This window comes from Micavibrio aeruginosavorus, from assembly GCF_051245535.1.
GTDB lineage: Bacteria > Pseudomonadota > Alphaproteobacteria > Micavibrionales > Micavibrionaceae > Micavibrio > Micavibrio aeruginosavorus_D.
In genome coordinates, this window is sequence record NZ_CP195303.1 from 1,719,182 (window position 1) to 1,775,570 (window position 56,389).

The 56,389-nt window shown below is 55.0% G+C and carries 61 protein-coding genes, 1 tRNA gene and 2 pseudogenes (2 of these 64 cut by a window edge); 11 read left to right on the plus strand and 53 right to left on the minus strand.

Annotated elements, in window-relative coordinates; genetic code table 11:
• From ACSC94_RS08310 to ACSC94_RS08330, 5 genes are all read left to right on the plus strand, one after another.
• Positions 1-1,135, plus strand: partial view of a M16 family metallopeptidase gene (locus tag ACSC94_RS08310; RefSeq protein WP_435640381.1) — the 3' portion only. Its footprint begins 248 nt before the window's first position; only the last 1,135 of its 1,383 coding nucleotides appear in the window; its start codon lies beyond the left edge, outside the window; the stop codon is at positions 1,133-1,135.
• Positions 1,125-2,702: a glucose-6-phosphate isomerase gene (gene pgi, locus ACSC94_RS08315; RefSeq protein WP_435640382.1), complete on the plus strand. Its 1,578-nt coding sequence runs from the start codon at positions 1,125-1,127 to the stop codon at positions 2,700-2,702. Before ACSC94_RS08310 ends, pgi begins: the two co-directional genes overlap by 11 nt.
• Before the next feature lie 123 nt (positions 2,703-2,825).
• Positions 2,826-4,106 carry a pentapeptide repeat-containing protein gene (locus ACSC94_RS08320; RefSeq protein WP_435640383.1) on the plus strand — a complete coding sequence of 427 codons (1,281 nt, stop codon included), beginning with the start codon at positions 2,826-2,828 and terminating at the stop codon, positions 4,104-4,106.
• Between the two features lie 61 nt (positions 4,107-4,167).
• Positions 4,168-5,994, plus strand: a complete 1,827-nt coding sequence (mutL, locus tag ACSC94_RS08325; protein ID WP_435640384.1) for a DNA mismatch repair endonuclease MutL — start codon at positions 4,168-4,170, stop codon at positions 5,992-5,994.
• Positions 5,994-6,509, plus strand: coding sequence for a hypothetical protein (locus ACSC94_RS08330; RefSeq protein WP_435640385.1), 516 nt, complete (start codon positions 5,994-5,996; stop codon positions 6,507-6,509). The genes mutL and ACSC94_RS08330 overlap by 1 nt, the downstream gene beginning before the upstream one ends.
• Here ACSC94_RS08330 and ACSC94_RS08335 read toward each other — a convergent pair.
• The 6 genes from ACSC94_RS08335 to ACSC94_RS08360 all read right to left on the minus strand — a co-directional run bounded on the left by ACSC94_RS08335 (position 6,506) and on the right by ACSC94_RS08360 (position 11,842).
• Positions 6,506-7,219: an ATP12 family chaperone protein gene (locus ACSC94_RS08335; RefSeq protein ID WP_435640386.1), complete on the minus strand. Its 714-nt coding sequence runs from the start codon at positions 7,217-7,219 to the stop codon at positions 6,506-6,508. The genes ACSC94_RS08330 and ACSC94_RS08335 overlap by 4 nt on opposite strands.
• Positions 7,216-8,310, minus strand: a complete 1,095-nt coding sequence (locus tag ACSC94_RS08340; protein WP_435640387.1) for a hypothetical protein — start codon at positions 8,308-8,310, stop codon at positions 7,216-7,218. Before ACSC94_RS08340 ends, ACSC94_RS08335 begins: the two co-directional genes overlap by 4 nt.
• Positions 8,303-8,923, minus strand: coding sequence for a hypothetical protein (locus tag ACSC94_RS08345; protein WP_435640388.1), 621 nt, complete (start codon positions 8,921-8,923; stop codon positions 8,303-8,305). The genes ACSC94_RS08340 and ACSC94_RS08345 overlap by 8 nt, the downstream gene beginning before the upstream one ends.
• Positions 8,924-9,027: 104 nt before the next feature.
• Complete coding sequence (locus ACSC94_RS08350; protein WP_435640389.1) at positions 9,028-10,116, minus strand: RluA family pseudouridine synthase; 1,089 nt, start codon at positions 10,114-10,116, stop codon at positions 9,028-9,030.
• Entirely contained in the window at positions 10,113-10,508 is a 396-nt protein-coding gene (crcB, locus tag ACSC94_RS08355) for a fluoride efflux transporter CrcB (protein WP_435642164.1), read from the minus strand. Before crcB ends, ACSC94_RS08350 begins: the two co-directional genes overlap by 4 nt.
• Positions 10,505-11,842 carry a replication-associated recombination protein A gene (locus ACSC94_RS08360; protein WP_435640390.1) on the minus strand — a complete coding sequence of 446 codons (1,338 nt, stop codon included), beginning with the start codon at positions 11,840-11,842 and terminating at the stop codon, positions 10,505-10,507. Before ACSC94_RS08360 ends, crcB begins: the two co-directional genes overlap by 4 nt.
• Before the next feature lie 113 nt (positions 11,843-11,955).
• On the opposite strand from ACSC94_RS08360, the gene ACSC94_RS08365 reads away from it, so the two are divergent.
• Both ACSC94_RS08365 and ACSC94_RS08370 read left to right on the plus strand, forming a co-directional pair.
• Positions 11,956-12,492, plus strand: a complete 537-nt coding sequence (locus ACSC94_RS08365; RefSeq protein WP_435640391.1) for a hypothetical protein — start codon at positions 11,956-11,958, stop codon at positions 12,490-12,492.
• Positions 12,493-12,504: 12 nt separating this feature from the next.
• Positions 12,505-12,990, plus strand: a complete 486-nt coding sequence (locus ACSC94_RS08370) for a hypothetical protein (protein ID WP_435640392.1) — start codon at positions 12,505-12,507, stop codon at positions 12,988-12,990.
• Position 12,991: 1 nt separating this feature from the next.
• On the opposite strand, the gene ACSC94_RS08375 is transcribed toward ACSC94_RS08370, so the two are convergent.
• The 36 genes and pseudogenes from ACSC94_RS08375 to rpoB form a co-directional block, all read right to left on the minus strand.
• Entirely contained in the window at positions 12,992-14,431 is a 1,440-nt protein-coding gene (locus tag ACSC94_RS08375; protein ID WP_435640393.1) for a Do family serine endopeptidase, read from the minus strand.
• 185 nt (positions 14,432-14,616) lie between these two features.
• Entirely contained in the window at positions 14,617-15,777 is a 1,161-nt protein-coding gene (locus tag ACSC94_RS08380; protein WP_435640394.1) for an acyltransferase family protein, read from the minus strand.
• A gap of 294 nt (positions 15,778-16,071) precedes the next feature.
• Positions 16,072-16,458, minus strand: a pseudogene (gene rplQ, locus ACSC94_RS08385) (50S ribosomal protein L17); the annotation flags it as partial.
• 160 nt (positions 16,459-16,618) lie between these two features.
• Complete coding sequence (locus ACSC94_RS08390) at positions 16,619-17,635, minus strand: DNA-directed RNA polymerase subunit alpha (RefSeq protein ID WP_435640395.1); 1,017 nt, start codon at positions 17,633-17,635, stop codon at positions 16,619-16,621.
• A gap of 100 nt (positions 17,636-17,735) precedes the next feature.
• On the minus strand, positions 17,736-18,134 hold the full coding sequence (gene rpsK / locus ACSC94_RS08395) for a 30S ribosomal protein S11 (RefSeq protein WP_435640396.1): 399 nt from the start codon (positions 18,132-18,134) through the stop codon (positions 17,736-17,738).
• Between the two features lie 19 nt (positions 18,135-18,153).
• Positions 18,154-18,537 carry a 30S ribosomal protein S13 gene (rpsM, locus tag ACSC94_RS08400; protein ID WP_435640397.1) on the minus strand — a complete coding sequence of 128 codons (384 nt, stop codon included), beginning with the start codon at positions 18,535-18,537 and terminating at the stop codon, positions 18,154-18,156.
• A gap of 311 nt (positions 18,538-18,848) precedes the next feature.
• Positions 18,849-19,292 (minus strand): hypothetical protein, encoded by a 444-nt coding sequence (locus ACSC94_RS08405; RefSeq protein WP_435640398.1) that lies wholly within the window; start codon positions 19,290-19,292, stop codon positions 18,849-18,851.
• A gap of 78 nt (positions 19,293-19,370) precedes the next feature.
• On the minus strand, positions 19,371-19,997 hold the full coding sequence (locus tag ACSC94_RS08410; RefSeq protein WP_435642165.1) for an adenylate kinase: 627 nt from the start codon (positions 19,995-19,997) through the stop codon (positions 19,371-19,373).
• Positions 19,997-21,340: a preprotein translocase subunit SecY gene (gene secY, locus ACSC94_RS08415; RefSeq protein ID WP_435640399.1), complete on the minus strand. Its 1,344-nt coding sequence runs from the start codon at positions 21,338-21,340 to the stop codon at positions 19,997-19,999. Before secY ends, ACSC94_RS08410 begins: the two co-directional genes overlap by 1 nt.
• Positions 21,341-21,579: 239 nt before the next feature.
• Complete coding sequence (gene rplO / locus ACSC94_RS08420; protein WP_014103645.1) at positions 21,580-22,104, minus strand: 50S ribosomal protein L15; 525 nt, start codon at positions 22,102-22,104, stop codon at positions 21,580-21,582.
• 36 nt (positions 22,105-22,140) lie between these two features.
• A complete protein-coding gene (rpmD, locus tag ACSC94_RS08425; protein ID WP_435640400.1) occupies positions 22,141-22,377 on the minus strand; it encodes a 50S ribosomal protein L30 in 237 nt (78 codons plus the stop codon).
• A gap of 33 nt (positions 22,378-22,410) precedes the next feature.
• Positions 22,411-23,073 (minus strand): 30S ribosomal protein S5, encoded by a 663-nt coding sequence (rpsE, locus tag ACSC94_RS08430; RefSeq protein WP_435640401.1) that lies wholly within the window; start codon positions 23,071-23,073, stop codon positions 22,411-22,413.
• A 28-nt stretch (positions 23,074-23,101) separates the two neighbouring features.
• The gene (gene rplR, locus ACSC94_RS08435) at positions 23,102-23,479 is read right to left on the minus strand and encodes a 50S ribosomal protein L18 (RefSeq protein WP_435640402.1); all 378 of its coding nucleotides are present in this window, start codon (positions 23,477-23,479) and stop codon (positions 23,102-23,104) included.
• A gap of 25 nt (positions 23,480-23,504) precedes the next feature.
• On the minus strand, positions 23,505-24,053 hold the full coding sequence (rplF, locus tag ACSC94_RS08440; protein WP_435640403.1) for a 50S ribosomal protein L6: 549 nt from the start codon (positions 24,051-24,053) through the stop codon (positions 23,505-23,507).
• A 19-nt stretch (positions 24,054-24,072) separates the two neighbouring features.
• On the minus strand, positions 24,073-24,471 hold the full coding sequence (rpsH, locus tag ACSC94_RS08445; protein WP_015468369.1) for a 30S ribosomal protein S8: 399 nt from the start codon (positions 24,469-24,471) through the stop codon (positions 24,073-24,075).
• A 74-nt stretch (positions 24,472-24,545) separates the two neighbouring features.
• Positions 24,546-24,851, minus strand: coding sequence for a 30S ribosomal protein S14 (rpsN, locus tag ACSC94_RS08450; RefSeq protein ID WP_435640404.1), 306 nt, complete (start codon positions 24,849-24,851; stop codon positions 24,546-24,548).
• Positions 24,852-24,881: 30 nt separating this feature from the next.
• Positions 24,882-25,430 carry a 50S ribosomal protein L5 gene (gene rplE, locus ACSC94_RS08455; RefSeq protein ID WP_435640405.1) on the minus strand — a complete coding sequence of 183 codons (549 nt, stop codon included), beginning with the start codon at positions 25,428-25,430 and terminating at the stop codon, positions 24,882-24,884.
• Positions 25,431-25,448: 18 nt separating this feature from the next.
• Positions 25,449-25,775, minus strand: a complete 327-nt coding sequence (gene rplX, locus ACSC94_RS08460; RefSeq protein ID WP_435640406.1) for a 50S ribosomal protein L24 — start codon at positions 25,773-25,775, stop codon at positions 25,449-25,451.
• A complete protein-coding gene (gene rplN / locus ACSC94_RS08465) occupies positions 25,775-26,143 on the minus strand; it encodes a 50S ribosomal protein L14 (protein WP_435640407.1) in 369 nt (122 codons plus the stop codon). The genes rplX and rplN overlap by 1 nt, the downstream gene beginning before the upstream one ends.
• Positions 26,144-26,342: 199 nt before the next feature.
• A pseudogene (gene rpsQ, locus ACSC94_RS08470) lies at positions 26,343-26,579 on the minus strand (30S ribosomal protein S17); the annotation flags it as partial.
• Positions 26,580-26,607: 28 nt separating this feature from the next.
• The gene (gene rpmC / locus ACSC94_RS08475) at positions 26,608-26,853 is read right to left on the minus strand and encodes a 50S ribosomal protein L29 (protein WP_014103656.1); all 246 of its coding nucleotides are present in this window, start codon (positions 26,851-26,853) and stop codon (positions 26,608-26,610) included.
• A gap of 29 nt (positions 26,854-26,882) precedes the next feature.
• Entirely contained in the window at positions 26,883-27,296 is a 414-nt protein-coding gene (gene rplP / locus ACSC94_RS08480) for a 50S ribosomal protein L16 (RefSeq protein ID WP_435640408.1), read from the minus strand.
• Positions 27,297-27,335: 39 nt separating this feature from the next.
• Entirely contained in the window at positions 27,336-28,022 is a 687-nt protein-coding gene (rpsC, locus tag ACSC94_RS08485) for a 30S ribosomal protein S3 (protein WP_435640409.1), read from the minus strand.
• 49 nt (positions 28,023-28,071) lie between these two features.
• Positions 28,072-28,449, minus strand: a complete 378-nt coding sequence (gene rplV / locus ACSC94_RS08490; protein ID WP_435640410.1) for a 50S ribosomal protein L22 — start codon at positions 28,447-28,449, stop codon at positions 28,072-28,074.
• Between the two features lie 39 nt (positions 28,450-28,488).
• Entirely contained in the window at positions 28,489-28,764 is a 276-nt protein-coding gene (rpsS, locus tag ACSC94_RS08495; RefSeq protein WP_014103660.1) for a 30S ribosomal protein S19, read from the minus strand.
• Between the two features lie 21 nt (positions 28,765-28,785).
• Entirely contained in the window at positions 28,786-29,610 is an 825-nt protein-coding gene (rplB, locus tag ACSC94_RS08500) for a 50S ribosomal protein L2 (RefSeq protein WP_435640411.1), read from the minus strand.
• Between the two features lie 39 nt (positions 29,611-29,649).
• On the minus strand, positions 29,650-29,970 hold the full coding sequence (locus ACSC94_RS08505) for a 50S ribosomal protein L23 (protein ID WP_435640412.1): 321 nt from the start codon (positions 29,968-29,970) through the stop codon (positions 29,650-29,652).
• Between the two features lie 18 nt (positions 29,971-29,988).
• A complete protein-coding gene (rplD, locus tag ACSC94_RS08510) occupies positions 29,989-30,612 on the minus strand; it encodes a 50S ribosomal protein L4 (protein ID WP_435640413.1) in 624 nt (207 codons plus the stop codon).
• A 33-nt stretch (positions 30,613-30,645) separates the two neighbouring features.
• On the minus strand, positions 30,646-31,380 hold the full coding sequence (gene rplC, locus ACSC94_RS08515) for a 50S ribosomal protein L3 (protein ID WP_435640414.1): 735 nt from the start codon (positions 31,378-31,380) through the stop codon (positions 30,646-30,648).
• Positions 31,381-31,416: 36 nt separating this feature from the next.
• On the minus strand, positions 31,417-31,737 hold the full coding sequence (rpsJ, locus tag ACSC94_RS08520) for a 30S ribosomal protein S10 (RefSeq protein WP_014103665.1): 321 nt from the start codon (positions 31,735-31,737) through the stop codon (positions 31,417-31,419).
• A gap of 25 nt (positions 31,738-31,762) precedes the next feature.
• Positions 31,763-32,941 carry an elongation factor Tu gene (tuf, locus tag ACSC94_RS08525; RefSeq protein ID WP_435640415.1) on the minus strand — a complete coding sequence of 393 codons (1,179 nt, stop codon included), beginning with the start codon at positions 32,939-32,941 and terminating at the stop codon, positions 31,763-31,765.
• Positions 32,942-33,006: 65 nt separating this feature from the next.
• Entirely contained in the window at positions 33,007-35,103 is a 2,097-nt protein-coding gene (fusA, locus tag ACSC94_RS08530) for an elongation factor G (protein WP_435640416.1), read from the minus strand.
• A gap of 24 nt (positions 35,104-35,127) precedes the next feature.
• A complete protein-coding gene (rpsG, locus tag ACSC94_RS08535; RefSeq protein WP_435640417.1) occupies positions 35,128-35,610 on the minus strand; it encodes a 30S ribosomal protein S7 in 483 nt (160 codons plus the stop codon).
• Between the two features lie 21 nt (positions 35,611-35,631).
• On the minus strand, positions 35,632-36,003 hold the full coding sequence (gene rpsL / locus ACSC94_RS08540) for a 30S ribosomal protein S12 (RefSeq protein WP_041794054.1): 372 nt from the start codon (positions 36,001-36,003) through the stop codon (positions 35,632-35,634).
• Between the two features lie 827 nt (positions 36,004-36,830).
• Positions 36,831-41,024, minus strand: a complete 4,194-nt coding sequence (gene rpoC / locus ACSC94_RS08545; RefSeq protein WP_435640418.1) for a DNA-directed RNA polymerase subunit beta' — start codon at positions 41,022-41,024, stop codon at positions 36,831-36,833.
• A gap of 83 nt (positions 41,025-41,107) precedes the next feature.
• Positions 41,108-45,451 (minus strand): DNA-directed RNA polymerase subunit beta, encoded by a 4,344-nt coding sequence (gene rpoB / locus ACSC94_RS08550; RefSeq protein WP_435640419.1) that lies wholly within the window; start codon positions 45,449-45,451, stop codon positions 41,108-41,110.
• Between the two features lie 377 nt (positions 45,452-45,828).
• Between rpoB and ACSC94_RS08555 the strand changes: the two genes are divergently transcribed.
• Both ACSC94_RS08555 and ACSC94_RS08560 read left to right on the plus strand, forming a co-directional pair.
• Positions 45,829-46,467, plus strand: coding sequence for a hypothetical protein (locus tag ACSC94_RS08555; RefSeq protein ID WP_435640420.1), 639 nt, complete (start codon positions 45,829-45,831; stop codon positions 46,465-46,467).
• A 137-nt stretch (positions 46,468-46,604) separates the two neighbouring features.
• Positions 46,605-47,339 carry an FkbM family methyltransferase gene (locus ACSC94_RS08560; protein WP_435640421.1) on the plus strand — a complete coding sequence of 245 codons (735 nt, stop codon included), beginning with the start codon at positions 46,605-46,607 and terminating at the stop codon, positions 47,337-47,339.
• Positions 47,340-47,408: 69 nt separating this feature from the next.
• Here ACSC94_RS08560 and rplL read toward each other — a convergent pair whose 3' ends face one another.
• Positions 47,409-47,774: a 50S ribosomal protein L7/L12 gene (gene rplL / locus ACSC94_RS08565; protein WP_435640422.1), complete on the minus strand. Its 366-nt coding sequence runs from the start codon at positions 47,772-47,774 to the stop codon at positions 47,409-47,411.
• A gap of 39 nt (positions 47,775-47,813) precedes the next feature.
• Positions 47,814-48,317 (minus strand): 50S ribosomal protein L10, encoded by a 504-nt coding sequence (gene rplJ / locus ACSC94_RS08570; protein WP_435640423.1) that lies wholly within the window; start codon positions 48,315-48,317, stop codon positions 47,814-47,816.
• Positions 48,318-48,663: 346 nt separating this feature from the next.
• On the opposite strand from rplJ, the gene ACSC94_RS08575 reads away from it, so the two are divergent.
• On the plus strand, positions 48,664-48,897 hold the full coding sequence (locus ACSC94_RS08575; RefSeq protein WP_435640424.1) for a hypothetical protein: 234 nt from the start codon (positions 48,664-48,666) through the stop codon (positions 48,895-48,897).
• Positions 48,898-48,993: 96 nt separating this feature from the next.
• Here the strand turns inward: ACSC94_RS08575 and ACSC94_RS08580 are convergent, their stop codons facing one another.
• The 6 genes from ACSC94_RS08580 to secE all read right to left on the minus strand — a co-directional run bounded on the left by ACSC94_RS08580 (position 48,994) and on the right by secE (position 52,082).
• Positions 48,994-49,353 (minus strand): hypothetical protein, encoded by a 360-nt coding sequence (locus tag ACSC94_RS08580; RefSeq protein ID WP_435640425.1) that lies wholly within the window; start codon positions 49,351-49,353, stop codon positions 48,994-48,996.
• A 96-nt stretch (positions 49,354-49,449) separates the two neighbouring features.
• A complete protein-coding gene (rplA, locus tag ACSC94_RS08585; RefSeq protein WP_435640426.1) occupies positions 49,450-50,169 on the minus strand; it encodes a 50S ribosomal protein L1 in 720 nt (239 codons plus the stop codon).
• Entirely contained in the window at positions 50,169-50,603 is a 435-nt protein-coding gene (rplK, locus tag ACSC94_RS08590; RefSeq protein ID WP_435640427.1) for a 50S ribosomal protein L11, read from the minus strand. The genes rplA and rplK overlap by 1 nt, the downstream gene beginning before the upstream one ends.
• Before the next feature lie 172 nt (positions 50,604-50,775).
• The gene (locus tag ACSC94_RS08595) at positions 50,776-51,156 is read right to left on the minus strand and encodes a hypothetical protein (RefSeq protein WP_435640428.1); all 381 of its coding nucleotides are present in this window, start codon (positions 51,154-51,156) and stop codon (positions 50,776-50,778) included.
• A gap of 128 nt (positions 51,157-51,284) precedes the next feature.
• Positions 51,285-51,818: a transcription termination/antitermination protein NusG gene (nusG, locus tag ACSC94_RS08600; RefSeq protein WP_435640429.1), complete on the minus strand. Its 534-nt coding sequence runs from the start codon at positions 51,816-51,818 to the stop codon at positions 51,285-51,287.
• 66 nt (positions 51,819-51,884) lie between these two features.
• Complete coding sequence (gene secE, locus ACSC94_RS08605) at positions 51,885-52,082, minus strand: preprotein translocase subunit SecE (RefSeq protein ID WP_435640430.1); 198 nt, start codon at positions 52,080-52,082, stop codon at positions 51,885-51,887.
• Between the two features lie 248 nt (positions 52,083-52,330).
• Between secE and dusB the strand changes: the two genes are divergently transcribed.
• On the plus strand, positions 52,331-53,296 hold the full coding sequence (gene dusB / locus ACSC94_RS08610; protein ID WP_435640431.1) for a tRNA dihydrouridine synthase DusB: 966 nt from the start codon (positions 52,331-52,333) through the stop codon (positions 53,294-53,296).
• A 13-nt stretch (positions 53,297-53,309) separates the two neighbouring features.
• On the opposite strand, the gene ACSC94_RS08615 is transcribed toward dusB, so the two are convergent.
• From ACSC94_RS08615 to ACSC94_RS08625, 3 genes are all read right to left on the minus strand, one after another.
• Positions 53,310-53,385: transfer RNA gene (locus tag ACSC94_RS08615), tRNA-Trp, on the minus strand.
• Positions 53,386-53,526: 141 nt separating this feature from the next.
• A complete protein-coding gene (locus ACSC94_RS08620) occupies positions 53,527-55,212 on the minus strand; it encodes a SpoVR family protein (protein ID WP_435640432.1) in 1,686 nt (561 codons plus the stop codon).
• A 51-nt stretch (positions 55,213-55,263) separates the two neighbouring features.
• Positions 55,264-56,389, minus strand: partial view of a YeaH/YhbH family protein gene (locus tag ACSC94_RS08625; RefSeq protein ID WP_435640433.1) — the 3' portion only. The gene runs 332 nt beyond the window's last position; the window shows 1,126 of its 1,458 coding nt (coding positions 333-1,458); its start codon lies beyond the right edge, outside the window; the stop codon is at positions 55,264-55,266.

Consider the following 56,389-nt stretch of genomic DNA (forward strand, 5'->3'; position numbering starts at 1 on the left):
ATCCAACACGCTGGACGAGGGGGCCGCAGATCTGGATTCCCAAGCCTTTCAAAAAACCCTGACCGACAATTCCATTGCCCTGCGTTTCGACGTGGGCCGCGATGATTTCTTTGGCTCGTTGAAAAGCCTGACCCGTCACCGCGATCTGGCCACCGATTTAATGGCCAAGGCCCTGACGTCACCGCGTTTTGATCAAGACCCGATCGACCGGATGAAGGCCGCGAATATCAGCCGGATTAAATCCCAACTGTCCGACCCCGACTGGATCGCCGCACGCATTATGAATGACGTGGCCTTTGCCGGGCACCCCTATGCCATGAACAGCGGCGGCACGGTCAGTGGCTTTGCCGCCATCACCGCCGATGATCTGCGCCATTTCACGCGCATTAGTTTTGCCCGTGACAATTTGCTGGTCGCCGTTGCCGGGGATATTTCGGAAGATGAATTAAAACCCCTGCTGGACAAAATGTTCGGCGCATTGCCGGAAAAATCGCAAATTCCACCGACAGCAGATTTAACCATTCAAGGCGCCAACACCATCACCCTGTTCGACAAGGACGTGCCACAAACATCCATTCAGATGATGCAGGCCGGCATTGGCCGCACAGACCCGGATTATCACGCCGCACAGGTGATGAACTTCATCCTTGGTTCCTCCGGCTTCGGCAGCCGTTTGACCGAAGAAATTCGTGAAAAACGTGGCCTGACCTACGGTATCTATTCCTCCATGTACCAGTTGGACCATGTGAAGGCGCTGAGCGTGTCCACCTCCACCCGCAATGACAAAGCGGGTGAGGTCATGGGCCTGATCCGCACCGAATGGACCAAAATGCGTGACGAACCGGTCAGCGCCGATGAATTGAAAGCGGCGCAGGATTACCTGACCGGATCGATGCCGCTGGCTCTGACCTCAACGCAGGGCATTGCCGGGTTGATCCTCGGCCTGCGGCTGGATGATCTGCCGATTGATTATCTGGATGGCATTACCGAACGGTATAACGCCATCACGGTGGACGATGTATCCAAGGTTTCCAAACGCCTGCTGACCCCCGATGCGATGACCACGGTCATTGTCGGCAAACCCGAAGGCATCACCCCGACCACAACCCGCACGGATTTGCCCAATGTTGAATAATACGCTTCCCGAATGGGTGACGCTGGATACACATGCGCGCACCATGCGCTATGTGCATATGAATGATGTGATGAGCGACGGCCGTGTGAAGGCGATGAGCCTGTCCCTGCCCGGCCTGTACGCCGATTTTTCGCGCCAGCGCATGAATGACGACACGCTTGGTCTGCTCCTGTCCCTCGCCCGTGCCTGTGACGTAGAGGGGTGGCGGGACCGGATGTTCAGCGGTGCGCCCATCAACACAACGGAAAACCGCGCCGTTTTGCACACCGCCCTGCGCCGTCCCGGAAAGGACAGCGTGATGGTCGATGGCGAAAACGTCATGCCGTTCATCCATGATGTCTTGGCCCGGATGAAGGCGATCACCGAATCCATTCATTCCGGCACTTGGACGGGATATACGGGCAAGCGCATCACCACCATCATCAATATCGGCATTGGCGGGTCGGATTTGGGCCCGCAGATGGTGACCGAGGCCCTGCGCCCGTTCCATGTCGATGGCATCACCGTGAAATTCGTGTCGAATGTTGACGGCACCCATTTGCACAATGCCCTGCAAGGATGCGACCCGGCCACAACCTTGTTCTTGATCGCATCAAAAACATTCACGACACAGGAAACCATGAAAAACGCGCAGACGGCGCGGGCATGGCTCCTCGCCAAACTGAAAAAAGATGATGCGATTGCCAAGCATTTCATCGCTTTGTCCACCAATGAAAAGGCCGTGACCGCCTTTGGCATTCACCCGGACAATATGCTGCCCTTCCGCGACTGGGTTGGCGGGCGGTTCAGCCTGTGGTCATCCATCGGACTGTCCATCGCACTCGCCGTCGGCTTCGACCATTTCCGCAACCTGCTGGATGGTGCGAATGCCATGGACAAGCATTTCCAGACCGCGCCGTTGCACCAAAACCTGCCCGTCCTTATGGGCCTGATCGGCGTGTGGAACCGCAATTTTATGAATTGCGCGGCGCTGGCCGTTCTGCCCTATGACCAGAATTTGCTCCACCTGCCTGCCTTCCTGCAACAGGTTGATATGGAATCAAACGGCAAGCGCGTCAGCCGCGATGGCGAAACGCTGCCCTATGCCACCGCGCCCATCGTGTTCGGCGAACCGGGCACGAATGGCCAGCATGCGTTTTATCAAATGCTGCATCAGGGCACCGACATCGTGCCGTGCGATTTTATCGGCAGCCGCGAAAGCTTCGCGCCCCATGCCGACCATCACCACATCCTGCTCGCCAACATGATTGCACAGGCGCAGGCGCTGATGACCGGGCGCAGTGAGCGCGATTCGCATAACAACCCGCACCAAACCTTCCCCGGCAACCGCCCGTCTGTCACCTTGCTGTTCGACCGGATGGATGCGTTCCATCTGGGGCAACTGATCGCCCTGTATGAACACAAGGTTTTCGTTCAGGGCGTCATCTGGGGCATCAATTCCTTTGACCAGTATGGAGTTGAGTTGGGCAAGATTCTTGCCAATTCCGTGCTGGATTCGGGAAAAAACCCGGAATCCCAAGGCAAAATCGACCCCGCCGGGGCGGCTTTGCTGTCCCTGATCGCCTAGAACACCTTAAATTTCGGGCGCTAAGGCCCAGATATTTAAGATTTTTTAGGCTCCCTCCGGTACGATGGACGGAACCAATAAGAACAAAACGCAAGAATTGCGTGTGTGAGGATACCCCGCCCGATGAGTACTGGCCTGCAAAAACTGACGCAGTCCGAGCTGGATGAAATCATCCGCAAACATATGCGCTTTATCAGCGGCATACGCGGTGGTGCGCGCGCGGTTGTTAAATTCAAGGATCTGTCGGGTCTGCATTTCCGCAAGGGCGATTTGTCGCAAGCCGATTTCACCGGCTCCATCCTGATCAATTCCAACATGTCGAGTGGCACATTCAAGGGTGTGTCATTCTTTGCCTGCGACATGCGCGGGGCCAATTTGGAAAATGCCTGTTTCGCGCGGGCGGATTTCCGGGGGGCCACCGTTGTTGGTGCCAATTTAACCGGGGCCGATTTTGAAAAGGCCGACATGCGCGAAGGCGTCATTCTGGAACGCAACCCGACCAACAAAACTTTGTCGGGCAGCATCAACAATGCAAAAGCAAAAACGATTTTCAGCGGATCGCGTTTGTCTGAAACCAACCTGTCCGGGGCCAGCGCGAACTTCGCCGACTTCTCCGACGCCGATTTGTCCGGCGTCATTGTGAAAGACGGTGATTTCAGCAACGCCAATTTCGAGGGCGCGAACCTGTCGGGCGCTGATTTTTCGGGGTCAAACCTGAAAAACGCCAACATGAAATCATCCATTATTTCCGGCACAAAACTGGACGAAGCCGAAACGGCGGGCCTCAATATGGCCGATGCCCTGACCGAAGATAAAATGGGCAGCAAGCTGGAAGCGCTTGGTAAAACGCTGGAACAATTGCTGGAAGAACACACAGCATGGATTGCAACGGCGGGAAAATCGGGCACGCGGCTCGATTTATCCGGCTATGATCTGCGCCATGTTTTGAATTTGAAAAAATTCTCGCTCACCGCGGTGAAGGCCGTGGGCGCAAACTTCCTGAATCAGGATTTGCAAGGGGCCAGCCTGCAAAGCGCCGTGATGGACCGCGCCGATTTCCGCGACACCAAATTGGCCAATGCCGATTTTCGCGGCACGTCGTTGAAGAACGGATTATTTGCGCGCGCCAATCTGGTCGGGGCGAATTTATCGCCGCTGATCTTCCCCAACCCGGATGGGTCCAAACGGTTACAACGTGTCAATTTGTCCGGGGCCAATCTGCGCTACGCGATTCTCAGCAATGCCGTGCTGGCCGATTGCCTGCTGGTCGGGGCGGATTTGTCCTATGCCGTCATGCATGATTGCGATTTGCGCCGGGCCGATTTAACCGGCGCGATTCTGGATAATGCCGATTTCCACGGCGCCCTGCTGAATGACGTCATCAGCGACCGCAAACTGGGGTAAAACCCCGGAATTTTCCGATTTTTGGGCTGACTCCCCCCGCCCCAGCCGCTAATCTGCCCCTATGCGCATTCGTCATTTGCCAGAAACACTGGTCAACCAGATCGCCGCCGGTGAAGTCATCGAGCGGCCCGCCGCCGCTGTCAAAGAACTGGTCGAAAACGCCATCGATGCCGGGGCGACCTCGGTCGCCATCGATTTGCGCGATGGCGGCAAAAGCCTGATCCGCATCAGCGATAACGGCATCGGCATGACCCATGACGAATTGATCGCCTGCCTTGACCGTCACGCCACATCCAAATTACCCGGCGAAGATTTGCTGAACATTTTCACGCTGGGTTTTCGGGGTGAGGCTTTGCCCTCCATCGGCGCGGTCAGCCGCCTGAGCATCGCCAGCCGCGCGCGCGAAACCCCGAATGCAGCATGGGAAATCAAGGTTGAAGGCGGTCGTAAAGACGCCCCGATCCCCAGTGCCCACCCGGAAGGCACGCGCGTCGAAGTGCGCGATTTATTTTACGCCACGCCCGCCCGTCTGAAATTCCTGAAAGGCGACAAGGCCGAATACGCCGCGGTGAAAGACACCGTGATGCGTCTGGCCATGGCGTTTCCGGCTGTTGGGTTCCGCCTGACCCACAATGACGCGCTGAGCCTGTCTTTGCCCGCCGCGACACAAGGTGATTTGTGGGATCAGCGGCGCGAACGCCTCTCCGCATTGCTTGGCGCTGACTTCGCCGCCAACACGGTGGCGATTGAGGCCGAACGTGATGGCGTAAAACTGGAAGGCTACGCGGGTCTGCCGACATGGTCGCGCGGGACATCGCAAAACCAATATCTGTTCGTCAATGGTCGCCCGGTGCGCGACAAATTGTTACAGGGCGCCATGCGTGGCGCCTATGCCGATTTGCTACCCGGTGATCGCCATGCCGTCGCCGTGCTGTTCCTCGACCTGCCGCCGACCGAAGTGGACATCAACGTCCACCCGGCGAAGGCCGAGGTACGGTTCCGTGATTCCGCCGGGGTGCGCGGCCTGCTGGTCGGGTCGATCCGCCATACGATGATGCAGAAAGCGGGTCAGGGTTCAGCCACGACATTGTCCGACCGCACGCTGGCCGCCTTACAAACCACAACCAGCAACGCACCGCATACGCCGTCCTATGGCACAGGCAATCTGGCTTATTCCTACACACCCGCGCCGTCCTATGGGCTGGCGGAGCGCACGTATGAAAATTATCGCCCCTTGGGCAGTTTGCAACCCGCAGCGCGGAGCGAAACCGCCCCGACCATTGCCGCGCTTCAGGATCAGGATTATCCGCTGGGTGCCGCGCGCGCGCAGATCCATGAAAATTACATCATCGCCCAGACCGCCAACGGCATGGTGATGATCGACCAGCACGCCGCGCATGAACGCCTGACCTATGAACGGTTTAAGGCGCAGGTGATGGAGGCGGGAAAAATTGAATCCCAAGGATTACTGGTCCCCGAAATCATCACGCTGGACGATACCGATATCGCGCGGCTGATGGACGCGGCGGAACAACTGGATCAACTGGGCCTGCGCATCGAACCCTTCGGCCCGGATGCCGTGGCGGTGCAGGCCGTGCCCGCCTTGCTGTCGGGTCGCGCGGAAATTTCCCGTCTGGTCCGTGATATTTGTGACGAGCTGGCCGAACAGGGCAGCACGCAAGGTTTGGAAGACCGCATCAACGCTTTGCTGTCCACCATGGCCTGTCACGGGTCGGTGCGATCGGGCCGGGTTTTGAATGTCGATGAAATGAATGCCCTGCTGCGCCAGATGGAAGCCACGCCAAAATCCGGCCAGTGCAATCATGGCCGCCCGACCTATATTACTTTAGGATTAAAAGACATCGACCGGCTGTTTGGGAGAACGTGATGAGCGAGATCGACATTCCGGATCAAAACCCGAAGCATGATAAACCAGCCCCCAACAAGGATCAGAAAACGGTCACCGCCGTTTACGGCACGCTGTGCGCGTCGCTGATCCTGCAACTCACCCCCAATGCGGGTGTGGCGTTGTTTTCCGGTCTGTTGCTGTTGTTTACATGGGGCATGATTGGTTTTCTGCGCCGCGGTGCGGACCGTGAAAGCCTTCTAGCCAATCATATGAGTTTTTTGAACATCACCCTGTGGATGTTTTCCGCCCTGATCTTCGTCGCAACGGCCATTGGTGGGTATTACGTTTACACCCATTATACGTTCGCCCAGTTTGGTGATTTGGCCAGTGTGATGGCCGAAGGTGATATGAACGATCCGATGATCCGTGAGCTGAAAAACCTAACGCTGGCCGTTGGGGCACCGGGTTATCTGTATATCGTCTACCGCCTGACCAAGGGCCTGCGCCGCGCTTTGGGCGGATACCGCATCGCCCACCCGAAAAATCCGTTTTAAGGCTTCAGTCGATCCAGAAAATCACGCGACGCGTTTAAATCCGCGCGCATCGTCGCGCGCTGTTTTTCCTGATGCGGGGCGGGGCCGTACAAAGCTTCGTTATAAATTTCAGCGCGGTATAAATCTTCGACATTCGCGGCGATGAACACATCATCCGGCGTCACCACACCCTCCATAAAGGCCAGCCCCAGAACAACCGATCCCGACACCACCGTCACCAACTGGAACACGGTGAATTGGTACAGGTTCATTCCCTCCATCGCGCGGCGGACATATTTATGGGCGGCGTCTGGTTGGCGAATGGCGGACAGGCCCGGTGTAACAACCAACGCCGCGCCCGACACACGCGCAAACCAATCCCGCGCCGGGGCCCATGCCGCGTTTTGTTGCGCGGCCAATTCCGGTGGCTCTTCGGTTTGATAGCACAGCAAGTCCGTATCCAGATACCCGGCCACCATATCGGTCATGGTTTTACGCTCACCCGCCACACGGTCAATCGCGGTGACCAGAACTTGCGTCAACGGCATCGTATCGGGGACGATATTGTCCACCTGCGCCGACCATTCCTGCACCAACCCATCGGCCAAGGCGGGTGTCGGGGCCACAACCATCTGGCCCGATGGTGTCTTCACCGGCTTGCCATCCAGACGGATGGAAAACCCACCCGCAGGCTCGGCCTGTGATGTCACAACTTTGTAAAACCGCTTCATGGAGCTGTATCCGTCGGGGAGTCTTGGAGAATATTCAAAAACGCACTGGTCCGCAGGGATGAACCATCACCCATCTGCATCACCTGAATATGATCCAGCGCATCATTCCAGAAGGGGGCTGCGTTCTTCGCCGCCTTGGTATCCGGGATCGGTGTGGCCAGTGCGGCCAGCGCGCTATACAAATCCGCCAGCGCCTTGGCATCACTTGATCCCGCGACGGGCACGCCATCCACACGGATCGTGCCATGAATTTTTTCCGCATTTTCCGCCGTCGCGCCAACGATCACATCCGGCACAAATTTAAAATCACCCAGTGTCAGTTCCGGTTCACCCGCAATGCGCAGTCCGCCATTATGACGTCCGATTTTCACGGCCCCCACCACCGGATGATCCGCCAGACCGAATTGCGTAATATTCAACACCGCGCCGCCCAGCAAGCCCGTATCAAACCCGGTTTGCAGCGACACCGCGCCCACAGACGCATTCAAAATGGCATTATCCTTCACCCGCCAGATGGGGTTGGAATCGCCGCCGTCATTGACCATGTCCAGACGGATCGAAACCGCATCATCGCCATAGGTGCCCGACACCACCAAGGCCGATGCCGCCGCATCAATGCCGACATGATCAAGCGCAATAGCGCGATAGCCCGTTGCCTCACGATCAATCTTGATCCCCGTCATATCCAACACGCGAAACCGCGTGCGCGACAGGATCAGATCGCCAAAGCTGACCTTCAACTTCGCCGCATCGACCGTGGCCACCACGGGCCCCGGCATGGGTTTTTCGGTCACAGCCTCAACACGCCCCGGCGCACGCACACGCCCCGCATCAATCACCATGCCGGGAATGGTTTGGTGGAATCGCACATCGGCAATATCAATTTCCAAAAACGGAAAGAAGGAGGCGTTGTTCAGCGTGCCAATTCGCACATCGTAACCCGTGGCCTGGGACAAATTGCCCTCCAACCCGGTGCGCAGCATCGCCTTGTCGCCGCCCAGCATGTAGAGCGCGCCAAGACTGACCCCAATGGCCACAGCAAACACCATAAGCAAACGCAGAAGGAATTTACCCTTTGATCGTTTACTCATCGGTGCTTGTGTCCTGTTGGATAATGATTTGGTCGGCGGATGGCGCCGGAACGCTCTGCACCTGTGGCATCACGCTTTCAAACTGCATCGCGCCGGTTTTCATGGCGATGTCGCACGGGCGGATAAACTGGCACACCTCGCGGCCCAACGCCCGGTCCTCAACCAGCCCCCAGAACGCGGTGCGTTCGGTCAGGTAATCGGTGGATTGCGGGTCCAGCGTGCTGACATCCACATCGGGCGGCAGCAACGGCACGGGCGCGCAGAGTTCTTCGGCCACGCACGCATCATATTTCGCCGGGTCGGACAATTCGCCCGATTCAATGCGGCGCGCGGTGGATACCATGCGCACGTGAATACGCTCAATCTCCTGCATCAGATTGATGCCGAATGTTGCGGTGATGGCATCGGTTGTTTTGCATTCTTCGGGAATGGCGCGGCCCACATCGGCGGGCGCACCGCATGTTTTTTCAAACGCCAGCAATCCACCCTTCGGCGCGTCCTCTACCGGCTTGTTGGTGGCCAGAACCAAAGCGGTCAAGCCACCCAGCAGAACCACAGCCAAACCACCGGCAAGAAGCAAATTCCGGGACGGAGACGACAGGAAATCGGTCATTTTTACACTGCTCTTTTAGATTCATGGGGCCTTGAATTAAGTATAGCACCAAGGTCGTGAATGCAAAGCCTCAAAACCGAAATTAACCCATTGATATAAATGGGTTAAATCTCAACGTTAGCGAAGGGGTCCTGATCGATCTGCGGGCGGAAATCAAAGGCTTTCCAGCTTTTTTTCAAATCATCGGCCAGCGGTGCCGTCACCTCGATCATGCCCTTCCGCGTCGGATGCGGCACAACAATGCGCCAGGCATGCAGATGCAGGCGCGGAGCCAGGTTCATGTCATGGATCATGTTGATGCGGGCATCATCCTTCTCCAGATCGGCATGGCCGTATTTTTCATCACCGATCAGGGGGAAGCCACCCTCCGCCGCATGCACGCGGATCTGGTGCGTGCGGCCCGTGCGCGGCCAGAACATGACGAACGCGGCGGCCGGGCCAGCACGTTCAATCACCTGAAATTCCGTGCGGGAAAATTTTCCGTTTTCGGCATCGACGATCATCATATCCTTGTACGGGCCATCGCCCTTGATCAACGGCGCATCGATCACGCCATCATTCATCTGCGGTGCGGGTGCAGTCAGAGCCCAGTAATATTTGCGGATATTACGCCCTTCGAATGCGCGGCCCAGACGCTTGGCCGTTTCACGGTCGCGCGCCAGCAACAGCACGCCGGACGTATCGCGGTCCAGACGGTGGCACAGTTTCGGCTTCACACCATCGCGGTCCGCCAGATGTTCCAGTAATCCGTCAATGTGCCGCGCGATTTTCATGCCGCCCTGCACCGCGATGCCTGCGGGTTTGTTCAGCGCGATCACTTCGCCGTCATCATAAATCACCATGGACCGGATCAAATCCGCATCGCCCGGATGCGGGCGGAACCATGTGTCGGTTTTACCGACGGTCGCCGTCGTGGCCGGCGGCAAACGCACAGATTGCCCGGCATTCAGACGCGTGTCCGTTTTCACACGGCCACCATCAACGCGGATCTGCCCCTTGCGCATCAGTTTCTGCACCAGCGCATAAGGCAGGTCCGGTGCATATTTTTTCAACCAGCGATCCAGACGTTGCCCATCATCGCCCATTTCAACAACGATCTGGCGCACACCGCCCGATTTCTCATCCGATGGGTTTTCATCAGGGGACACATCATCCACATCCTGATCGTCGGCAAATTGATCGTCGTCACTCATGACAGAATTCCTCGTACACAGGCCAGCCCGGCAACAAGCCCGGCCAGCGATAAACCAACGGAGAGCGCGACATACAACGCCGCTTGCGTGAATGCCCCACGCTCCCACAACAAAATCGTATCGGCGGAGAAAGCGGAGAACGTCGTAAACCCGCCCAAAACCCCCACCATCAAAAACGCCCGCCATGGCGCGGAGGCCTCGGCGGACAATGCAAACAATCCAATCAAAACACCCATCAGCGTCGAGCCGATGACATTGCACGCCAGAATGCCCCACGGAAACCCGCCCGAAAATCCAGCAGGCACCAATGCGGCCACGCCATTATTCAACAGATGGCGCACCACCGATCCAATTGCGCCGCCCGCGGCAATGGCCAGAATGGTTTGCATTATTCATCCCCTTCCGCATTTTTCCGCGCGCGCAATTTGGCCCAATAATCGACCCGTTTGCGCAATTCGCGTTCAAACCCACGTTCGACCGGATTATAGAAGATTTCGCGCGCCATGCCGTCAGGAAAATAATTCTGGCCGGAAAAAGCATCCGGATCATCGTGGTCATAGGCATAATTCGCCCCGTACCCCAGATTTTTCATCAATTTTGTCGGTGCATTCAGGATGTGTGCCGGCGGGGCCAGCGACCCGGTGTCCCGCGCAACGCCCTTGGCGCGGTTATAACCTTTATACACGGCGTTCGATTTCGGCGCGGTGGCCATATAGACCAGCGCCTGCGCCAAGGCCAATTCGCCTTCCGGGCTGCCCAGCCGTTCATACGTATCCCACGCGGCCACGGCCTGGCTCAGCGCGTTGGGATCACCCAGGCCAATATCTTCCACCGCCATGCGGGTGATACGGCGCGCGATGAACCGTGGATCTTCGCCCCCTTCCAACATGCGGCAGAACCAGTACAGCGCCGCATCCGCATCCGACCCGCGCACGGATTTATGCAGCGCGCTGATCAGGTTGTAATGCCCATCATCTTTCTTGTCGTATAACGGTGCCCGGCGATTGACCAAAGCGGTCAGCGCGGGAATGTCGAACAGATCACCTTCACGCGCCTGCGCAAATACCTGCTCCGCCATGGTCAGCGCATACCGCCCATCGCCATCGGCCATGGCCTTTAACGCATCGCGTGCGGACGTCTCCAACGGCAAGGCCCGCTCCATATGGGTTTCCGCCGCCTGCAACAATTTTTCAATCGCCGCATCGTCCAGACGTTTCAGGACGAACACCTGACACCGCGACAACAACGCCGCATTCAATTCAAAGGATGGATTTTCCGTGGTCGCGCCGATCAACGTGATCGTGCCATCTTCCACCACGGGCAAGAACGCATCCTGCTGCGATTTATTGAAACGATGAATTTCATCGACGAACAGCAACGTCCCCTTGCCATTCCGACGACGCAGACGGGCGGATTCAAACACGCGCTTCAGATCGGCAACGCCAGAAAAAATCGCCGAGATTTGTTCGAAATGCAGATCGGTGTGTCCGGCCAGAATGCGCGCCAGCGTGGTCTTGCCACAGCCCGGCGGCCCCCACAAAATCATCGACACAATCCGGTTATTGGCCACCATCCGGCCAATGGCCCCGTCCGGCCCGGTCAAATGGTCCTGCCCCGCAATGCCCGCCAAAGCCCGCGGGCGCAGCAAATCCGCCAAAGGCCGGGGGCCAGAGGCATGAGAATCATCAGATTCCGGGGTTTCAGCAGGGTCAAACAAGGTGGCCATAGGGGCAAAATACGGGGGTTTAGAGGGGAAAACAAGGGATATTTGTTGACATATTATCTCCACCAGCCCATAACATTTCCCATATCAAAAAACGCCCCGGAGAGCTCTTTATCATGCACCCATTCGTTAAAAGCATTACCAAAGCCATCGCCGCCCCAATTGGTATTCTAGCCCTTATACTAGCAGCCGTACTTGAGGGAGGTCCGCTCATGTCAAAAATGATCGAGCAAACAAACGACGATGCAGTGACCGCCCGTAGAAACCTGACACCAGTTCTCGTCGAACCCGTAGCGGTCTATACCGCGCAAAAAGGCGAGGCTTGCTTGGTCGAACAATTGGGCACACGCCGCCATTATACATTTGAGCAGGCACCCACAAGCTCGGTCATCTTCCTGATCGCCCAAACCTTGATCGCAGGCGAAAAAAAACTCAACGCATTTGAACTTGGCTCTGTGCCCGATTTCAAACTTGTGAATTACCCCTGCGCCATGATCAATGCCCAAGGCCGTAAATGGGACAGTGTCGAAGACTTCACCCAAGCGGCAAAAGGTGAGTTTGATGCCATCGGTGCAAAACTCAAGCCCCTGCAAGCCGCACCGGAAACAACCCGGCTCAGCCTTGTCAGCAACAAAATTCGCCCAACCCCGTAAACGAGGCATAAAATGCAAAAAATTCTAAACTTCGTCGCAGGCATCGCCATTATCGCCGGCGGAATCGAATTGTTTGTTTCGACAATCATGCCCAACCACCTTGAAGGCTATAAAGAGGGGAGCATGAAGACGTCCCTGGATCTGGGCCCGGTTTACCGTGAAGGAGCCGCAGATCAGTGTCTGGTCGAAAAGCCGGAGACGCGCCGCCACTTCACATTCAAGCAAGCAGACACACGATCAATCATCCTTTTCGCCGCCAAGAGTTTTCAGCGGACAGAAACGGAACTGGGCTCCATTCCCGACTTCAAAGTCATCAATACACCGTGCGATCAGATTGCATCGCCCGTCCGCAAATGGGACACGCTGCAAGATTTCGTGACCGCCTCCAAAGGTGATTTTGAACAGATTTCAACGAAGCTCAAGACCGCGGCAAACCAGCCCGGCACAACCAATCTGAGCGTTCTGGTCAACCAGATTAAGCCTGTAACACCACAATAATCTAGCGAATGACGATCTGCTGTTTGCGGCCATTGCGCTCCAGCGTGATGGCCCAGACGCCACCGCGCCCGGCGCGGGCCAAGGCTTGTTTGGCATCATCGGTATTGCCAATCACCACGCCATTGACTTCAACCACCTTGTCACCGGGGCGGACGAAGCGCGTGGCGATGCTGCGATCCTCCACACCCACCACAACGACACCGGCATGATCATCGCTGGCATCGCCAAAGCCCAGTTCGGCCACCACCGCTGGGTTCATGTTGACCAAGGTCGCGCCTGAGAGCGGATTTTCACCCTTGATCAATTGTTTTTTGCGCGCTGGCTCATCCGGCGGGGCGATGGCGGCGACCTTCACATCGCGCGTTTTACCCTGACGCAGAATCGTCATATCCGCCTTGCCGCCGATCTTGGTCGTCGCCATGCGATATTTCATTTCCGATGGATCGACGATTGTGTGGCCGTTTACCGCCACAATCAAATCGCCTGCCTTTACCCCGGCTTTATGCAGCGGGCTGGCCGTATGCAATTTGGCGACCAGAACACCCGCCGGACGATCAAGGCCGAGGGATTCAGCAATATCCGCGCTTACACTTTGCGCCGTAATGCCCAGCCACGGGCGCACCACGCTGCGGCTGCCGTCAACGGTGTTGTCCTCGGCATCCATCACGCTCATCACCATTTCGGATGGTACGGCGAAGCCAATGCCCAGCGACCCGCCATCGCGCGAATAAATGGCCGTGTTAATGCCGATCACGCCACCATCCATCGCCACCAGCGGCCCGCCGGAATTGCCGGGGTTAATCGCCGCATCTGTCTGGATAAAGAAATTGAAATCATTGATGTTCAGGCTGGACCGCGCCAGCGCGGAAATAATGCCGCTGGTCACCGTTTGGCCGACGCCGAACGGATTGCCAATGGCCAGAACCAGATCCCCCACCTGCGCCGTCTCACTGGCCCGCAACGGGGCGAAGGGCAGTTTTTCACCGCCCGTATCCACGCGCAGAACCGCAATGTCGGACGGCTCATCCCGCACGCTGACGCGCGCCGGAAATTCGCGCCCATCGGACAACACAACACGGATTTCATCCGCCCCGTCGATGACATGCACGTTGGTAATAACCACGCCAGCCGCATCGACGATCACGCCAGACCCGAGGGCGTTTTCAACCTTCTGCCGGGTCAGGCCACCGCCAGAGTACGGGAACGCATCGCCGAAAAACTGTTCAAAAAACGGGTCGCTCATAAACGGATGGGTGCGCCGCGTGATGGTGCGGCTGGTGTAAATATTCACCACCGCCGGGGCCACCTTCTGCACCAACGGCGCGAAAGAAAGGTTCACCTGCGCCTGCGATTGCGGGACCAGACGCGGCATATCCTGCGCCAGCGCGGGCATGGATGAAAACACACAAACACCAAGCAAAAGGGGCAAAAAACGACGCATAGGGCCTCTCAACCAGATCATGGGAACAGGACTAGGGTCTGTACTCAATTGACGGATTTTGAGCCGAAAACGATGGTTTTCGAGAACCGCACCGCAGAATACATTGATGTATTTGAGGAGCGGAAGCGCAGAAAAACACCGTTTGCAGGCCAAAAGACTAAAATTGAGTACAGACCCTAATGTATTTACGTTTCAGCGTTTAGCAAGGCCTTGGGCCGCGCCGGTTTGATATGTTTTTTCAGGCGCAGCGCCGGTTTTTCGATAAAATGCCACGAGGCCACGGCAAAGCCCAACGTGACCGGCATGGCCACCAAAAACAATTGCCACCAATGCTGAATGGCCGGGAAAATTTCAACCAACGCCCGTTCAATGGGAAAGCCGTACAGATAAATGCCATACGAATAATCCCCCTGTTGCACCAGCGGGAAACGGCGAAGATCCAGAATACCAATGCAGAGTGTCAAATAACACGCCGCCAGCACGCCCAGAATGATGGTGTATTTCAACAGGAAGAAGGCCATGCCGCACACGGCCAAAACCGCGAAGACCGCATTCATTCGAATTTTATTGGCGCACGCGTGGCACAGCACACCCAGAAAGAAGCTGTAGATCAAAAGTTTTGGGTGAACGAACACCGTGCCGCTGCTGCCCCAATCAATGCCCGGCAGCAACAGGAGGAAAAACACCTGCGCACAGAGCATGACGCCAATCAATATCTTCTTATCCGCAATGACCCCCAAGGCCATCAGCACGATCATCACCGCATAGCTTTCAAGCTCAGACGGCAAGGTCCACAAATTGATGTTCACGACAGATGTGGTCGGAAGAGCGCTGCCCGTAAAAACACCGGGCAGGTCATATTGGATGAAACCGACAATATTCAAAAAATACTGCCAGAAATCACGGTCTGAAAAATATTCAGACAGCGGCAAGGTCGTTAAGAACGCCCCCAGCACAACGGCGCAGAGCATGACCTCAACAAACAAAGCCGGAACAATCCGCAGAGCGCGATACAGAAAGAACACGCGCGCCGACCCGACGCGATGCGCGCTGCCCGTCACCAGAAAACCACTCAGGAAAAAGAACATCGGCAAGAGCGCATGCAGAATAGGCTGAAACAGCGGAAAGCTCCACACCGCGTCATAGGTCTCGCTATAGCGGCCATAGCACGCATACACAGTGTGCCAGAGCAGGATAATAACGGACAGGACCAAACGCAGCGCATCGAAGCCGGGCAAAACCCCGCGATGTTCGTCCATATAATCCTGTAATGTTTTTGCCATCATGCCCACTTTCCCCATGCTGCCCCCATGCAGCCCCCATGCCGCATCAAGCATGGGCACCATGATACAGCAATCACCTTGAATACCAGATGAAAAAAGGCCACCGAAACGGTGGCCTTTGTTTCCTTAAAACTGAAAACGGGATTATTCCGCGTCTTTTTCAGCTTCTTTTTTCTTTGCCGGCGCTTTTTTAGCGGCCGGTTTCTTTTCAGCAGCGTCCTTTTTCGGAGCGGCTTTCTTCGCAGCCGGCTTTTTCGCTGCCGGTTTTGCGGCCGGGGCTTTTTTCGCTTTAGCGGATTTCAGTTCGCCTTCTTCGCCAACTTCGTATTCGCTTGCCACGTCTTCACCCAGCATGGTCGGACCGCTGTCCTGACCTTTTGCGGATACGTCGCGATCAACGAATTCGATCACAGCCATCGGAGCGGCGTCGCCATAACGGAAGCCGGCCTTCATGATGCGGATGTAACCACCGTTACGGTCTTTGTAACGATCGGCCAGAATGTCGAACAGTTTACCAACTTGAACTTCGTCGCGCATGATTGCGATTGCGCGGCGACGGTTGGCCAAACCACCTTTTTTCGCCAGCGTTACCAGTTTCTCGGTGAACGGGCGCAGTTCCTTGGCTTTCGGCAGAGTCGTCGTGATCTGCTCATGTTTTACCAGTGCGGCCGACATGTTTGCGAATGTGGCTTTGCGGTGCTGGCTTTTACGGCCCAATTTACGCTGTTTAATACCGTGTTTCATTTACTTCACTCCAACGTCTGCGGTCTTCCTCGGAAGAACCATTGTGTTCCCCATTAACATGCCCATGAAAAACAGGCGCATCGAAAACGGAGGCGGGCACCATGCCCGTTTGAATGCAGGATGCCGATATCACAAGGACCCGGCATCCCACAAATTCAGATTAGAACGGCTCGTCAACTTTACGGGCCAGGTCTTCGATATTCTCTGGCGGCCAACCCTCGACCTGCATACCCAGATGCAAGCCCATGATGGTCAGCACTTCCTTGATCTCGTTCAGCGACTTGCGGCCGAAGTTCGGCGTACGCAGCATGTCGGCTTCGGATTTCTGGACCAGGTCACCGATGTAAACAATGTTGTCGTTCTTCAAGCAGTTTGCAGAGCGAACGGACAGTTCCAGTTCGTCAACTTTGCGCAGCAGGTTTTTGTTGAACGGCAGTTCGTGTGCTTCTTCACGGTTCTCAGCAGCTTTCGGCTCTTCGAAGTTGATGAAGACTTGCAACTGGTCTTGCATGATGCGTGCGGCATAGGCCACGGCATCTTCCGGAGAAATCACGCCGTTGGTTTCAATGTTCAGCGTCAGTTTGTCAAAGTCGGTGATTTGACCAACGCGGGCATTTTCAACGTCGTAGGATACTTTACGAACCGGGGAGAACACGGAGTCAACCGGGATCAGGCCAACCGGCGCTTCTTCCGGACGGTTCAGCGCAGCCGGGCGGTAACCCTTGCCGGTGTTAACCGTCATTTCCATGTTCAGTTTCGCGCCCTTGTCCAGCGTGCAGATCACGAGGTCCGGGTTCATGATTTCGATGTCAGCGCCAGCTTCGATCATGCCGGCGGTCACTTCGCAAGGACCTTCAGCGTGCAGGCGCATTTTCTTCGGGCCTTCAACGTGCATGCGCACGGCGATTGCCTTGATGTTCAGGACGATGTCGGTAACGTCTTCGCGTACACCTTCGATCGAGGAGAATTCGTGCAGAACGCCATCAATCTGCACAGCGGTGACAGCCGCGCCTTGCAGAGAGGACAGCAGAATACGACGCAGGGCGTTGCCCAGGGTCAGACCAAAGCCGCGTTCCAGCGGTTCAGCCACGATTTTGCCGATCGAACGGACGTCAGAGCCGTGTTCGATATCAATTTTCGACGGTTTAATCAGTTCCTGCCAGTTTTTCTGTATCAAGGTGAATCCCCTTTATCTCAACAGTCTTTCAGAATCATATATCGTAACGCAAAGAGAAGACCCGGCCCCCGCGAAGCGCAGGGACCGGACCAGAATTTTATTAAACGCGACGACGTTTGCGCGGGCGAACGCCGTTGTGCGGGATCGGCGTAATGTCCTTGATCGCACGGATGGTGAAGCCGATCGACTGCAAAGCGCGCAGTGCGGATTCGCGGCCCGAGCCCGGACCTTTCACTTCAACGTCCAGTTCTTTCATCCCGTGTTCTTGTGCTTTGCGGCCAGCTTGTTCAGCAGCAACCTGCGCAGCATACGGGGTGGATTTACGAGACCCTTTGAAACCCATCGTACCCGAGGAGCACCAGGACACAGTGTTGCCCTGAGCGTCGGTGATGGTGATGATCGTATTGTTGAACGTAGAGTTCACGTGGGCAACGCCCGAGGTGATGTTTTTACGTTCTTTACGGCGCATACGAACGCCAGCTTTTTCAGCCTTAGCCATGATCTTATGCCTCCGTTACTTATTTCTTGGTTGCTTGTTTTTTACCAGCGACCGGTTTCGCAGGACCTTTACGCGTACGCGCGTTGGTCTTGGTCCGCTGGCCACGAACAGGCAAGTTACGACGATGACGCAGGCCGCGATAGCAAGCCATGTCCATCAGACGTTTAATGTTCAAGGAAATTTCACGGCGCAGGTCACCCTCGATCAGGAAACCACCGTTTTCAATTTCTTTACGGATGAGGTTCAGTTCATCTTCGGTCAGTTCGTGCATGCGGCGCTGAACATCGAGGCCCAGTTTTTCGCACATTTTGAACGCCGTCGTACGGCCGATCCCGTGAATATAAGTCAGCGCGATTGGAACGCGTTTCTTATCGGGAACGTTGACACCAGCAATACGTGCCACTTTTCTTCTCCTTTGATTGTCGATTTCAAGCCGAACCGTAAAATCCGCAAGGCAAAAACCAAGGGGACGCCGGTTCGTATACCAACCTCAAGCCGCTGATTTACAACGGAATTGAGAGTCCTTCCCACAGGGAAAGACGGGCGGAGTATAGCCATTTCCGCACCCGCGTCAATAGAAAAAGCTGTGGAAAACTGCGGTTTTTACGGCCTTTTATTGGAAAACAGATTCCCCCGGGACCCCGCCCCTCAAAACCGCGAAAAAGGTGAGAAGAAAGCGCCCTTTTTGCTCATTTTCACAAATTATGGAAACGGTTACGGTAGATTCAGGACCAATTGATCGCAATAGGACCGATAGACAGCCCCCATTAACATGACATGGGCGTTATGGGCCCGGTCATGCGCAGTCCGTTCCGGTTGACGTTGCGCCCGAAAATGCGCCACCCCATCATCCCGCACCTGGGTGAGAGCCTGCGTCAATGTCGGCACGTCATGGGCCTGCCCCAGGCCCCCCAGGGCAATCCCCAGATTGGCCGAAACCACGACTGAAAAACTACGCGCCAGGCTTTTGGGATAATTGGCGATTCTGTGCAAATCCACCGGGGCCAGAGGAGCGCCATCGCGGGCCTCGATCGCCACGACATAGGCCTGCAACTCGTTCGGATTCACGTCGGCGGCCACCGCATTAAAAATCGGGGCCAGATCGGCGTCATCCATCATCATCGGGTCATAGTCTTTTACGGCCACCAATTGCGTCATCTGAAACCCCTTCAAAAAAATTTATAAAATAAAAAACGCCCCCAAATTTATCATCAGGGGGCGCTTTAAAAAAATCTTTTACGGATGCTGGGCCGCCGGGGCGCTTGGCGCAGCGCCCGCGCCACTGCCCACCAGAATTTTATCAATCGCGGCTTCAACCGCATCAATGCTGGCCATACCATCCACCGAACGCAGCAACGCTTTGCCCTGATAGAACGGAATGATCGGCGCGGTCTTGTTGCGGAATTCCTGCAGACGCTTGCGCAACGTGGCTTCGTTGTCGTCGCTGCGAATCGGTTCGCCGCGCGATTGCATGTCGGCAACGCGCTTGTTCAGGCGATCCACCAGAATGGCTTCATCAACCTGCAATTCAATCGCGGCCAGCAAAGGGTGGCCTTTTTTCGCCAGCATGGTGTCCAGCGCCGCGGCCTGTGCCACAGTGCGCGGGAAGCCATCGAAAATCACGCCCTTGGCGCAATCGGCTTGTTGAATACGGCTTTCAATCATCGCGATGATGATGTCGTCGGACACCAGCCCACCCGCATCCATCACGGCTTTCGCCTGCTTGCCCAGATCGGTGCCCGCGGCCACTTCGGCGCGCAACATGTCACCGGTGGAGAGCTGTTTCAGACCGTATTTGTCTTCCAGCTTTTTTGCCTGTGTCCCTTTGCCTGCGCCCGGTGGGCCCAGAAGAATCAAATTCATCATCGACGGCGGCCTCCTAATTTCGATTTCTTCAACAGCCCTTCATATTGATGGGCAATCATGTGGGAGTGGATTTGTGCCACGGTATCCATCGTGACCGATACAACGATCAGCAAGCTGGTCCCGCCCAGATAGAACGGCATGCCGGCACGCGCCACCAGCACTTCCGGCAACAGACAGATCAGGCACAGGTACGCCGCACCAACCATCGTAATGCGCGTCAGAACGTAATCCAGATAATCCGCCGTGGATTTACCCGGACGAATACCCGGAATGAAACCACCATATTTACGCAGCATCTCCGCGTTCTCGGTCGGGTTGAAAACAATCGCGGTGTAGAAGAAGCAGAAGAACGCGATCAGCAGACCATACAAAATCATGTAGGTCGGCGAACCATGTTGCAGCCACTGCGCCAGCGTCGCGGTGAAGTCATTGCCCGACGCGCCGGAGAACCCAACGATGGTCAACGGCAGCAACAGCAAAGACGATGCGAAGATCGGCGGAATAACGCCGGCGGTGTTCAGCTTCAGCGGGATGTGATTTTGATCCCCCGCCATCATGCCGTTGCCCACCTGACGTTTCGGGTATTGCACCAGAACGCGGCGTTGTGCGCGTTCCATGAATACGATGAAGGTGATCACACCAACAACCATCGCGGCCATAATGAACAGCTCAACGAAGCTGAACGTGCCTTGGCGGCCCAGTTCCAACGTGCTGGCAATGGCGCGCGGCAATTCGGCCACAATACCGGCGAAGATGATCAGCGAGATACCATTACCGATGCCGCGTGCGGTGATCTGCTCACCCAGCCACATCAGGAACACGGTGCCACCAACAATGGTAATCACGGTGGAGATGCGGAAGAACATGCCCGGATCAATGACAGCGGAACCGCTTGCGCCCTGCATGCTTTCCAGACCAACAGCCAGACCATAGGCCTGCACCGTCGCCAGAAGCACCGTGAAGAAGCGCGTATATTGGTTGATTTTGGCGCGGCCGCTTTCGCCTTCTTTCTTCATCGCTTCCAGCTTTGGCGACATGGAGGACGCCAGCTGCATAATGATGGATGCGGAAATGTACGGCATGATGTTCAGCGCGAAAATCGTCATACGCTGGAGCGCACCACCGGAGAACATGTTGAACATGTCCAGAATGCCGCCGCCCTTTTGCGTGAAGATTTCAGCCCACACATGCGGGTTGATACCCGGCACGGGGATGTAGGTGCCCAGTCGGTAGACCAGCAGGGCCCCAATAACAAACAGCAAACGTTTTTTCAGCTCGGTCGCTTTGGCAAGCGCACCCCAATTGGCATTTTTTGCAAGCTGTTCTACGGCAGATGGCATCGCTTCAAACCTTGAATAATTCGGTACAAACACAAAGAGTGCGGGCTCCGCAAAAGGAGCGCGTACGCCCTTAAAGGTTTAGAGAAAACGGGAGACCGATACAAGCCCTAAGCATGGAGAACAGCAGTCTTTTTCCCCTGTGGAGGGATGCAAAAAAGGCACGGCGATAAAAGAATAAAGCCCGGTGGATTTCTCCGACCGGGCTTCTATCTCTTTCAGCGCTCCGACGGAGCAGCCGCTTATTTCTTCTTCTTCGCTTTACCGCTTTTCGCGCCCGTGGCTTTTTTGCCGAACGGTTTCGGTACGAATACGGAGATTTCGACTTTACCGCCAGCTTTCTCAACAGCTTTTACAGCCGCATCGGTTGCACCGGACAGTTTCAGGTCGATTTTGGATTTCAGCGTGCCTTTGCCCAGCAGACGAACACCGTCTTTGCTGCGGCGGATCACACCGGCTTTCACCAATGCTTTCTCATCAACAACGCCTTTAACATCCAGAATTTTGGAGTCGATGGCTTCCTGCAGGCGCGCCAGCGTCACTTCCGCGTAATCCTTCGCGAAAATGTTCACGAAGCCGCGTTTCGGCAGACGACGGTACAGAGGCATCTGACCACCTTCGAAGCCTTGGATCGAAACGCCGGTACGGGCTTTCTGACCTTTTACGCCACGGCCGCAAGTTTTGCCTTTGCCAGAGCCGATACCACGACCGACAATCATGCGGCGCTTAACGGAACCCTCTTGGGGTTGCAGCTCATTGAGTTTCATCGTTAGAACCTTTCCTTCACAACAAAGACGGGCCAATTAGGCGACGTCTTCAACTTTCACCAGGTGTTGTACCGCATTGATCATGCCACGCACGGACGGAGTATCTTCCAGTTCGCGGGAGCGGTTGATCTTGTTCAGGCCCAGGCCTTTCAGCGTGGCTTCCTGATAGTCATAGCGACCGGCAGCACTGCGGATCTGCGTCACGCGTACCATTTTACCGGACTTGGTAGCAGCCTTTTTCGGGGCAGCTTTTTTCGCTTTTTCCTCAGACATCGGATCGGTCCTCTATATTAAACGTATATCGACTTATTCTTCTTCAGCTGCGGCAATCGCTTGTTCAGCGGCGCCACGGGCGGCTTCACGGCTGGCAACAATGTCACCAACTTTTTTGCTGCGACGGGCTGCAACTTGACGCGGGCTCTGCATGCCTTTCAGGGCAGCGAAGGTCGCGTTCACCATGGTGTACGGGTTGTTGGAACCAATTTTCTTGGCCACAACGTCCTGAACGCCCAGAGCTTCAAAAATCGCGCGCAGCGGACCACCGGCTATGATACCGGTACCCGGAGGGGCGGAGCGCAGGAATACGCGACCGGCGCCATCACGGCCAGCAATATCGTGGTGCAACGTGCGGGCTTCGCGCAGCGGCACACGGATCATGGCACGTTTGGCCTGATCGGTGGCTTTGCGAATTGCATCGGGAACTTCACGGGCTTTGGCACTGCCGAAACCAACGCGGCCTTTACCATCACCAACAACGACCAGAGCAGCGAAACCGAAACGGCGACCACCCTTAACCACTTTGGCAACGCGGTTGATACCAACCAGGCGTTCGATCAGCTCGGACTCTTCACGCTCGCGCGGCTCACCGCTGTTGCGGTCGTGGCGTTTGCCACCCTTGCCATCACGATCGCGGCCACCGCGTTCGCGTTTGTTGTCAGACGGTGTTGCTGTTGCTTCTGCGCTGGACATGTTTAATCCTTAGCTCCTCAATAAATCCTTAGAATTCCAAACCGGCTTCGCGGGCACCATCAGCCACGGCCTTGATACGGCCATGGTAAACGTAACCACCGCGGTCGAATTGAACCAGCGTAACGCCGGCTTTCTTCGCGCGTTCAGCAACCAGCAGACCCACTTTGTGTGCTGCTTCTTTGTTGCCGCCGTTTTTCAGCTTCAGCTCTTTGTCCATGGACGATGCTGCCGCCAGCGTAACGCCGCGCACATCATCAATCACCTGAGCATAGATACCTTTGCCGGTGCGATGCACAGACAGACGCGGACGGGCGAGCTTCTGCCCGGAACGTGCAACGTTAACCTGACGCAGCTTATTGCGCGTACGGAACGTGCGGCGTTGTTGTGATGTCAAACCTTTGGCCATAATGCAGTCCTCTTGCCTCTAATTCTTACTTCTTCTTGCCTTCTTTACGCAGGACCTGCTGGCCCTCGTAACGCACGCCTTTGCCTTTGTACGGCTCTGGCGGACGATAGGCGATGATTTCCGCAGCGACCTGACCGACTTTTTGTTTGTCGATACCGGAGATGCTGATTTTCGTTTGCTTTTCTACAGCAACTTTGATGTCGCTCGGAACAGCATATTGAATGTCGTGGCTGTAACCCAGTTGCAGAACCAAAGTGCTGCCTTGCAGGTTTGCACGGTAACCAACGCCCTGGATATCCAGGTTTTTGGTGTAGCCTTCGCTCACGCCGATCACCATGTTCTTCACATGGTTACGGAAGGTCGGCCACAACATGCGCAGCTTACGCTCTTCCGACAACGCAGCCAGAACAACTTGTTTCTTGCCTTCAGCGTTATCTTCGAGTTTTACAGACACAGCTTCGTGTACAGCCAAGGTCAGCTCGCCGAGCTTGCCCTTCACTTTAACGTCTTGTCCTTTAACTTCGACGGTAACACCATCGGGAACGATCACGGGGTTTTTGCCAATCCGGGACATCGTCTTCAACCTTTCAAAATTAGAAGATGCGGCAGAGAATTTCGCCGCCAACGTTCTGTTCACGGGCTTCGTGGTCGGCCATAACACCATTCGGTGTCGACACAACAGCGATACCCAGACCGTTGTAAACGCGCGGAATTTCCGTCACTTTCACGTAAACACGACGACCCGGCTTGGACACACGGCTGATCTCTTGGATCACCGGCTGGCCCTGGTCATATTTCAGTTCGATCTGCAGCTCAGCATGGCCGCGATCGTTTTTCGTTTCGCTCCAGCCACGGATGTAGCCTTCGCGTTTCAGAACGTCCAAAACCCGACCGCGCAGTTTAGACGCAGGGCACGTAATGACCTCTTTCTTAGCGCCTTGACCGTTACGGATACGGGTCAGCATATCTCCAAGTGGATCGCTCATTGACATCGTTTGTTCTTCCTTCTTAAAAAAAACTTCGTTTGGTCCTGTGCGGCCCCTTTATAAAAAGGACCTGCCGCTGGTTACCAGCTCGACTTCGTCACACCGGGCAGCTCGCCACGGGATGCCAGAAGGCGCAGTGCATTTCGGCACAAATTAAATTTGCGATAGTTGGAACGCGGACGACCGGTCAGCGCGCAACGGTTGCGAACACGGTTTTTCGCCGAGTTACGCGGCAGTTCCGCAAGTTCCAGAACAGCCTTGAAACGATCTTCCGGCGTTGCCGCGCGATCGCAGATCTGGGCTTTCAGCGCAGCACGTTTGGTTGCATAACGCTTAACCAATTTGCGGCGTTTGTCGTTCCGGATCACTGAACATGTCTTAGCCATAGGCCTTATCCTCCAAGTATCTCAATCGTATTAGTTGCGGAAGGGCATCATGAAACCGCGCAGAAGCTCTTTTGCTTCTTCGTCGGATTGTGCCGTGGTGCAGATGATGATGTCCATCCCGCGCATTTGATCAACTTTATCGTAGTCGATCTCGGGGAACACGATCTGCTCCTTCAAGCCCATCGCATAGTTACCACGACCGTCAAAGCTGCGGCCGTTAATGCCGCGGAAGTCGCGAACGCGCGGCAGCGCGATCGTTACCAGACGATCCAGGAATTCATACATGTGCGCGCGACGCAGGGTCACTTTGCAACCGATCGCCATATCTTCACGAATTTTGAAGGAGGCGTTCGCTTTGCGAGCGTGCGTGATCAGCGGCTTTTGGCCGGAGATACGCGTCATATCGCTGACAGCGTTTTCAATGTGTGCGCGGTTGGTCGTGGCTTCGCCTACGCCCATGTTCAGAACGATTTTATCCAGACGCGGGATCTGCATATCGTTCTTGTAACCGTATTTTTGTTTCAGCGCCGGTTTGATGTCTTTTTCGTACATCACCTGGAAACGGGGCTTCGTTGTCATCGCCGTATCCTTCATCACTTATTTATCAAGAGTTTCGCCGGAGCGTCGTGCTACGCGGACCTTTTTACCGTCCTTCAGGGTCGTGTAACCCACTCGAGTCGGCTTGTTCGACTTCGGATCAATCAGAGCCACGTTAGACGCGTGGATCGGCATTTCCTTGGTCTCGATACCACCTGCACTCGTCGCCGAAGGCTTCGTGTGTTTTTTCGCCAGGTTGATACCTTGAACCAGAACGCGGTTGTCTTCAGGGAATACCTTCAGAACTTCACCGGTTTTGGTTTTATCTTTACCAGTCAGAACGACGACTTTGTCGCCCTTTTTGATTTTCAATTTTACGTTGCTCATTACAGCACCTCTGGCGCCAGAGAAATAATTTTCATGTAGCCCTTGCCACGCAGTTCACGTGTCACGGGGCCGAAGATACGGGTTCCGATCGGCTCGCCCTGCTTGTTGATCAGCACAACTGAGTTGCCGTCAAAGCGGATTTTTTCGCCGTTCGCGCGCTTCAGACCATGGGCCGTACGCACAATAACCGCGCGGTGAACATCACCCTTTTTTACGCGGCCGCGCGGAATGGCGTCCTTTACCGAAACAACGATGATATCGCCGATATTCGCGGAGTTGTGGTGAGACCCGCCCAGTACTTTAATGCACTGAACGCGTTTCGCGCCGCTGTTATCGGCTACATCGAGTTCTGATTCCATCTGGATCATGATCGTTCTGCCTTCTTTAATCGTTCAAACTTGTCGTTTCAATTCGCCCTAATTAGGCGTCTTTTTTCTTGGCTGCGGGTTTCTTCGCGGCCGGTTTCTTTGCTGCGGCGGTTTTCGCGCCAGCTTTCGCCGGAGCCTTTTTCGCCTTCGGTGCGGCAGCGGCCTTTTCGGTCACTTCCGGAGCCTGACGGGTCGCGGCATCGCCCAGACCAGCCGATACACGCCAAGATTTCCGCTTGGAAATCGGACGGCATTCCTCGATCTGCACCCGGTCGCCGACTTTATACATATTCAGCTCGTCATGTGCAGCATATTTATCGGATTTCCGGATGTATTTTTTGTACACCGGGTGCATCGTGCGGCGCTCGACCAGAACCGTAACGGTCTTGTCCATCTTGTCGCTGACGACGTTGCCTTCCAGAATGCGACGTGGCATGTATTTGCTCCTTACCTACGTATCTCTATTAAGCGGCTTTGGTCTTTTTCGCGGATTTCGGGCTTTTCGCCTTTGCCGCGGTCGGACCGCCTTTTTGTTGTTCTAAAACCGTCTGAATACGGGCGATATCGCGGCGCAGGCCACGGATTTGTGCCGTATTGGACAGCTGGCCGCCAGCTTTCTGGAAACGCAGCGTCATTTGCTGCTGTTTCAGGTCAACAAGCATCTTTTTCAGCTCGTCGGCGGTTTTGCCTTTAATGTCTTCCGCTTTCATATCGCGTCTCCTAACACTCGGCCCGGGGCTTATTCGCCAATACGGGCAATGAATTTCGTTTTAACCGGCAGTTTCGCCGCGGCCAGTTCCAGTGCTTCGCGGGCTACCGTTTCCGGTACACCGTCCAGTTCGAACAGGATACGGCCCGGTTTTACCCGTGCAGCCCAGAATTCCGGGGCGCCTTTACCGGAACCCATCCGCACTTCCAGCGGCTTTTTGGATACCGGGACGTCCGGGAATACACGGATCCAGACTTTACCTTGACGCTTCATCGCACGGGTGATCGCACGACGGGCTGCCTCGATCTGACGCGCGGTCAGACGATCCGGATCCAGGGTTTTCAGGCCATAAGAGCCGAAAGCCAGAGTCGCACCGCTGGTGGCCAGACCGTGGATACGGCCTTTATGCTGTTTGCGGTATTTTGTCTTTTTCGGTTGCAGCATCGTCTTTGCTCACATCTTCAATCGTTCAAATTCAGTCAATTAACCACGGGGTGTAGAAGCCGGGGTCGTTTCAGTGCGTTTGTCGCGGGCCAGCGGATCATGTTCCAGGACATCGCCCTTGTAGATCCATACCTTCACACCAATGATCCCGAAGGTCGTCAGTGCTTCGGCAAAGCCGTAGTCCATATCAGCACGCAGTGTGTGCAGAGGCACGCGGCCTTCGCGGTACCATTCGGTACGTGCGATGTCAGCCCCGCCCAAACGACCGGATACGTTTACACGGATCCCTTGGCCACCCAGACGCAGTGCGCTTTGTACGGCGCGCTTCATTGCACGACGGAAGGACACGCGGCGCTCCAGCTGTTGGGCAATGCCCTCAGCAACCAGCTGTGCGTCAACTTCCGGCTTGCGGATTTCAACAATGTTCAGCGAAACATCGGAACCACCGCGGATCGACAGATCCTTACGCAGTTTCTCAATGTCGGCGCCTTTTTTACCGATGATCACACCCGGGCGAGCCGCGTGAATCGTCACTTTCGTGTTCTGGGCGGCGCGCTCGATGATGACTTTGCTGATGCCTGCGGCTTTCAGCTTGTCCTTCACGTATTCGCGCAGCTTCAGATCCTCAACCAGCCGATCGGCATAGTTGCGGTCGGAAAACCAGCGGGAATCCCAGGTGCGGTTGATACCGACGCGGATACCGATTGGATTGACCTTCTGACCCATAACCTTATTGCTCCTTCAAATCTCTTTTATATGCGCTCTGTTTATTCGCTTAGTCGGCGTCGCGTTGACGCACAACGATGGTCAGGTTGCTGAAAAACTTTTCAACCGGACCTACGCGACCACGTGCACGGGCACGGAAGCGGCGCATTTTCACCGATTTACCAACGGTGGCTTCGGCAATGTACAAACGGTCAACATCCAGATTGTGGTTGTTTTCCGCATTCGCCACAGCAGCTTTCAGCACTTGCTTTACATCGCGTGCGGCATGCTTCGTGGAAAATTCCAGGTCAACCAGCGCCTTGGCCGCGCTTTTGCCGCGGATCATTTGCGCTACCAGATTCAGCTTACGCGGGCTCGAGCCAACATATTTGGCCATTGCCTGGGCTTCGTTGGCAGCTGCGCGCCGTTTATTTGCATCCTGTCCCATTGGGTTCGTCCTTTACTGCTTCAATCGCTTATCAGCTAATTACTTGCCGGCTTTTTTATCGGCGCTGTGACCCTTGTAGGTACGGGTCGGCGCGAATTCGCCCAGCTTGTGGCCGATCATTTGGTCGGTCACCAGAACGGGCAGAAACTTCTGACCGTTATGTACACCGAAGGTCAGACCTACCATGTTCGGCAGAATCGTGGACCGACGGGACCAGGTTTTAATCACTTCTTTTTTGCCGCTGCTGCGCACATTTTCCACTTTTTGCAGAACGTGGCGATCAACAAACGGACCTTTCCAGACTGAACGTGCCATAGTCTAAGCTCTCCTAAAACCTTACTTCTTGCGACGACGGATAATGAATTTATCGGTCGCTTTGTTCTTACGGGTTTTTGCACCCTTGGTCGGTTTGCCCCACGGCGTAACCGGGTGACGACCACCCGAGGTACGACCTTCGCCACCACCCAACGGGTGATCGACCGGGTTCATAACAACGCCGCGAACGTGCGGGCGTTTACCGCGCCAACGGGTGCGACCAGCTTTACCATCATTGGTGTTGAAGTGGTCCGGGTTGGACACTGCACCAACGGTGGCCATGCATTCCTGACGAACAACACGCAGTTCGCCAGAGGCCAGTTTAATCTGGGTGTAACCTTGGTCACGACCAACAACTTGAGCATAGGTCCCGGCGGAGCGAGCCATCTGGCCGCCTTTGCCCGGTTTCAGTTCAACGTTGTGAACGATCGTACCAACCGGCATGCTTTTCAGCATCATCGCGTTGCCCGGCTTCACGTCGGTTTTTTCGCCAGCAACAACTTTGTCGCCAACTTTCAAACGTTGCGGCGCAATGATGTACGCCATTTCGCCATCAAGATACTTGATCAGAGCGATATAGGCTGTGCGGTTCGGGTCATATTCCAAACGCTCAACCGTGGCTTCCATGCCCCACTTGCGACGCTTCCAGTCGATAACGCGGTAGCGGCGCTTGTGACCACCGCCACGTTGCCATGACGTAATGCGACCATAGTTGTTACGGCCACCGGTCTTGTGCAGACCTTCGGTCAGGGAGCGCTCCGGCTTGCCCTTCCACAGCTGGCTACGATCAGTGATGATCAGCTCGCGTGTGCTCGGGGTCACGGGATTGAATTTTTTCAGTGCCATCAGTTTAGCCCTTTGCTCTCAATCTCTTCATTCAACCAATTACGCGGCAGTGCCGACGTCGATGGTTTGACCTTCTTCCAACGTCACGATCGCTTTCTTAGCGTCGCTACGACGGCCCAAACGGCCACGGAAAATTTTGCTTTTACCTTTTTGGATCGAGGTGTTCACACCCTTCACCTTCACTTCAAAGACAGCCTCAACAGCTTCTTTGATAGCCGGTTTCGTCGCGGTCATCGGCACGCGGAACGTGATTTGACCGTGTTGGGAACCCATGGTGGCTTTTTCAGTGATCAGCGGCGTGCGTACGATGTCGTACATCCATGCAGCAATTTTCACGTCTTTTTTCGCCTTCGTTGCCATTGTCTTGATCCCTCTATCTTATTTGCTCAGACGTTCGGTCAGATTCGCGACCGCGTCCTTGGTCAAAACCAGCGTGTCACGACGCAGAATGTCATACACGTTTGCGCCTTGGCTCGGCAGAACATCAATACGCGGCAGGTTGTCCGTCGCGCGGGAGAAGTTCGCATCCACCTCTGCGCCACAAACGATCAGCGCATTGGTCAGGCCCAGAGCCTTCATCGCAGCAGCCATCGGCTTCGTTTTGTGGTCAGCCGCAACGGCCTCATCCAGAACGATCAGCTTGCCAGCTTTTGCCTTCGCAGACAGTGCGCTGCGCAGAGCCAGAGCCCGTACCTTTTTCGGCAGATCCGTTGCGTGGGAACGCGGCGTCGGTCCGAAAATCACTGCACCACCGCGCATTTGCGGGGAACGCAGGGAACCCTGACGACCATTACCTGTGCCCTTTTGCTTGAACGGCTTCTTACCTGTACCGCTCACTTCACCAATTTCCTTGGTGTCGTGCGTACCGGCGCGACGCTTGTTCAGCTGGAAATGAACCATCCGGTGAAGGATGTCATTCCGCACGCTCATGCCAAAGATTGCATCGTCCAGATCAATCTGGCCGACCTCTTTGTTCTGCAAATTCTTGACCGCAACCTTCATGGTTCCACGTCCTTCTATAAATGCTTCTATTCGTTATTCAGCCGGAGCTGCTTCTTCTGCCGGGGCCGCTTCAACAGCCGGAGCTGCCTTTGCTGCGCCTTTCAGGGCTGCCGGTTTCGGCAGATCGGCCGGAGCCGGAACCTTAACGGCATCTTGAATGCGTACCCATTGACCATCCGTACCCGGAACCGAACCCTTAACCAGGATCAGACCGTCTTCGATATCAATAGCAACCACTTTCAAATTCTGTGTCGTCACTTGCTCAGCACCCAGGTGACCGGCCATCTTCTTGTTCTTGAAGACTTTACCCGGATCTTGGCGCTGACCGGTGGAACCGTGGGAACGGTGCGACACGGATACACCGTGTGTTGCACGCAGACCACCGAAGTTCCAGCGTTTCATCGGACCAGCAAAACCTTTACCGGTCGTGATACCCGTTACATCAACCAACTGGCCAGCAACGAAGTGGCTTGCGCAGATTTCTGCACCAACTTCGATCAGGTTTTCCGGAGAAACGCGAAATTCCGCAACTTTCTTCTTCGGCTCAACCTTGGCTTTCGCGAAATGGCCGCGCTGGGCTTTCGCCGTGCGCTTTACCTTTGCAACGCCAGCACCCAACTGAACAGCCGTGTAGCCGTCTTTGTCTTCGGTGCGGACAGCCACAACCTGGCAGCCATCGATTTTCAGCACAGTCACAGGAACGCTACGGCCTTCTTCGTCGAAGATCCGTGTCATCCCTTCTTTGCGTGCAATCAGACCAGTTCTCATTGTCTTCGTCCTCTTGTGTTCCAGTGTCAGCGCTTATTAAGCAGCCTGACCAATCTTAATCTCAACATCAACGCCAGCGGCGAGGTCGAGTTTCATCAGCGCGTCAACCGTTTGCGGGGTCGGATCGACGATGTCGATCAGGCGCTTGTGGGTGCGCATTTCGAACGCTTCCATCGACTTCTTGTCGATGTGCGGCGAACGCAGAACGGTGAACCGTTCAATGCGCGTCGGCAGAGGAACCGGACCGCGAACGCGGGCGCCGGTACGCTTGGCCGTATTGACGATCTCACCCGTGGACTGATCCAGAACGCGGTGATCGAAAGCCTTCAGGCGGATGCGAATGGTTTGCGTATCCATAGTTCGGTTCCTTTACCTTAATATCTTACTTCACAATCTTGCCAACAACGCCAGCACCGACGGTGCGGCCGCCTTCGCGGATAGCGAAGCGCAGACCTTCGTTCATCGCGATCGGGCAGATCAGTTCGACTTCGAAGTTTACGTTATCGCCAGGCATAACCATTTCCGTTCCAGCCGGCAGCGTTACGATGCCCGTAACGTCCGTCGTGCGGAAGTAGAACTGCGGACGGTAGTTCGTGAAGAACGGCGTGTGGCGGCCACCTTCGTCTTTCGACAGAATGTACGCTTCAGCCGTGAAGTTCGTGTGCGGGGTAATCGAACCCGGCGCGCACAGAACTTGGCCACGCTCAACGTCTTCACGTTTCGTACCACGCAGCAGAGCGCCGATGTTGTCACCAGCTTCACCGCTGTCCAGCAGTTTGCGGAACATTTCAACGCCCGTTACGGTCGTTTTTTGCGTCGGGCGAATACCAACGATTTCGATCTCTTCGCCAACTTTCACGATGCCCTGTTCAACACGGCCCGTTACAACGGTACCACGGCCAGAGATCGAGAATACGTCTTCAACCGGCATCAGGAACGGCTTGTCTTTCGGACGGGCCGGGGTCGGGATGAACGAGTCAACCGCTTCCATCAGAGCCTGAATCGATTTCTCACCAATTTCCGGATCGCGTTTTTCCAGAGCGGCCAGAGCGGAGCCCTTTACCACCGGAATGTCGTCGCCCGGGAATTCGTATTTGGACAACAGTTCACGGATTTCCATTTCAACCAGGTCCAGCAGTTCAGCATCGTCAACCTGGTCTACTTTGTTCATGTAAACAACCAGGGACGGAACGCCAACCTGACGCGCCAGCAGGATGTGTTCGCGCGTCTGCGGCATCGGGCCGTCAGCAGCGGAGCAAACCAGAATAGCACCGTCCATCTGTGCCGCACCCGTGATCATGTTCTTCACATAGTCAGCGTGGCCCGGGCAGTCAACGTGCGCATAGTGGCGGTTGGCTGTTTCATATTCAACGTGCGACGTGGAAATCGTGATACCACGGGCTTTCTCTTCAGGAGCTTTGTCAATCTGGTCATATGCCAGTGCTTCCTTCGAGAATTGTTGCGTGATCGCAGCCGTCAACGTCGTCTTGCCATGGTCAACGTGACCAATCGTGCCGATGTTTACGTGCGGCTTATTCCGCTCAAACTTACCCTTTGCCATCTTTTTTTCCTTCTCAAAACCTAATCAGGTTGTTTCTTCAGTTTCTGTTGTGTTCTAGGCGGTGATTAAGCCACCAATTTCTTTCTTACTTCTTCGGCTACGTTCGGCGGTACCGGCGCATAGTGGTCGAACACCATGCTGTACTGCGCGCGGCCTTGGGACATGGAACGCAGGTTATTGATGTAACCAAACATGTTGCCCAGCGGCACCATCGCCATAATAACCTTCGCGTTTCCGCGATCTTCCATTGCGTTGATCTGACCGCGGCGGCTGTTCAGATCGCCGATAACGTCACCCATATATTCTTCCGGGGTAACAACTTCGACTTTCATAACAGGTTCCAGCAGTTGCGGACCAGCAGCAGCCATGGCTTCTTTGAACGCTGCACGGGCAGCGATTTCGAAGGCCAGAGCCGAGGAGTCAACATCGTGGTACGAACCGTCGATCAGGCTGACTTTGAAGTCAACGACCGGGAAACCAGCGATAATACCGGTGTCCTTCGCACCCATCAGGCCTTTTTCAACGCCCGGGATGTATTCTTTCGGAATTGCGCCACCAACGATTTTGTTTTCGAAGGCATAGCCCAAACCAGCTTCTTGCGGTTCGAACACGGCGGTCATCTTAGCGTACTGACCCGAACCACCCGACTGTTTCTTGTGGGTGTAGGTGATTTCGTGCGCTTTGGTGATCGTTTCGCGGTAAGCAACCTGCGGCGCGCCGACGTTTGCTTCCACTTTGAATTCGCGCTTCATGCGATCGACCAGAATTTCCAGGTGCAGTTCGCCCATGCCTTTCAGAATGGTCTGACCGGATTCATGGTCCACCGATACACGGAAGGACGGATCTTCGGAAGCCAGACGTTGCAGAGCAACACCCATCTTCTCTTGGTCGGCTTTGGATTTCGGCTCAACCGCAATCTCGATAACCGGTTCCGGGAATTCCATACGCTCCAGAACGATCGGCTTAACCGAGTCGCACAGCGTATCGCCAGTGGTTGTGTCTTTCAGACCAACCAGAGCAACGATGTCACCGGCTTCAGCATATTTGATTTCTTCGCGGTTGTTGGCATGCATCAGCAACATACGGCCGATACGTTCTTTTTTGTCCTTCACAGAGTTCAGAACATAAGAACCGGATTCCAGTTTACCGGAGTAAATACGGGCGAAGGTCAAGGAACCAACGAACGGGTCGTTCATCACTTTGAATGCCAAAGCGGAGAACGGCACGTCATCAGACGGCGGACGTGTGTCCGGATCGTCGGAACCGACTTTTTTACCTTTTACATCACCCACGTCCAGCGGGGACGGCAGGTAACGGATCACAGCGTCCAGCAGCGGCTGAACACCTTTGTTTTTGAAGGAAGAACCGCACATCATCGGAACCAGTTTGCCCGACACTGTACCCTTACGGATGCAGGCGCGCAGCGTTTCGATGTTCGGCATATCGCCGTTCAGGTACGCTTCCATAGCAGCGTCGTCCATCTCAACAGCCATTTCAATCAGGCGGTCGCGATATTCTTCAGCTTTGGCTTGCAGATCAGCCGGAATGTCAACGATCTGGAAGGTCGCACCCAGAGAATCGTTGTCCCAGATGATTGCCTTCATGTCGATCAGGTCAACAATACCAGCGAAGTCGCTTTCAATCCCGATCGGCAGAGTCAGAACCATCGGCTTGATGCCCAGACGTTTCTGAACGGTATCGATGCAGAAATAGAAGTCTGCGCCGATTTTGTCCATTTTGTTCGCGAAAATGATACGCGGAACTTTGTACTTGTCGCCCTGGCGCCATACGGTTTCCGTTTGCGGCTCTACGCCTTGGTTACCGTCCAGCAAGCAGACAGCACCGTCGAGAACGCGCAAAGAACGCTCAACTTCAATCGTGAAGTCAACGTGGCCCGGCGTATCAATGATGTTTACGCGATATTGTTCGCCATCGTCCGGACCCGTCCAGAACGCGGTGGTCGCAGCGGACGTGATCGTGATACCACGCTCTTGCTCCTGCTCCATCCAGTCCATGGTCGCGGCACCGTCGTGCACTTCACCGATTTTGTGCGATTTGCCTGTGTAATACAGAACGCGCTCGGTGGTCGTGGTTTTACCAGCATCAATGTGTGCCATGATGCCAATATTGCGGTAGCGGCCGATAGGTGTTTCGCGTGTCATAATCTTAAAGTCCGATATCCAATATTAGAAACGATAGTGAGCGAAGGCTTTGTTTGCATCCGCCATTTTGTGGGTGTCTTCGCGTTTTTTCACCGCTGCACCACGTTCGTTCCAAGCCTCGATCATTTCGGCGGCCAGACGATCGGTCATGGTGTTTTCACCACGAGCGCGTGCATAGGAGATCAACCAGCGAATGGCCAGAGCCAACTGACGATCCGTACGAATTTCGCAAGGCACTTGGTACGTCGCACCACCAACACGGCGGGACTTCACTTCAACCTGCGGCTTTACTTTGTCCAGAGCGGTCTTGAAGAACGCAATGACTTCGTTGTCATTGGCCAGCTTCTGTTTTACGCGCACCTGATCCAGGGCACCGTAAACAATGCGCTCGGCAACGGATTTCTTACCATCTTCCATGACCATGTTGATGAACTTGGACAGGATGAGATCACCGAACTTCGGGTCCGGGAGGATTTCGCGTTTTTCTGCGGCGTGACGACGTGACATTCTATTTCAGCTCCTGAAAAATTATTTCGGACGTTTCGCGCCGTAGTGCGAACGGCTCTTCTTACGGTCTTTAACGCCCTGGGTATCCAGCGCACCACGGATGATGTGGTAACGAACACCCGGCAAGTCTTTCACACGACCGCCGCGCACCAGCACGACAGAGTGTTCTTGCAGGTTGTGACCTTCACCCATGATGTAAGCAATGACTTCGATCCCGGTGGTCAGGCGAACTTTAGCCACTTTACGCAAAGCGGAGTTCGGCTTCTTCGGGGTCGTCGTATAAACGCGCGTGCAAACGCCACGTTTTTGCGGATTGCCCTTCAGAGCCCGGTTTTTCTTCCGCACTACTACCTTTTCGCGCGGCTTACGGATCAATTGCTGTATGGTTGGCATGTTTAGCCCTTCAAAAATTGTATCGTTTGTTTTCCAGATGGTTGGCTTCAAAAACCAGCGCCCTTACGTTTTTGGAAGGTCACCCATGCCTGCGTCCCGGTGGTGGGCCGCTTTGCGGGTGCCTTATAAATCGTGGCGCGTCGCTTTTTATTCCTCTTTTTTCACCGAAACCGGCGAAAAAATCTGAGCTGCGTTTAACCCGCTTTCCATCGAAAAACCTAGGAAAACAGCGGCCTACAGCCAGCCCATCCGTATGCGAACGCGCGGAATATACATTCGGACCTAGGGACCGTCAAGCAATTGTTTACGAAATCCTCAAGATTTTTATGGTGCATCGGCGTTTTTTTACACAGCGAGTCATGACCCGCGCAAACCGAGTCATTTTGACCCATAAAAAAACGGCTCAAACGAGCCGTTTTTTGCTTCTCAATCGTCTTCCCCTGCCCCAATGCGCCGGGTTGACCCCGTGTCGCGTTTATTGCCTTTAGAAACCCGTTTGTACCCTGAACAACGCGCCGGAAGCGGTTGATCGTTGTTTTATTGTTGAAGCCAATCGTATGCCATAAGATTGTTTCGATGCAAGCATCCGCAGGGAAATTTTATTGCTTATTTATGGAATCGCCCCCTCCGGCCCGTCATCCCGGGTATTCCGAGAGGAATTATCTGGGATTTTTGCCGTGAAAGAGCCCGCGCAGCAAAAGGCAACATTACGGCCATAATCCCGGATAATCCCTTGCGGGATTTCCGGGATGACGGGGGATAGACAAAGAAAAACCCGCCCAAGGATCGCTCCCGGGCGGGTTTTAAACTTTTAAAAGCGGCGGAAATTAGCCGTTTGCAGCCTTGTCCATCCCGGTATCATCACCCATTCCCGGCATATCCGCATGGGCCAGAGCCTCTGCTTCTTGCTGGGCGGCGATGGCCAACTGGTCACGCTGGGCAGCCAGTTTCTTGACCTGGTTGATATAGGAACCGGTACCGGCCGGGATCAGACGCCCGACGATCACGTTTTCCTTCAACCCGTTCAGGGTGTCGACTTTGCCTTGCGTCGCCGCTTCGGTCAGCACGCGGGTCGTTTCTTGGAACGATGCCGCAGAGATGAACGATTTGGTTTGCAGAGAGGCCTTGGTGATACCCTGCAGGATCGGCTTACCCGTCGCCGGGATTTTTCCGGCTTCGATGTATTTCTGGTTGGTGACTTCGAATTCGTCACGGTCAACCTGTTCGCCAACCAAGAAGGTTGTATCGCCCGGGGTCAGGATCTCGGTTTTCTGCAGCATCTGGCGAACGATCACCTCGATGTGCTTGTCGTTGATCTTCACACCCTGCAGACGGTAAACGTCCTGAATTTCCTGGGTCAGGTAGTCGGACAGAGCCTCGACCCCCATAACATCCAGAATATCGTGCGGTACCATCGCCCCGTCCAGCAACGCATCACCGCGGCGGACGAAGTCACCTTCGTGCACAGCCAAGTGACGGCCTTTCGGGATCAGGTATTCGCGGGCTTCAGCCTGAGCATCCGCCGGCTTCACGATCAGACGACGTTTGGACTTGTAGTCCTTGCCGAATTCCACCTGACCGTCGATTTCGGAAATAATCGCGAAATCTTTCGGTTTGCGGGCTTCGAACAATTCGGCCACGCGTGGCAGACCACCGGTAATGTCCCGCGTTTTGGATGTTTCGCGCGGAATACGACCGATAATGTCACCCGCACTGACTTCCGCACCGTTTTCAACCGACAGAATGGTATCAACGGACAGGTAGTAGTTGGCCGGCAGACCGTTCGGCAGGGTAATAACTTTACCCTTGGCATCCAGCAGGGACACACGCGGTTTCAGCGTGCCGCCCTTCGGCTGGGAGCGCCAGTCGATCACGACTTTGGACGAAATACCGGTTGCCTCGTCGGTTTTCTCCGAGATAGACAGACCTTCGACCAGATCGTAGTAGTGCGCCACACCGTCCTTTTCCGTCAGGATTGGGATGGTGTACGGATCCCACTCGGCCAATTTCTGGGCCGGCTTCACCTTGTCACCTTCGCTCACCAGCAGACGGGAACCGTACGGCAGGCGTTGCGCCAGCTTTTCGTTACCCTTGGCATCGCGAACGACGATTTCGGTGTTACGACCCATAACAATGGTCACGTTTTCAGAGTTGGTCACAACGTTGTGGTGACGGATTTCAATCGTGCCTTCGACCGGAGCCTCGACAGATGATTTTTCCGCACCACGCTGGGCCGCACCACCAATGTGGAACGTACGCATGGTCAGCTGTGTACCCGGCTCGCCGATTGACTGTGCTGCCATAACGCCGACAGCTTCACCAACGTTCACCGGCGTACCACGGGCCAGATCGCGGCCATAGCACTTGCCGCAAACGCCGATCGCGCTTTCACAGGTCAGAACCGAACGGACCAGAACGCTGTCAACGCCAGCGGTTTCGACCATTTCAGCCTTCACTTCGTCGATCAGATCACCCTGCGCCACCAGCACTTCGCCAGACAGCGGGTTTTTCACATCGATGGCAGCCGTACGACCCAGAATACGCTCACCCAGGTTGACGATTACGTCCGCACCGCTCATCACAGCGCGCATCGTAACGCCTTTTTCCGTACCGCAATCATGCTGGGTAATAATGGCGTCTTGCGCCACATCAACCAGACGACGGGTCAGGTAACCGGAGTTAGCCGTTTTCAACGCCGTATCCGCCAGACCCTTACGGGCACCGTGGGTGGAGTTGAAGTATTCCAGAACCGACAGACCTTCCTTAAAGTTGGAGATAATCGGCGTCTCGATAATTTCGCCTGACGGCTTCGCCATCAGACCACGCATCCCGGCCAACTGACGGATCTGAGCTGCGGAACCCCGCGCGCCCGAGTGTGCCATCATGTAAACCGAGTTCATCGTGCCGTCGGCGTAGCTCGAGATGCCTTTCATCATGGCGTCAGCCACGTCGTCCGTGCATTTCGACCAGATGTCGACAACCTTGTTGTACTTTTCGCCTTTGGTGATCAGACCGTCTTGGTATTGACGTTCGAATTCCTTGACCTTGCCTTCGGCCTCTTTCACCAGTGCAACCTTGGCTTCCGGAATGATCATGTCATCCTTACCGAAGGAAATACCGGCTTGGCAGGCGTGGCGGAAGCCCAGCTTCATCATACGATCGCAGAATATCACTGCCTCTTTCTGGCCGCCATGGCGATACACCATGTCGATCAGGTTCGAGACTTCTTTCTTCGTCAGCGATTGGTTGATCAGGCTGAACGGCAGTTCCGGATTACGCGGGAACAGTTCCGAAATCATCATACGGCCCGGCGTAGAATCCACGATCAGCGTTACCGGCTGGTTGTTTTCATCAACCGTGTGGTAACGGCACTTGATCTTCGCATGCAGGGACAGGTGACCTTCCGCGATAGCGTGCTGGATTTCACCAACACCACGGAAAATCATGCCTTCGCCCTTTTGCTTGTCCAGTGCGATCGACAGATAATACAGACCCAGAACAATATCCTGCGACGGAACGATAATCGGTTTACCGTTGGCCGGGGACAGAATGTTGTTCGTCGACATCATCAGGCAGCGTGCTTCCAACTGCGATTCAATCGACAGCGGAACGTGAACGGCCATTTGGTCACCGTCGAAGTCAGCGTTGAACGCCGTGCAGACCAGCGGGTGCAGCTGAATCGCTTTACCTTCGATCAGGGTCGGTTCAAACGCCTGGATGCCCAGACGGTGCAGAGTCGGCGCACGGTTCAGCATGACCGGGTGTTCGCGGATAACCTCTTCCAGGATATCCCAAACTTCCGGACGCTCTTTTTCCACCATACGCTTGGCAGCCTTTACTGTCGTGGCCAGGCCATACAGTTCCAGCTTGTGATAAATGAACGGCTTGAACAGTTCGAGCGCCATTTTCTTCGGCAGACCGCACTGGTGCAGCTTCAGTTCCGGACCAACGGTAATAACCGAACGGCCAGAATAGTCGACGCGTTTACCCAGCAAGTTCTGACGGAAGCGACCTTGCTTCCCTTTCAGCATGTCGGACAGCGATTTCAGCGGACGCTTGTTTGCGCCGGTGATCACGCGGCCACGACGGCCGTTGTCGAACAACGCATCCACAGCTTCCTGCAACATACGCTTTTCGTTGCGGACGATAATGTCCGGCGCGCGCAGTTCGATCAGGCGTTTCAAGCGGTTGTTACGGTTGATCACGCGACGATACAGGTCGTTCAGGTCGGACGTTGCGAAACGGCCACCATCCAGCGGAACCAGCGGACGCAGTTCCGGCGGCAGAACCGGTACAACATCCAGGATCATCCATTCCGGACGGGTGCCGGATTCAATGAAGGATTCAACCAGTTTCAAACGCTTGACCAGTTTCTTGCGCTTGGCTTCGGAATTTGTGTCGCGCAGGTCTTCCTCGATCTTCACCTTTTCGGTTTCCAGATCGATTGCAGTCATCAGTTTTTTCAACGCTTCGGCGCCGATACCGGCTTCGAAGTTTTCGTCGCCATACTGATCCTGTGCGTCCATGAACTCTTCTTCCGTCAGCAACTGCAACGGCTTCAGAGGGGTCATGCCCGGCTCAAGAACAATGTACGATTCGAAATACAGAACCTTTTCCAGCTCTTTCAAAGTCATGTCCATCATCAAACCGATGCGGGACGGCAGGGATTTCAGGAACCAGATATGTGCAACCGGCGAGGCCAGTTGGATGTGGCCCATGCGCTCACGGCGAACTTTGGTCAGCGTGACTTCAACGCCGCACTTTTCGCAGATGATGCCTTTGAACTTCATGCGTTTGTATTTACCGCAAATGCACTCATAGTCCTTGATCGGACCAAAGATGCGGGCGCAGAACAAACCGTCTTTTTCCGGTTTGAATGTGCGGTAGTTGATGGTTTCCGGCTTCTTCACTTCGCCAAAGGACCAGGACAGGATCTGTTCCGGGCTGGCAATCGAAATCCGGATCGAGTCAAAAGACTGCGGTCCGGTCGGCTGGCCAAAGAGGTTCATCAGTTCGTTCATCGTTCACTCCCGTAAGGGCTAAAAAAAGCGTTCTATCTCTTCAAAAAACCCGGCCGCGGTTTACGCCGCGACCGGCTTGGCAATTAAGTGCCGCTGTTTTTCATGTCGACGTTCAGACCCAGAGCCTTCAATTCTTTCACAAGAACGTTGAAGGATTCCGGAATACCGATTTCGAAATTGTCTTCGCCGCGAACAATCGCTTCGTAGACTTTCGAACGGCCAGCCACGTCGTCCGACTTGACGGTCAGCATTTCCTGCAGCGTGTAAGCAGCGCCATACGCTTGCAGAGCCCAGACTTCCATCTCCCCGAAACGCTGGCCACCGAACTGGGCTTTACCGCCCAACGGCTGCTGCGTAACCAAGGAGTACGGACCAATGGACCGTGCGTGGATCTTGTCATCGACCAAGTGGTGCAGTTTCAGCATGTAGATGTAACCAACGGTCACGTTACGGTGGAAATATTCACCCGTACGGCCATCGATCAAACGCACCTGACCCGATGTGTTCAGACCGGCTTTGGTCAGCAACTGGTCAATGTCAGCCTCAACCGCGCCGTCGAAGACCGGCGTTGCCATCGGCACGCCACCACGCAGGTTGTTGGCCATTTCGACCAGATGCGTGTCGGTCAGCTTGGTGACTTTTTCGTCATATTCCTTGTCACCATAGACGCTGTGCAGACGCTCTTTCAGCTTCTTCATGTCGCCATCGGACGGAGCCTTGCGGTCCGCGAAGGAGTCAATCAGTTCACCAATCTGCTTGCCGAGGTTGGCCGACGCCCAGCCCAAGTGGGTTTCCAGGATCTGACCAACGTTCATACGGGACGGAACACCCAGCGGGTTCAGCACGATATCAACCGGCTGACCATCTTCGGTGTACGGCATGTCTTCGGCAGGAACGATGCGGGAAACCACACCTTTGTTCCCGTGACGACCGGCCATTTTGTCACCCGGCTGCATTTTACGCTTCACGGCGATGAAGACTTTAACCATCTTCATCACGCCCGGGGGCAGTTCGTCACCGCGTTGCAGTTTTTCAACTTTGGATTCGAAACGGGCCTTCAGATCATCGACAGCGTCGTCGAAGGTCTTCGACATGGCTTCGATTTCTTCCATGCGGGTTTCGTTTTCAACGCCAATTTGACGCCACAGGCCACGGCTGATGGACTCCAGATCGGATTGCTTGATCTTGGAACCTTTCGCCAGGTCCAGTTGCTTCGGCGCAGCGGCCAGAGACTGACCAACCAGCATTTCAGCAAGGCGAGCATAGAAGCCGCCTTCCAGAATGGAGCGTTCGTCATCACGGTCTTTGGCCAGTTGTTCGATTTCAGCCCGTTCGATCGACAGTGCGCGGGCATCTTTATCGACGCCGCGACGGTTGAACACGCGAACTTCAACGATCGTACCCGTTACGCCCGGCGGTACACGCAGGGAGGTATCTTTTACGTCAGCCGCTTTTTCACCGAAGATTGCGCGCAGCAATTTTTCTTCCGGGGTCATCGGTGATTCACCTTTCGGTGTCACTTTACCAACCAGAATGTCGCCCGCCTGAACTTCGGCACCGATGTGTACGATACCGGCTTCGTCCAGGTGTTTCAGCGCTTCTTCACCAACGTTCGGAATGTCGCGGGTGATTTCTTCGGTGCCCAGTTTCGTATCGCGGGCCATCACTTCGAATTCCTCGATGTGGATCGAGGTGAAGATGTCTTCGGCTACGATACGCTCGGACAGCAGGATGGAGTCTTCGAAGTTGTAACCATTCCACGGCATGAACGCGACCAGCACGTTGCGGCCCAGAGCCAGTTCACCGAACTGGGTCGACGGACCGTCAGCGATAATGTCGCCAGCCTTGATCTGATCACCCACCGTTACCAGCGGCTTCTGCGTAATGCAGGTCGACTGGTTGGAACGCTGGAACTTCGACAGTTTGTAGATGTCTACGGTCGGCTCGTCCGCACGGGTCATTTCCGTGGCACGGATAACGACGCGGGTTGCGTCAACCTGAACCACGATACCGGAACGGCGGGCGGTCACAGCAGCGCCGGAGTCACGCGCAACCGCGGCCTCCATACCCGTACCAACCAGCGGCGCATCAGAGCGCAGCAGCGGAACGGCCTGACGTTGCATGTTCGAACCCATCAAAGCGCGGTTCGCGTCGTCGTTTTCCAGGAACGGGATCAGCGCCGCAGCAACGGACACGATCTGTTTCGGGGACACGTCGATCATGCTGATCGTATCCGGGGTGGCCATCAAGTTTTCACCGGCCTGACGGCAGGAAACCAGATCATCCAGGAACTTGCCGTCTTTGCTCAGCGGTGTGCTCGCCTGCGCAATGGTGTATTTGGCTTCTTCCATGGCGGACATGTAGACAACTTCGTCCGTCACTTTGCCATCAACAACGCGGCGGTACGGAGATTCAATGAATCCGTACTGGTTCACGCGGGCGAATGTGGCCAGAGAGTTGATCAGACCGATGTTCGGACCTTCCGGTGTTTCAATCGGGCAGATACGGCCATAGTGGGTCGGGTGTACGTCACGCACTTCGAAACCAGCGCGTTCGCGGGTCAGACCACCGGGGCCCAACGCGGACAGACGGCGTTTGTGCGTAATTTCGGACAGCGGGTTGGTTTGGTCCATAAACTGGGACAACTGGCTGGAACCGAAGAATTCACGCACCGAAACCGCAACCGGCTTGGCGTTGATCAGGTCGTGCGGCATGTAGTTGTCGATATCGACGGACGACATACGCTCGCGGATTGCGCGTTCCATACGCAGCAAGCCAACGCGAACCTGGTTTTCCATCAATTCGCCAACGGAACGAACGCGACGGTTACCGAGGTTGTCGATATCGTCGATTTCGCCTGCGCCGTCCTTCAGACCATGCAGGTATTTCAGGATCGCCAGAATGTCTTCCTTGCGCAGGACGCGAACGGTGTCTTCCGCATCCAGATTCAGGCGCAGGTTCATTTTCACGCGACCAACAGCCGACAGATCATAACGCTCAGCGTCGAAGAACAGGCTGTCGAACAGGGCTTGGGCCGAATCAACTGTCGGCGGCTCACCCGGGCGCATAACGCGGTAAATGTCGATCAGCGCTTCCTCACGCGTATCGCACTTATCAACCAGCAGCGTGTTGCGGACATACGGGCCCACGTTCACGTGGTCGATGGCCAGAACCGGAATATCGGTCACGCCGGATTTGTCGAAGGCTTTCAGCTCTTCTTCCGTGATTTCGTGACCGGCTTCGAAGATCACCTGACCGGTTTTCGCATCAAAGATGTCTTCCGCCAGATATTGGCCGATCAGCTGGGCGTCTTCGACCAGCATGTCTTTCAGGCCTTTTTCTTCCAGTTGCTTGATCACGCGGGCGGTGATTTTCGTCCCGGCATCCAGAACCGATTTACCGGTTTTGGCGTCGATCAAATCGTGGTCCAGCTTGACGCCGCGCATACGGGCACCGTCAAACGCTGTTTTCCAGCCTTTTTTCTCTTTCGAGTACGTCACAACGCCGTAGAAGGTGCGCAGAATTTCTTCGTTGCCCATCCCTTGAACCATCAGCGAGTCAACCGGCTGATCGTTCTCTTCACACTTGGCGCGATAGGCCGCCGTCATGGAGGAGTCCAGCGCGCGCAGCAGCGTGGTCACCGGCAGCTTACGACGACGGTCGATACGAACGTACATCAGGTCTTTCGCATCGAATTCAAAGTCCAGCCAAGAACCGCGATACGGGATCACACGGGCAGAGAACAGATATTTACCGGACGCGTGGGTCTTGCCACCATCGTGGTCAAAGAACACACCCGGGGACCGGTGCATCTGGGAAACGATAACCCGTTCGGTGCCGTTCACGATGAACGTCCCGTTTTTGGTCATCAGCGGCATGTCCACCATGTAGACATCTTGTTCTTTAATGTCGCGGATGGAGCGCAGGCCCGTGGTTTCATCAATATCGAATACGGACAGGCGCAGCGTCACGCGCAGCGGAGCGGCATAGGTCATGCCGCGCTGTTGGCATTCGTCGGTGTCGTATTTCGGCTCTTCCAGCTCATAACGCACATAGTCGATCTCGGCCTTGTCCGCGAAGTCTTTAATCGGGAACACGGTGGAGAACACTTCCTGCAGGCCTTGCATGCGGCGGTCTTCCGGCTGCACGTCAGCTTGCAGAAACGCCTCATAGGACTGGCGCTGAATTTCGATCAGGTTCGGCATGGCCGCAACTTCGCGGATTTTCGCGAAAGAACGACGAATACGCTTCCGGCCCGTGAAGCTGTCAACAGCATCCGCCGGGCGGGTGATCACCACAGGCGGGCGATAGAGTGATGGGGGTTTGGACGGCGCAGTCGTTGCGGCTTTCTTGGTCGTGCTTTTGGCTTTAGCAGCCATAACTTTTTTCGGGGAATTTTTTTCGGAATTGGTGTTTTCAGCAGTCATTGTGCTTTCCTTCGCCCATCAGTTTGCCCGCGGATGGCCTGATTCACCCGCTGACGTCATTGTCCAAAACGTGCCCAAAAGGACATCACCGCCATCAGCCTTCCCATGCGCCCGGAAGGTTGAAGCGGTTGAAAAGATTATATTTTTACCTGGCTCGTGTCAGTGCGTTCACGCTGGCCCCGGGTTAAAAATGCCCCAAAAACAAGGGACTGTGGGCGGATATATGGAGGATGGCGGGGTCCAAGTCAAGCGGTTTTTCCACAGAAACCCGCCCCGAGGCTCCCAGGAGCGAAGAAACCATTATGAAAAAATTTGCCCGCATGCTATGAGGCAAAAAATTTTAGATGCTCCTTTCAGGAACAGGGACTTTACAGATTATGAAATTTCGCAGCCCATGGATCAGCCTCCGCAGCAAATGGCACGATGTGGCCTATACCATCGCCAGCCCGATGGGCCGCGCCGAAATCTGTCTGGCCGACGCGGTGAAGGCCTTGGTGCAATTTGAAGCCGAAGACACGCAGGACGCCCTGATCGACATCACCCAAAACTACCTGACCATTGAAAAAAGCACGCCGGATCAAGCGTTTGGCCTGACCGAGGCCATGATGAATCTGTGCGAAACCTATGGCAATTTGTTTGGGAAATGCAAGGAATATCAACTCCTTAGCACTCTGCGCGACCATTCCCCGGACCAAGTGTCGCGCCTGTGGCTGCAAATCAATTCCCGCATGACCCAAGTGGACCGCGAAGCCCGTCAGGAACGCCGCGACAGCAAAACCGATGACCCGGTTTTGTTCAGCGCCTGGATCGAAACCATGACCCAGATTCAGGACATTATGCGGGATCAGGGCATGAAGGGCCTGTTCGCCGATTTCAACCCACCCCAGATGAAGGGCATCCCCACCGCCGCCAGCCTGCCCGGCCGGATGAGCCCGAAGGATGTCGCCATCTTCTGCATGCGCTACCGCTTCTTCGCCGGCCCGCAAGCCGATTTGCCGAACACACCGTATTTGTAAGACCCCAGATTTGTAAGATCCCAGCGCCCAGCCCGGACAAACCCGGCAATCCCCCTGCTTGCCTAAACCCGTCGGCGCTCCTATGGTGCGCATTCGGTTTATACGCCGGTACAGGATTGAAGGAGCCTCAATCAACCATGCAGCTTTCGCCACGTCAGCGTTTTGGCTTTTACCGCCATTTAATCAAGACCCTGCACAAAGACGACCATCTGGTTTTACAAAATTTGTTGCAGCCTTACATCCCCGATGACGCCATCGTCTTTGATGTCGGTGGCCACGCCGGACAATTTGCCAAATTATTCGCGCGCCTGTGTCCCCGGGGTCGGGTTTATACCTTTGAACCCTCGCCCTATGCCCGCAGCATTTTGCAGATCATGGCCGGGGTCAAATTCATCGATAACCTGTACATCATCCCCTTTGGCCTGTCCGATAAACCCGGCACAGCCACCATTCACACGCCGTTGAAAAAAGGGCGCAGCATGGGATTCGGATTGGCCTTCATCGGCAACGCTGATGAATGTGCGCACAAAACGATGCAGCACGATATTGTCCTGTCCACCATGGATACAATCGGCGATGCGCTGAGCCTGTCCCGTCTGGATTTTATCAAGGCGGATATTGAAGGGTGCGAGATGCTGATGCTGACCGGCGGGGCCCGAACCATTGAAAAGTTCAAACCCGTTGTGATGTTGGAAATTTCCGATGCGCATTTAAAGCGCAACAATCATTGTGCGAACGACGTGTTCCAATTCTTCGCCACGCGCGGTTATGCGCAGCCCTTGCAAATCTGCGAAACAACCGGCACGACACAACCCTTCACATTGAACGGCGACGTCACCATTAACGGCGACTTCCTGTTCATTCCAAACTAACGCGCACCCCATAGAAAAACCCCCCGTCCTTGCGGATCGGGGGGTTTTCTATTCAGCAGTGAACTGAAATTATTTCAGTTCTACCTTGCCACCAGCAGCTTCGATCTTTTTCTTGATCTCTTCTGCGTCAGCCTTAGCAGCGCCTTCTTTCAGCGGCTTCGGTGCACCTTCAACCAGGTCTTTTGCTTCTTTCAGACCCAGGCCGGTGATGGCGCGGACTTCTTTAATCACGTTGATTTTGTTTGCGCCTGCATCGGTCAGAACAACATCAAAGCTGTCCTTCTCTTCAACCGGAGCAGCACCAGCGCCAGCAGCGGCAACCGGAGCAGCGGCAGAAACGCCCCACTTTTCTTCCAGCATTTTCGCCAGATCGGCTGCTTCCAGCACGGTCAAAGCGGACAGGTCGTCTACGAGTTTCTCAAGATTAGCAGCCATTTTCGTTCTCCTATAAAAAAGCTGATGTAATTTTCAGTATTAGGCTTGGTCTTTGGTTGCGTATGCGTTGGTCACGCGAGCCAATTGAGCGCCCGGTGCCTGCAACAGGCCAACCAGTTTGCCACGCAGACCGTCCAGAGACGGCAGGGTAGCCAGGTACTTGATCTTCGCCAGATCCATCACGCCGTCCGTGGTTGCGCCACCAACGATTTCCAATTTACCATTGGTTTCTTTGGCAAACGCGTGAGCAACACGAGCTGCTACGACTGGGTCTTGCGAAATAACGATGCCGATCGGGCCGCTCAGATACGTGGCCAGACCTTCAAATTTCGTGCCAGCCAAGGCACGTTTCGCCAGTGAGTTCTTGACGATCTTTACGCTGCCGCCTTCGTCACGCAGGCTTTTGCGGAATCGACGATCCTGCTCTGCTGTGACGCCGTTGTTGCGGGTCAAGATCATCAACTTGGCATCTTCAATACGCAGTTTCGTGTCCGTAACGATCTGCGCTTTTTCGATCATTTGTGCTTTTTGGGCATGATCCATGGGTGTTCTCCCGGGTTAAAAACAATAAAGGGATGCACCGCATCCGATACATCCCGCCAAAACTTTGATAATGGAAAACCAAAAAGACGCATAATGCCGGAAACATCCGACCTTATGCAGCGTCTTGAAATTCCCATCTATGCTGGATTTACAATGGGTTAACCCCAGAAACCGGCAGTCTTGGACAGGTGGGATATGTCGCCATACCCCGTATGCCGGGCGGTTATAGGGGAAAAACTGTCCCTCCGTCAAGCGCTTTCATACGAAAAATCTTGACCGCGCACCCCCGGACATTATAGAAAACCACTCACAACGGCAACCTTCAATCCTTAAGGATAAAACGGCCATGACAATTTCGGCTCAAGCCCAAGAATGCACCTATTCCATCGAAGCCCTGACACTGGCTTTCACGACCGCGCAGAAGACCAAGCCGACCGGCACCGAACAATTTGTTCTGGGCTGGCTGAAGGCACAGGACCAAAGCGGCGCCATGCTGATCAAAACCCAGGGCGCGCTGAAACTGGAAGCCAATCACACGCTCTACGCAAAAATCCACGCGGGCCAAGCCCGTCCGGCATAAGGGCTGAAGCCAAGACCCCATAAAGAACAAGGGCGCACCCGGATGGTTGCGCCCCTTTTCTTTGGCCGAAGCCCCGGATGCCTTAAACTGGATCCTTTAAACCGGGCGGGGACCATTGCGGCTATACGGCTCAGACAATGTCTTCCACCCCAGCGCCTTCGCCGTTTGGGCCAAGCTGTAAATCTCGACCAGAATGTCATCGGATGAGGCACGCATAAAATCCTGACGCAGGCGGATCATCTGGGACAAGGTTTGATCCAGCGGACTGGCGGAACGATCCAGCGTATGCAGATCCGCATCATCAAACGCCTCGGCCGCCGCATTGGCCATGACATTGTTGCCACCGGGACAAATTTTACCGTTCCAGATGCTGATGCCCGCGCTATAGATCCGTTGTGAGGCCTCGGCCGCAGCGGCATGGAGATCTTTGTAAGATGCTTTTTTAAATCCGTACATGGGTATCACTCCTTGGTTTGTTTTGACGCCAGATAAAGAAGAAGCCCCGCCTCAGTGTTTTTCTGGGGCGGGGCTTCTCGAAGACTATCTCATCGCTTAAGCGGCTTTGCTTGCGGAGGTTTCCGCGGCAACGCTGCTCAGATCGATTTTCATGCCCGGGCCCATCGTCGTGGACAAGGTCACTTTCTTCATGTAGTTGCCGCGTGCGCCAGCCGGCTTCGCGCGTTGGATCGCGGTGATGAACGCTTTCACGTTATCAACCAGCTTGCCATCAGCGAAGGATGCTTTGCCAACACCAGCCTGAACGATACCTTCTTTGTTCGCACGGAACTCGATGGAACCACCCTTTGCGGCTTCAATTGCTTTCGCAACATCCATCGTTACGGTGCCCAGTTTCGGGTTCGGCATCAGGCCTTTCGGACCCAGAACGCGGGCCATACGACCCATCAGGCCCATCATGTCCGGCGTTGCGATACAACGGTCGAAGTTGATGTTGCCAGCCAGAACCTGTTCAACCAGGTCCTCTGCACCAACGATGTCGGCACCGGCTTTTTTCGCTTCTTCGGCTTTTGCGTCTTTAGCGAAAACAGCAACGCGAACTTTCGCGCCTGTACCGTGCGGCAGTTCAACCATGCCACGGACCATTTGGTCAGCGTGACGCGGGTCAATGCCCAGGTTCAGAGCGATTTCGAACGTTTCGTCGAACTTGCGTGCTTTGGCAGCGGTTTGCAGAATCTTCACGGCGTCTTCAACCGTGTAGGATTTCGTGCGATCGAACAGAGCCAGAGCGGCTTTCATTTTCTTGCTCATGGTCATTATCCTCCCACCACTTCAACGCCCATGGAACGGGCAGAGCCTTCAACCATGCGCATCGCGCCTTCGATATCCTTGGCGTTCAGGTCAACCATTTTCAGTTCGGCAATTTCTTTCACCTGTTTACGGGTGACTTTGCCAACGGTCGGACCTTTGCCCACGGTACCGGAACCCGCTTTAATGCCAGCGGCCTTCTTGATCAAGAAGGTCATCGGCGGGGTTTTGGTGATGAAGGTAAAGGAGCGGTCTTGATACACCGTGATTACAACCGGAATGGGCATGCCCTTTTCCAGCTTTTCTGTCTTGGCGTTGAACGCCTTACAGAATTCCATGATGTTTACACCATGTTGCCCCAGAGCCGGACCGATCGGCGGCGATGGGTTAGCGGAGCCAGCCGCCACCTGTAGCTTAATATAGCCAGTAATCTGCTTTGCCATTGTTTTCCTCCGTTTTTCAAAAGCAAACGGGTCCGTGGTACGGCTCGGTGGATGGTCTTAAAAGCCCACCGAAAACAACCTCCCACGATCCACCCTTTGACCCGCAAGACGGACCAAAGGACGGCGCACCATAGGGATTCCCCCTTATGAAATCAAGCAAAAAGAGCGTGAATTACTTCACCAAACGCATGCCGGAACGCACCCGGGCGCGGTCTGCATCCGCCGGATTTGAGGGCGCAGGCGCGGTCCAATCCCGCCCCTTGAGCGATTCAAGGCTATCCAATTGATTTTCAATGATTTTAACGATTTTTTGATCCGCCGCCGCATCGGAATGCGCCAGATGAAGCGCCACCGCCCGGGCCAGATCCTCGCCCAGCGTCACGATGCCCTTTGACCCGTCATCCCGGGCGTCATCGCCGCACAGGCTGATGGTCCAGCGGTTCTGATCCGGGTGATAGCCACGAAACCCGGCCACGACCGGGGCCTTCAACGCCTGAATCTGGGCACAGATGTCCCGGACACGGGCAAATTCGAGGGAAAGGGGGTTCGGCATAACGCTTCCTGTTCTTTTGACTGCTTTTTTAAGAGCCTAGCATCGGCATCCCATCGACGCAAAGACAAAGAAAAACACCCCGTCCAGATGGAGCGGGGTGTTTTTGAAAATCCTTCGACGCCCAAAAATCAGGCGATTTTTTCCACCTGCGTGAATTCCAATTCCACCGGGGTCGCGCGACCGAAGATGGACACGGATACTTTCAGGCGGCCTTTTTCTTCGTCGATGTCTTCGACAACACCGTTGAAGGACGCGAACGGGCCTTCGGCCACTTTCACTTCTTCGCCGATATCGAACATCACGCTCGGGCGCGGACGCTCAACACCCTCTTGGATTTGTTTCAGCAGGCGCTCGGCCTCTTTCTCGCTGATCGGGGACGGACGGTTGCCAGCACCCAGGAAGCCCGTCACCTTCGGCGTATCTTTTACCAAGTGCCAGACTTCGTCGCTCATATCCAGCTTCGCCAGAACATAGCCCGGGAAGAATTTGCGCTCGGCGTTGACCTTCTGGCCACGGCGCATTTCCATGACTTCCTCGGTCGGAACCATGATCTGTTCAACGCGATCTTCCAGACCGTGTTTCTTTGCCTTTTCCATCAGGGCTTCGGCAACCTTGCTCTCAAAACCGGAATAGACGTGCAACACATACCAACGTTTTGCCATTTCAATCTCTCTTCGTTTTTGCTGTTCGTTTAAATCTGTTTCAAAACTGTAAGACGATCCGCCCCACTAACCGCCGAGGCCGATGATAAATTGCACCAGAAAGGCAATGATCTGGTCGGCGGTAAACAGGAAGATGGCCGCAATCGTCACCATGATAAACACGGCGATCGTGCTGACCGTCGTTTCCTTGCGGGTCGGCCAGGTGACCTTTTTCATTTCGGCCTTTACCTGACGGAAATAAGGTACTGGATTTAGTTTTGCCATTTCAATCAATCCTTTATGCGCAGTTTAACGCGGGTCTTTTCCACCACAGGTTCGTATCGCGGCGAGGCCGTTTTTCGAAGAACCAGATTGTCGGGGAAATAAGATAGGGATTTTTAGCCTAACCGGGGCCGAATTGCCAGTGAAAAATAGCGGGCCAAAAGCCCCTTCTCACTTTTCTCTGTTATTCATAAACAGATCAAGGCATAAAACGGACCCTATACCTGCATGGATTGAGGCGAAATCCCGCGATGGGCTTTTTGATTGGCAATATCGACATTCCGGACCCCGTGTTTCTGGCGCCCATGTCCGGCATCAGCGACCTGCCCTTTCGTCGGTTGGTGAAACGCCACGGGGCGGGACTGGTCTTTTCGGAAATGATCGCCAGCCGCGCGACATTGCAGGAAGAAACCAGCTCCCTGCGCATCAACGCCGATAATTACGCCGAAGAATTTCCCATGGCCGTGCAATTGGCCGGATGCGAACCCGACATCATGGCCGAGGCCGCCAAAATCAATGTCGGGCGCGGTGCCGCCATTATCGACATCAATTTCGGATGCCCGGTGAAAAAGATCGTCAAAAAATTCGCGGGCTCGGCCCTGATGAAGGACGAACCGCTGGCCTGCGCCATTATGGAGGCCACGGTGAAGGCCGTGAATGTGCCCGTCACCGTCAAAATGCGGTTGGGATGGGATGATGACAACCTCAACGCCCCCACCCTCGCCAAAATGGCCGAAGATGTTGGCGTGCAGATGATTACCGTGCATGGCCGCACGCGGTGCCAGATGTATAAAGGCGAAGCGAATTGGGACGCCGTGCGCGCGGTCAAAGACGCCGTAAAAATTCCGGTGGTCATCAACGGCGATATCCTGACCCCGGAAGATGCGGAGGCCGCCCTGAAAGCCTCCGGCGCGGACGGCGTGATGATCGGGCGCGGCAGTTGCGGCAAACCGTGGGTGTTAAAACAGACGATGGATTACCTGCGCACCGGCACCGCCAGCGCCCCACCGCCCGAGGCCGAACGCCTGCACATTATTCAGGATCATTACGACGCCATCATTGATTATTACGGCGAATTCAAAGGCGTCGCCATCGCCCGCAAACATTTGTCATGGTATTGCACCGACATGCCGGGCGCGTCCGAATTCCGCGACCGTATCAACAAGGAAAAAGACCCACACATCGTCCGCCGGATGGTGGATGAGCAGTTCAGCTAAATTGTTGGAAAAATGGCAGGGGCAGAAGGGCTCGAACCCTCGACCTACGGTTTTGGAGACCGTCGCTCTACCAACTGAGCTATACCCCTATACCAATCTGGGCCCTTTTTAATCATATCCGGGCCGGGATTTCCAGTGAAAATTATACACCACCGGCCCCCAACCCCGCAAAAACCCAAAACAAAACCCCCGGGCACTGCCGGGGGTTTTGATAAAGCATGGGATGAAGCTTAGATATTGTACTTCATCTGATCGCCGATTTTCAGGCCACGGTCGGCGGCGCTGGTCGGCATTGCAACCGTCGCGCCTACTTTGCCTTCCGGGTCAACGGAATGGACCGTGATCGGATGGCCCCACAGGCTGTACAGATGTTTCAGCACAGCCTTGGTGTTTTCTTCGTGCAGCGGGCGGTATTTGAAGATTTTGTGCTGCAGGGTCAGGCTGCGGTCACCGCGGTAGTTGTAGCCCGCAACTTCCAGCGCCGGCTCACGTTCGGCCAGGCGGTATTGCGCGGCCAGACGTTCGGCAATCACCTTATATCCATCACGGTTTTGAACCGCGTCAACAACCAGAAACTCTTCCAGTTCATCGTCATGGATGTTGAACATGCCCATATCGCGGATCACTTTCGGCGACAGGAATTGTTCAATAAAGCTTTCGTCCTTGAAATTCTGCATCGCCCATTTCAGGGTCGGCAGCCATTCCTTGCCGGCGATGTCCGGGAAATATTCGCGGTCTTCGTCCGTCGGATTTTCGCACATGCGCTTGATATCCTGATAGATCGCAAAGCCCAGCGCATAGGGATTCCAGCCGCTGTAATACGGGCTGTCAAATTCCGGCTGGAACAGAACGCCACAATGCGACTGAACGAATTCCATCGCCATGCCGTCATCAATCAGGTCCATTTCATGCAGATCATTCATGAGGGTGTAGTGCCAGAAGCTGGCCCAGCCCTCGTTCATCACCTGCGTCTGGCGCTGCGGGTAGAAATATTGCGACAGGTCACTGACCCGGCGCAGCAAATCACGCTGCCATTCCTGCAAATGCGGGGCGTAGGCCGCCACATAGCGCAGCAGGTTTTCTTCCAGATCGGCGGGGAACATTTGTTTTTCGCCGTTGTCGTTGGCGGCCTTTTTGAACGCTTCGCGGAAAACCGGGCTGTCCATCAACGGGTTGACGTTTTGCTGGCGGATTTCTTCCAGTTGCGCGCGGCGGGCCGCTTCTTCTTGCGGGCTACGCTGCTGCGGCTTGTTATAGCGGTTTACGCCATAATTTTGCAGCGCGTGCGCGGCATCCAGAACCTTCTCAACCTCTTCCTGACCATATTTATCTTCATAGCGCAAAACGGCTTCGCCCATGGCGGCCTGGTCCGCCAGAATGTCGCGCGGTTTTGTAAACTGCTTGAACATATGGTTGCCCTTGAAGAAGGAATTGTGGCCATAGCTGGCGTGCGCAATCACCAGCATCTGCATGGTTTTGGTGTTGCTGTCCATGCAATAGGCAATCGCCGGATCCGTGTTAATGACGATTTCATAGGCCAGACCGGAACGACCCTGACTATAGGACTTCCCTTCCTGTTCGCGCTGCATCCCGAAAGACCAGTGTGCATAGCTTTCCGGCAAGCCAACAGAGGCGTACAGATCCAGCATCTGGTCCGCGGAAATAATTTCAATTCTGTTTTTATAGGTGTCCAGACCGTATTTATCATGGGCCAGAATGGAAATCACCTTGTCCGCCAGCGCGATCCAACTGCGCGGAATGTCTTTATCCTCCGCTCCCGGAACCAGCAGCAGCTTGTGGTCGAAATCGCTGGCCTTTTTAAAGACATCGCGGCCATCGACATAGTTGCTCAGCAGATCCTCGATCTTCTCGCGGGCGGTCAGTACCTGTTCTGTTTCTTTTTTTGCTTTTGCCATCTTTTAACTCTTTTATCGTGCAGCGTTTTTAACGTTCAGCCGAATTGGCAATTAAATCATATCCAACGATGCCGGGCGCAAATTCGCGCTGACATTCGTTCCGGCACTGCGGCGTTGGAAAAATTCACGGAAGATCGGGAAAATTTCCTGACGGTTCCGGATTTGCCCCATCCAGAATTGATCCGGGTGCTTGGCCTGAATGTCCGCATACATGTGCCACAGATTTTGGTGCTCACGCGGCGTAATTTCCGTGTAGAAATAAGCCTGCATGTCCTGCAGCAAATCTTCGATCAACGGTTTGCACGCGCGGGTATCATCGGCCCAGTTATCACCGTCCGAGGCTTGCGCCGCATAGATGTTCCAGTTGCCATCGCCATAACGCTCGTCGATGATCTGACGCGTTAATTGCAACGCCGAAGACACGGTCGTGCCGCCGCTTTCGCGACCATAGAAGAATTCTTTCTCGTCCACTTCCTTCGCTTCGGTGTGGTGGCGCACGAAAACGATGTCCGTTTTCAGATAGTGACGCTTCAAGAACCGGTAGAGCAGGAAGTAGAAAATCTTCGCCTGATCCTTGTGCTCCTGAGTCATGGAACCGGACACGTCCATAATGCAAATCATCACGGCCTTGGAATTGGGCAGCGGTTTCTTTGTATCAAAACGGTATTTCAGGTCGGTGGATTCATTCCAGGCAGCCGCGTTTTTCAGGCCCGGTCCCATTTTTTTAATCTCGGCATCGATCTCAACCATGCGCTTGGCATCATTCGGTTGAACCGCCGCGCCAAATTCAGCGCTCAGCTTCACGATCTGCCCCTTGATCCCGCGAATACGCTGGGCCATCGGCATTTCGGTCGGCTTAACAATCTTAACCCGGGCCGGATCGGCCGGAGGCACGTAATCCGGCGCATAGGCGCGGAGAATTTCGCGCTTTTCCTGCAACAGGGCCAGCGTTTTACGGTTGCTGTTCGCGCTCATCCCCATGACGCGGCCCAGTTTTTCCGACTTGGAACGCGCCAGATCCAGCTTGCTGTGCGGACCGGAGGACACGATACCGGCGCGCTGACGTTTATATTTCGTCAGGTCGGCTTCGCGTTTTTCTTCCAGGTTCGGCAATTCCAGATCGTCGAACAGATATTTCAAAAATTCTTCTTCGGACAGATGGAAGGTGAAGTCATCC

Bases quoted from the DNA above. Each gene is read 5' to 3' on its own strand.
- ACSC94_RS08580 (WP_435640425.1), bottom strand. From the start codon at position 49,353: ATGTACGGATTTAAAAAAGCATCTTACAAAGATCTCCATGCCGCTGCG.
- secY (WP_435640399.1), bottom strand. From the start codon at position 21,340: ATGCCATCTGCCGTAGAACAGCTTGCAAAAAATGCCAATTGGGGTGCG.
- rplK (WP_435640427.1), bottom strand. From the start codon at position 50,603: ATGGCAAAGCAGATTACTGGCTATATTAAGCTACAGGTGGCGGCTGGC.
- rpmC (WP_014103656.1), bottom strand. From the start codon at position 26,853: ATGAAAGCGGAAGACATTAAAGGCAAAACCGCCGACGAGCTGAAAAAG.
- ACSC94_RS08340 (WP_435640387.1), bottom strand. From the start codon at position 8,310: ATGAGTAAACGATCAAAGGGTAAATTCCTTCTGCGTTTGCTTATGGTG.
- ACSC94_RS08330 (WP_435640385.1), top strand. From the start codon at position 5,994: ATGAGCGAGATCGACATTCCGGATCAAAACCCGAAGCATGATAAACCA.
- rplD (WP_435640413.1), bottom strand. From the start codon at position 30,612: ATGAAGGTTGCGGTCAAGAATTTGCAGAACAAAGAGGTCGGCCAGATT.
- rpsK (WP_435640396.1), bottom strand. From the start codon at position 18,134: ATGGCTAAGGCTGAAAAAGCTGGCGTTCGTATGCGCCGTAAAGAACGT.
- ACSC94_RS08405 (WP_435640398.1), bottom strand. From the start codon at position 19,292: ATGACGCAATTGGTGGCCGTAAAAGACTATGACCCGATGATGATGGAT.
- ACSC94_RS08620 (WP_435640432.1), bottom strand. From the start codon at position 55,212: ATGGCAAAAGCAAAAAAAGAAACAGAACAGGTACTGACCGCCCGCGAG.
- rplV (WP_435640410.1), bottom strand. From the start codon at position 28,449: ATGGGACAGGATGCAAATAAACGGCGCGCAGCTGCCAACGAAGCCCAG.
- rplF (WP_435640403.1), bottom strand. From the start codon at position 24,053: ATGTCCCGGATTGGCAAAAACCCCGTGATCGTTCCCGATGGTGTTACC.
- rplN (WP_435640407.1), bottom strand. From the start codon at position 26,143: ATGATCCAGATGGAATCAGAACTCGATGTAGCCGATAACAGCGGCGCG.
- ACSC94_RS08335 (WP_435640386.1), bottom strand. From the start codon at position 7,219: ATGAAGCGGTTTTACAAAGTTGTGACATCACAGGCCGAGCCTGCGGGT.
- rpsH (WP_015468369.1), bottom strand. From the start codon at position 24,471: ATGTCAATGAGCGATCCACTTGGAGATATGCTGACCCGTATCCGTAAC.
- rplL (WP_435640422.1), bottom strand. From the start codon at position 47,774: ATGGCTGCTAATCTTGAGAAACTCGTAGACGACCTGTCCGCTTTGACC.
- ACSC94_RS08410 (WP_435642165.1), bottom strand. From the start codon at position 19,997: ATGAATTTGATTCTTCTGGGCCCACCGGGCGCAGGCAAAGGGACACAG.
- mutL (WP_435640384.1), top strand. From the start codon at position 4,168: ATGCGCATTCGTCATTTGCCAGAAACACTGGTCAACCAGATCGCCGCC.
- tuf (WP_435640415.1), bottom strand. From the start codon at position 32,941: ATGGCAAAGGGTAAGTTTGAGCGGAATAAGCCGCACGTAAACATCGGC.
- ACSC94_RS08575 (WP_435640424.1), top strand. From the start codon at position 48,664: ATGACAATTTCGGCTCAAGCCCAAGAATGCACCTATTCCATCGAAGCC.
- ACSC94_RS08345 (WP_435640388.1), bottom strand. From the start codon at position 8,923: ATGACCGATTTCCTGTCGTCTCCGTCCCGGAATTTGCTTCTTGCCGGT.
- rpsS (WP_014103660.1), bottom strand. From the start codon at position 28,764: ATGGCACGTTCAGTCTGGAAAGGTCCGTTTGTTGATCGCCACGTTCTG.
- rplO (WP_014103645.1), bottom strand. From the start codon at position 22,104: ATGAAACTCAATGAGCTGCAACCCCAAGAGGGTTCCGTTAAGCGCCGC.
- ACSC94_RS08560 (WP_435640421.1), top strand. From the start codon at position 46,605: ATGCAGCTTTCGCCACGTCAGCGTTTTGGCTTTTACCGCCATTTAATC.
- fusA (WP_435640416.1), bottom strand. From the start codon at position 35,103: ATGACACGCGAAACACCTATCGGCCGCTACCGCAATATTGGCATCATG.
- rpoB (WP_435640419.1), bottom strand. From the start codon at position 45,451: ATGACTGCTGAAAACACCAATTCCGAAAAAAATTCCCCGAAAAAAGTT.
- rplE (WP_435640405.1), bottom strand. From the start codon at position 25,430: ATGACAACGAAGCCCCGTTTCCAGGTGATGTACGAAAAAGACATCAAA.
- rpsE (WP_435640401.1), bottom strand. From the start codon at position 23,073: ATGTCCAGCGCAGAAGCAACAGCAACACCGTCTGACAACAAACGCGAA.
- ACSC94_RS08360 (WP_435640390.1), bottom strand. From the start codon at position 11,842: ATGGCCACCTTGTTTGACCCTGCTGAAACCCCGGAATCTGATGATTCT.
- rpoC (WP_435640418.1), bottom strand. From the start codon at position 41,024: ATGAACGAACTGATGAACCTCTTTGGCCAGCCGACCGGACCGCAGTCT.
- rpsN (WP_435640404.1), bottom strand. From the start codon at position 24,851: ATGGCTAAGACATGTTCAGTGATCCGGAACGACAAACGCCGCAAATTG.
- rplX (WP_435640406.1), bottom strand. From the start codon at position 25,775: ATGAGCAACGTAAAATTGAAAATCAAAAAGGGCGACAAAGTCGTCGTT.
- rpsC (WP_435640409.1), bottom strand. From the start codon at position 28,022: ATGGGTCAGAAGGTCAATCCAATCGGTATCCGCGTCGGTATCAACCGC.
- ACSC94_RS08350 (WP_435640389.1), bottom strand. From the start codon at position 10,116: ATGAGTGACGACGATCAATTTGCCGACGATCAGGATGTGGATGATGTG.
- rpsL (WP_041794054.1), bottom strand. From the start codon at position 36,003: ATGCCAACCATACAGCAATTGATCCGTAAGCCGCGCGAAAAGGTAGTA.
- ACSC94_RS08320 (WP_435640383.1), top strand. From the start codon at position 2,826: ATGAGTACTGGCCTGCAAAAACTGACGCAGTCCGAGCTGGATGAAATC.
- rplR (WP_435640402.1), bottom strand. From the start codon at position 23,479: ATGGCCAAAGGTTTGACATCACAACAACGCCGCACGTTCCGTACGCGC.
- rplJ (WP_435640423.1), bottom strand. From the start codon at position 48,317: ATGGATCATGCCCAAAAAGCACAAATGATCGAAAAAGCGCAGATCGTT.
- ACSC94_RS08375 (WP_435640393.1), bottom strand. From the start codon at position 14,431: ATGCGTCGTTTTTTGCCCCTTTTGCTTGGTGTTTGTGTGTTTTCATCC.
- ACSC94_RS08595 (WP_435640428.1), bottom strand. From the start codon at position 51,156: ATGCCGAACCCCCTTTCCCTCGAATTTGCCCGTGTCCGGGACATCTGT.
- rpsJ (WP_014103665.1), bottom strand. From the start codon at position 31,737: ATGGATACGCAAACCATTCGCATCCGCCTGAAGGCTTTCGATCACCGC.
- rplB (WP_435640411.1), bottom strand. From the start codon at position 29,610: ATGGCACTGAAAAAATTCAATCCCGTGACCCCGAGCACACGCGAGCTG.
- secE (WP_435640430.1), bottom strand. From the start codon at position 52,082: ATGGCAAAACTAAATCCAGTACCTTATTTCCGTCAGGTAAAGGCCGAA.
- ACSC94_RS08370 (WP_435640392.1), top strand. From the start codon at position 12,505: ATGCAAAAAATTCTAAACTTCGTCGCAGGCATCGCCATTATCGCCGGC.
- rpsG (WP_435640417.1), bottom strand. From the start codon at position 35,610: ATGTCACGTCGTCACGCCGCAGAAAAACGCGAAATCCTCCCGGACCCG.
- rplP (WP_435640408.1), bottom strand. From the start codon at position 27,296: ATGCTGCAACCGAAAAAGACAAAATACCGCAAACAGCATAAAGGCCGT.
- nusG (WP_435640429.1), bottom strand. From the start codon at position 51,818: ATGGCAAAACGTTGGTATGTGTTGCACGTCTATTCCGGTTTTGAGAGC.
- pgi (WP_435640382.1), top strand. From the start codon at position 1,125: ATGTTGAATAATACGCTTCCCGAATGGGTGACGCTGGATACACATGCG.
- dusB (WP_435640431.1), top strand. From the start codon at position 52,331: ATGGGCTTTTTGATTGGCAATATCGACATTCCGGACCCCGTGTTTCTG.
- ACSC94_RS08365 (WP_435640391.1), top strand. From the start codon at position 11,956: ATGCACCCATTCGTTAAAAGCATTACCAAAGCCATCGCCGCCCCAATT.
- ACSC94_RS08505 (WP_435640412.1), bottom strand. From the start codon at position 29,970: ATGGCAACGAAGGCGAAAAAAGACGTGAAAATTGCTGCATGGATGTAC.
- rplC (WP_435640414.1), bottom strand. From the start codon at position 31,380: ATGAGAACTGGTCTGATTGCACGCAAAGAAGGGATGACACGGATCTTC.
- ACSC94_RS08380 (WP_435640394.1), bottom strand. From the start codon at position 15,777: ATGGTGCCCATGCTTGATGCGGCATGGGGGCTGCATGGGGGCAGCATG.
- ACSC94_RS08555 (WP_435640420.1), top strand. From the start codon at position 45,829: ATGAAATTTCGCAGCCCATGGATCAGCCTCCGCAGCAAATGGCACGAT.
- rpmD (WP_435640400.1), bottom strand. From the start codon at position 22,377: ATGTCTGAGGAAAAAGCGAAAAAAGCTGCCCCGAAAAAGGCTGCTACC.
- rplA (WP_435640426.1), bottom strand. From the start codon at position 50,169: ATGACCATGAGCAAGAAAATGAAAGCCGCTCTGGCTCTGTTCGATCGC.